Source organism: Xylanibacter brevis ATCC 19188 (assembly GCF_000621725.1).
Classification (GTDB): domain Bacteria; phylum Bacteroidota; class Bacteroidia; order Bacteroidales; family Bacteroidaceae; genus Prevotella; species Prevotella brevis.
On record NZ_JHXM01000014.1, the window covers coordinates 1 to 57,671 of the forward strand.

At 51.9% G+C, this 57,671-nt stretch carries 29 protein-coding genes and 1 tRNA gene (1 of these 30 running past the window's edge); 12 read left to right on the plus strand and 18 right to left on the minus strand.

Annotation, left to right across the window (positions count from 1 at the left end; genetic code table 11):
• Nucleotides 1-368 precede the first annotated feature (368 nt).
• A complete protein-coding gene (locus T433_RS0108955; protein WP_428837374.1) occupies nt 369-1,598 on the minus strand; it encodes a DUF2264 domain-containing protein in 1,230 nt (409 codons plus the stop codon).
• A gap of 219 nt (nt 1,599-1,817) precedes the next feature.
• Between T433_RS0108955 and T433_RS15040 the strand changes: the two genes are divergently transcribed.
• The 5 genes from T433_RS15040 (at nt 1,818) to T433_RS0108980 (ending at nt 9,098) form a co-directional block, all read left to right on the plus strand.
• A complete protein-coding gene (locus T433_RS15040; RefSeq protein WP_248616506.1) occupies nt 1,818-3,104 on the plus strand; it encodes a glycoside hydrolase family 28 protein in 1,287 nt (428 codons plus the stop codon).
• Between the two features lie 33 nt (nt 3,105-3,137).
• The gene (locus T433_RS0108965; protein WP_027455555.1) at nt 3,138-6,182 is read left to right on the plus strand and encodes a SusC/RagA family TonB-linked outer membrane protein; all 3,045 of its coding nucleotides are present in this window, start codon (nt 3,138-3,140) and stop codon (nt 6,180-6,182) included.
• 11 nt (nt 6,183-6,193) lie between these two features.
• Complete coding sequence (locus T433_RS0108970; protein WP_027449331.1) at nt 6,194-7,909, plus strand: RagB/SusD family nutrient uptake outer membrane protein; 1,716 nt, start codon at nt 6,194-6,196, stop codon at nt 7,907-7,909.
• A gap of 210 nt (nt 7,910-8,119) precedes the next feature.
• Entirely contained in the window at nt 8,120-8,638 is a 519-nt protein-coding gene (locus T433_RS0108975; RefSeq protein WP_027449332.1) for an RNA polymerase sigma factor, read from the plus strand.
• A complete protein-coding gene (locus T433_RS0108980) occupies nt 8,628-9,098 on the plus strand; it encodes a hypothetical protein (RefSeq protein ID WP_027455556.1) in 471 nt (156 codons plus the stop codon). The genes T433_RS0108975 and T433_RS0108980 overlap by 11 nt, the downstream gene beginning before the upstream one ends.
• Nucleotides 9,099-9,311: 213 nt before the next feature.
• Here T433_RS0108980 and T433_RS0108985 read toward each other — a convergent pair whose 3' ends face one another.
• Nucleotides 9,312-10,121 (minus strand): CPBP family intramembrane glutamic endopeptidase, encoded by an 810-nt coding sequence (locus T433_RS0108985; RefSeq protein ID WP_027455557.1) that lies wholly within the window; start codon nt 10,119-10,121, stop codon nt 9,312-9,314.
• Nucleotides 10,118-11,038 (minus strand): bifunctional riboflavin kinase/FAD synthetase, encoded by a 921-nt coding sequence (locus tag T433_RS0108990; protein WP_027455558.1) that lies wholly within the window; start codon nt 11,036-11,038, stop codon nt 10,118-10,120. Before T433_RS0108990 ends, T433_RS0108985 begins: the two co-directional genes overlap by 4 nt.
• Nucleotides 11,039-11,213: 175 nt before the next feature.
• Here T433_RS0108990 and T433_RS0108995 point away from each other — a divergent pair.
• Nucleotides 11,214-11,287 (plus strand) — tRNA-Ile (locus T433_RS0108995).
• A 109-nt stretch (nt 11,288-11,396) separates the two neighbouring features.
• Here T433_RS0108995 and T433_RS0109000 read toward each other — a convergent pair.
• The 4 genes from T433_RS0109000 to T433_RS0109015 form a co-directional block, all read right to left on the minus strand.
• Nucleotides 11,397-13,577 carry a GH92 family glycosyl hydrolase gene (locus T433_RS0109000; protein ID WP_027455559.1) on the minus strand — a complete coding sequence of 727 codons (2,181 nt, stop codon included), beginning with the start codon at nt 13,575-13,577 and terminating at the stop codon, nt 11,397-11,399.
• On the minus strand, nt 13,574-15,802 hold the full coding sequence (locus tag T433_RS15045) for an alpha-galactosidase (protein ID WP_155808444.1): 2,229 nt from the start codon (nt 15,800-15,802) through the stop codon (nt 13,574-13,576). The genes T433_RS0109000 and T433_RS15045 overlap by 4 nt, the downstream gene beginning before the upstream one ends.
• Complete coding sequence (locus T433_RS0109010) at nt 15,799-17,775, minus strand: alpha-galactosidase (RefSeq protein WP_027455560.1); 1,977 nt, start codon at nt 17,773-17,775, stop codon at nt 15,799-15,801. Before T433_RS0109010 ends, T433_RS15045 begins: the two co-directional genes overlap by 4 nt.
• 99 nt (nt 17,776-17,874) lie before the next feature.
• A complete protein-coding gene (locus T433_RS0109015) occupies nt 17,875-21,849 on the minus strand; it encodes a two-component regulator propeller domain-containing protein (RefSeq protein WP_027455561.1) in 3,975 nt (1,324 codons plus the stop codon).
• A 211-nt stretch (nt 21,850-22,060) separates the two neighbouring features.
• Here T433_RS0109015 and T433_RS0109020 point away from each other — a divergent pair, with 211 nt between their 5' ends.
• Both T433_RS0109020 and T433_RS0109025 read left to right on the plus strand, forming a co-directional pair.
• Nucleotides 22,061-24,235, plus strand: a complete 2,175-nt coding sequence (locus T433_RS0109020) for an alpha-galactosidase (RefSeq protein WP_027455562.1) — start codon at nt 22,061-22,063, stop codon at nt 24,233-24,235.
• Between the two features lie 231 nt (nt 24,236-24,466).
• On the plus strand, nt 24,467-26,470 hold the full coding sequence (locus T433_RS0109025; protein WP_027455563.1) for a sialate O-acetylesterase: 2,004 nt from the start codon (nt 24,467-24,469) through the stop codon (nt 26,468-26,470).
• 56 nt (nt 26,471-26,526) lie between these two features.
• Here T433_RS0109025 and T433_RS15050 read toward each other — a convergent pair whose 3' ends face one another.
• The 9 genes from T433_RS15050 to T433_RS15055 all read right to left on the minus strand — a co-directional run bounded on the left by T433_RS15050 (nt 26,527) and on the right by T433_RS15055 (nt 46,881).
• The gene (locus T433_RS15050; RefSeq protein ID WP_155808445.1) at nt 26,527-28,866 is read right to left on the minus strand and encodes an alpha-galactosidase; all 2,340 of its coding nucleotides are present in this window, start codon (nt 28,864-28,866) and stop codon (nt 26,527-26,529) included.
• A gap of 126 nt (nt 28,867-28,992) precedes the next feature.
• On the minus strand, nt 28,993-31,047 hold the full coding sequence (locus T433_RS0109035) for an FG-GAP repeat domain-containing protein (protein WP_027455564.1): 2,055 nt from the start codon (nt 31,045-31,047) through the stop codon (nt 28,993-28,995).
• Nucleotides 31,048-31,285: 238 nt separating this feature from the next.
• Nucleotides 31,286-32,986, minus strand: a complete 1,701-nt coding sequence (locus T433_RS0109040; RefSeq protein ID WP_027455565.1) for a RagB/SusD family nutrient uptake outer membrane protein — start codon at nt 32,984-32,986, stop codon at nt 31,286-31,288.
• Between the two features lie 13 nt (nt 32,987-32,999).
• Nucleotides 33,000-36,044 carry a SusC/RagA family TonB-linked outer membrane protein gene (locus T433_RS0109045; protein ID WP_044109582.1) on the minus strand — a complete coding sequence of 1,015 codons (3,045 nt, stop codon included), beginning with the start codon at nt 36,042-36,044 and terminating at the stop codon, nt 33,000-33,002.
• A gap of 17 nt (nt 36,045-36,061) precedes the next feature.
• Nucleotides 36,062-37,558, minus strand: coding sequence for a fasciclin domain-containing protein (locus T433_RS0109050; RefSeq protein ID WP_155808446.1), 1,497 nt, complete (start codon nt 37,556-37,558; stop codon nt 36,062-36,064).
• 13 nt (nt 37,559-37,571) lie between these two features.
• Nucleotides 37,572-39,434 (minus strand): fasciclin domain-containing protein, encoded by a 1,863-nt coding sequence (locus tag T433_RS0109055; RefSeq protein WP_052357059.1) that lies wholly within the window; start codon nt 39,432-39,434, stop codon nt 37,572-37,574.
• Between the two features lie 3 nt (nt 39,435-39,437).
• Nucleotides 39,438-41,003 (minus strand): RagB/SusD family nutrient uptake outer membrane protein, encoded by a 1,566-nt coding sequence (locus T433_RS0109060; protein WP_027455569.1) that lies wholly within the window; start codon nt 41,001-41,003, stop codon nt 39,438-39,440.
• 15 nt (nt 41,004-41,018) lie between these two features.
• Nucleotides 41,019-44,327 carry a SusC/RagA family TonB-linked outer membrane protein gene (locus T433_RS0109065; RefSeq protein ID WP_027455570.1) on the minus strand — a complete coding sequence of 1,103 codons (3,309 nt, stop codon included), beginning with the start codon at nt 44,325-44,327 and terminating at the stop codon, nt 41,019-41,021.
• A 7-nt stretch (nt 44,328-44,334) separates the two neighbouring features.
• Nucleotides 44,335-46,881 (minus strand): fasciclin domain-containing protein, encoded by a 2,547-nt coding sequence (locus T433_RS15055; RefSeq protein ID WP_052357060.1) that lies wholly within the window; start codon nt 46,879-46,881, stop codon nt 44,335-44,337.
• A gap of 209 nt (nt 46,882-47,090) precedes the next feature.
• Between T433_RS15055 and T433_RS15060 the strand changes: the two genes are divergently transcribed.
• A complete protein-coding gene (locus tag T433_RS15060; protein ID WP_052357061.1) occupies nt 47,091-49,448 on the plus strand; it encodes a glycoside hydrolase family 95 protein in 2,358 nt (785 codons plus the stop codon).
• Nucleotides 49,449-49,451: 3 nt separating this feature from the next.
• The gene (locus T433_RS0109080; protein WP_052357062.1) at nt 49,452-52,241 is read left to right on the plus strand and encodes a beta-mannosidase; all 2,790 of its coding nucleotides are present in this window, start codon (nt 49,452-49,454) and stop codon (nt 52,239-52,241) included.
• 777 nt (nt 52,242-53,018) lie between these two features.
• Here T433_RS0109080 and T433_RS0109085 read toward each other — a convergent pair.
• On the minus strand, nt 53,019-53,396 hold the full coding sequence (locus tag T433_RS0109085; RefSeq protein ID WP_155808447.1) for a hypothetical protein: 378 nt from the start codon (nt 53,394-53,396) through the stop codon (nt 53,019-53,021).
• Nucleotides 53,397-53,579: 183 nt separating this feature from the next.
• Nucleotides 53,580-55,349 (minus strand): hypothetical protein, encoded by a 1,770-nt coding sequence (locus tag T433_RS0109090; RefSeq protein ID WP_027455573.1) that lies wholly within the window; start codon nt 55,347-55,349, stop codon nt 53,580-53,582.
• A 454-nt stretch (nt 55,350-55,803) separates the two neighbouring features.
• Between T433_RS0109090 and T433_RS0109095 the strand changes: the two genes are divergently transcribed.
• Nucleotides 55,804-57,153 (plus strand): DUF3575 domain-containing protein, encoded by a 1,350-nt coding sequence (locus tag T433_RS0109095; RefSeq protein WP_027455574.1) that lies wholly within the window; start codon nt 55,804-55,806, stop codon nt 57,151-57,153.
• On the plus strand, nt 57,150-57,671 hold the 5' end (the start) of the coding sequence (locus T433_RS0109100) for a hypothetical protein (protein WP_155808448.1). The gene runs 654 nt beyond the window's last position; only the first 522 of its 1,176 coding nucleotides appear in the window; its start codon is at nt 57,150-57,152; the stop codon falls past the right edge of the window. The genes T433_RS0109095 and T433_RS0109100 overlap by 4 nt, the downstream gene beginning before the upstream one ends.

Genomic DNA, 57,671 nt, shown 5'->3' on the forward strand with positions numbered 1-57,671 from the left:
CACTATTCGCTCGTGATAGTGGCACTGTTGCGTTTATAAACTACGTCATTGGTTATGCTATAGTTAAACTCTTGAAGCGAATCTAGAGTCTAGAATAAGTAATTCTAGAGTCTGGAATGCACGCATCTAGACTCTAGAACCGAGCGATCTAGACTCTAGATGCACTGCAAAAGTGGCACTATTGCAACATAAAAGTGGCACTATTGCAACATAAAAGTGGCACTATTGCAACATAAAAGTGGCACTATTGCAACATAAAAGTGGCACTATTGCAACATAAAAGCGCCGCTATTCGCGTGGAATATCGGTGCTATAAGTGTTCGATAGTCGTTATCGTGACTCCATTTCCCTTGCTGTGTCCGCCAGCATCACCAGCGGTCTTTGGTGGTGATGTCATCTGCCCAGCGGTGGTCCTTGGGAAAAGCTTCACCATTCCAGGCCTTCACCTGTGTCCAGGGCTCGGCAGGAGCAGTCCAGAAGTCGTGGTCGGCAGGCAGACCCAGCGGCATCAGCGAGAGCGATGTCATGTAGAGCGAGCCGTTGTTGGTGTACCAGTCGGCCGTCTCAGGCTGATGACCGCAGAAGCCGATGGTGAGGAAGCCACCCTTGTTGTAGTTGTCTTGCTGGTCGTACATGCGGTGCATCACCTTGGTCAGAGCCGCACGCACCTGTCCGTTGCTGAGCTCCTTGGGCAGCGTCTGATACCATGCCATCAGCGCCAGCGGCTGCATGGCTGCCATGCGATAGGGCGTAGAGCGACCTATCACGGGGAAGGTGCCCTCGGGCGAGATGAAACGCTCCAGGATGATGCTGTACTTCTGGGCGCGCTTCAAGGCACGGTCGTAGTATTTCTGATACTCCAGACGCGTGTTGGCCTTGGCGTCGATCATGTTCTGCAGCGTCTCCAAATACATGGCATGGAACACGTAGCTGGAGTAATAGTCGAAGGCAAACACGGGGCCATCGGCATACCAGCCGTCGCCCACGTACCACTCCTCCACCTTGCGGATGGTTGTCATCACGCGGTAGTCGTCATACTCACTGAGTCCGGCAGCCTTGGCAATGAAGCTCTCGATGATGCTGGAGAAGAGAAACCAGTTGGTGTAGGGCGGTTCTATCTTGCGCAGCTTCTTGAACTCCGTGATGTAGCGTTCCTTGGTCACCTTGTCCAGTGGCACCCACAGGGCATCATAGGCACGGATAAACGACTCGGCGATATAGGCGGCGTCCACCAGGTTCTGGCCCGACACGCCCCAACACAGATAGTCGGGCGATTTAGGATCCACGCTGTTCTTATACGATGCCAGCGCCCACTTGCGCAACTGCTGGCGCTGTTGGCTCTCGCGAGTGCTGTCGTCGGGCAGTGCCAGCCATGGGGCGATGCCCGCCATCAGTCGGCCAAAGGTCTCCATATACACCACCTTGCGGTTGCGATTGTCGAACGATGGCGAGAACTCCGTCTGCATGTTCTTCTGCAACTGGCCTTGCGCCATGTTCTTGAGCACGGGCTCAGCCATTCTCTGGGCCTGAATGCACCAGTACTCACGATCGTTCATGGGCAGCCTTCTCTTGTCGCGTGCCGCCATAGGCATTGTCATGATAAAGGCGGCCAACAATACTAGTATTTTCCTCATTTTATTTGATAGTTTTAGTCCTTTATGCGACAAAGGTACGAATTTTTTTCGAAAAAAAATGCAAATGTTTTGTCAATTTAAATAAAAAGTGTATCTTTGTCCCAAACTAAAAACTACATCAACTATTACTCCATCTTAAAGATGGTATTTATGAGAACACATACCATAATACTTTTGCTCTTCATGGCCTTAGTCATGCATGCGCAAGAAACATACGACCCTCTACTCTTTGGAGCTAAGGGTGATGGCCTGACAGATGACGCTGTCGCACTACAGAAAGCCATAGACCGATGCGCTGCCGACGGTGGCGGACGCGTGCTATTGCGCCGCGGACACACGTTTATGGCCGGTCCTGTGGAACTGAAGTCGAACGTAGAACTGCACCTCGAGGCTACCGCCATGCTGATAGCCAATCCCGATGAATCTATCTATCACCTGAGTGCCTTCGGCGAGAACCGGGGCGAGGGCATGCTGTGGCTCTGGGCCGAACATGCTGAGAATATCAGCATCTGCGGCAAGGGCACCATTCATGGCAACGGCATCAGGTTTATGGGTGCCGAGCTGAGCGACAGCTACGAGCTGAAGCCACTGGCCGCCCCCACCTTTGACCCGCGTCCGCACGTGCTGACGCTGACCGACTGCCGCAACCTGCTGATACGCGATGTGACCATCTGCGAGGGCGCCTACTGGACGGTGCACCTGATAGGCTGCGACGGCGCCGTGATAGACGGCATCAACCTGCTGAACAACCTGAAGATACGCAATGGCGACGGCATTGACCTGGACCACTCGCGCCATGTGCGCATCGCTAACTGCCACATCACAAGTGGCGACGACTGCATCTGTCTGAAAAACCGCAGGGAGTTTGCCGAGTACGGGCCCTGCCACGACATCGTGGTCAGCAACTGCGTGATGGCCTCGCGCTCGTGCGCAATTAAAATAGGTAGCGAGAACATGGACTCTATCTACAACGTCTCATTTGCCAACTGCATCATCACTCGCTCTAACCGCGGACTGGGCATCCAGAACCGCGACGAGGGCACCGTGACCGACGTCACCTTCGCGAACATCCAGATGGACCTGCAGTTGTGGAGCGATGTGTGGTGGGGCAAGGCCGAACCCATCTATGTGACCAGCTATCCGCGCGCCAACGGCAACCATAAGGATCAGAACTGGCGCTTCCCCAAGGGCCAGACCGAAGGTCGCTGTGGCGAGGTGAGCCGCATCAGCTTCAGCAACATCACCGCCACCAGCCCCAACGTATGCTTCGTAGGTGGCGACGTGGCGGGCAAGGTGAAGGACATCTACTTCAACAACGTGCGCATCAAAAAAAGCCAAGGGGCGATGCCCAGCGGCCAACTGTCAATAGACAAGCGCCCCTGCAAGGGCGAAGGCTTCCTCGCTGTAGATGAGCAGCTATGGGCCACCGACTGCCCCGTGATGACAGAAAACGCTTTTATCAACAAATAATTTTTTTATCACTAACCCTAAAAAACTAACTTTATGCAAAACGTACAAAAAACATTCAGCCGAGTGCTGATGCTTGCTTTGCTTATGATGGTCAGCACCATGGCCTGGGCACAGCAGCGCATCACCGGTACTGTACAGGACGGTAAGGGTGAACCTCTTATCGGCGTAAGCGTTGTGGAAACAGGTACTACCAATGGTACGGTGACCGACGCTGATGGTAAGTTTGCGATCTCTGTGAAACAGGGCGCGCGCTTGGACATAACCTATATCGGTTATACCAAGAAGACGGTGGCAGCACGCAACGGCATGACTGTTAAACTGGAAGAAGACAACAAGCTGCTCAACGAAGTGGTAGTAGTAGGTTATGGCACCATGCGCCGCAAAGACGTGACCTCGTCTATCACCACCGTGCAGGCTAAGGACCTGAACCAGGGTGTGTTCACCGATCCCGCACAGATGCTGCAAGGTAAGGTGGCTGGTCTGACCGTCACATCTAGCGGTGACCCCAATGGTTCACCTTCAATCACCCTTCGTGGTGTCAGCTCTCTGCGTGAAGGTGCTGCCATGTCTCCTTATTATGTCATCGACGGTATCCCTGGTGTTGACATCTCGATGGTAGCTCCCGATGATATTGAGAGTATCGACGTGCTGCGCGATGCTTCTGCAACAGCTATCTATGGTTCAAAGGCTGCCAATGGTGTGATCATCATCACCACGAAGAGCGGAAGAGAGGGTAAGACAAATATCACATACAATGCTTATGTAGCTTTGGATAAGGTACTGAAGACTCTTGATATGGCTTCTGCAACCGAACTGCGTAACAGCGGTCTGCTGACACCTGCACAGGATGGCGGTGGTGATACCGACTGGCAGGACGAGGTGCTGCGCACAGGTGTAAGCCACAACCATAACGTAAGTATCAGTGGTGGAAACCAGCAAACCAAGTATATGGCCTCTGTCAACTACATGAATCGTCAGGGTGTGGTTCTCGGCACAGGTATGAACCGTGTGAATGCTCGTACGTTGTTGACCAGTAGCCTGCTGAAGGATCGTTTGGAGATTTCTCTGGGCGTGAATGCTATGCAGGGTAAGTTCAAGGGCGTGCCTATGCGCGTTTCTACTGGTGGCGATGCTGGTATGAGTGTGCTTGATGCCATGAACTATTATTCTCCTACCAACCCCGTTCGCAATGCTGATGGCACATGGTATGAGAGCTATATTGGTTCTGCCAACTATAACCCCCTGTCAATGATCTATGAGGACAGCAATCAGAATGAATGGCGCCGTCTGCAATACATTGCCAAAGGTTCGTTGAAGATTATTGACGGATTGGTATGGCATGCAAACTATTCTTACGACAGTGGCCAGAACACCTATAGCTGGTATGAGTCTCATCAGACTCAGATGAACAAGGGCTTTGATGGTCGTGCCCATCGCGATACTTATCTGCGTCACAACCAGACCTTCGAGACCTATGGTAACTACGATGTAACCTTCAACGATATTCACAAGCTTGGCTTGATGGCTGGTTATTCTTGGGAAGAGCGTGAGGATGGTGATGGCTTTGGTGTTACCGTTAATAACTTCTATAACGATGAGACTAGTTTCTGGAACTTGCGCTATGCTAACAATATCAATGGTATCAGCGATGTAACCGGTTCTTCGAAGTCGCAGATTCGTAACATCTCTTTCTATGGTCGTGTGAACTACTCGTTCAACAGCCGCTATATGTTGCAGGCTACAATCCGTCGTGACGGTTCTTCTGTATTCGGTGCTGACCATAAGTGGGGTACCTTCCCCTCTGTATCTGCAGCATGGAACATCACAGAGGAGGAGTTCATGAAGGATCAGAATATCTTCGACCAGTTGAAGCTTCGTCTGGGTTATGGTGTCAGCGGTAATGCTATGGGCTTTGGTGCTTATGACGCTATCACAACCTTTGGTCTGAATGGCAGATCGTTTGAGTACATCCTGCCTGATGGAACTTCTAAGACCATGTATGGCATCTCTGCACAGAACAACGGTAACCCCAAATTGAAGTGGGAGCGTACTGCCATGTTCAACGTAGGTATCGACTTCGCATTCCTGGGTGGCCGCATCAACGGTAGCATTGAATACTATAACAAGAAGACTTCTGACCTGATTTGGAACTACGCTGTTTCTACCAATATTTATCCTTTGGATTGGATTCGTGCTAACGTAGGTGATATTAGTAACAAGGGTATTGAGTTGAACTTGAATGCTACTCCTGTGAAGACGAAGGACTTCCAGTGGCAGACCACAATCAACCTGTCACACAACAAGAATACCGTTGACAAGCTGTCAAACGCTCTGTATTCTGTAGATTATGTTGACGAGGGTAACCCCAACATCGGTGGTATCTCTTCAAATGCTAATACACAGCGTATCATGGAGGGTGAGCCTCTCGGTACATTCTGGACCTATCAGCATGCAGGCTATGACGCCAACGGTAACTCTGTATTCTTTGTTCATGACATTACAAAGCATCAGGATGCTTCTGGCAATATTCAGGCTGATACCTATCAGGATGCCAATGGTAACTGGGTAACCTCTAGTCCTAAGTATGAGGATAAGACCAAGGTTGGCTGCGCTCAGCCAAAGTTGGTTTATGGTTGGAACAATACACTGAACTATAAGAACTGGAACCTCACAGCCTTCTTCCAGGGTGTGATTGGTAACAAGATCTTGAATGCTACAAAGGCACACTATAGCTTCCAGGGACACCTTGCTGGTGGTAAGAACGTTCTTTCTGAAGTTATTAATGATCCTGTTTGGAAGGCTGATGCTAATGCTCATATTCCCAGCGACAAGTATCTGGAGAATGGTAGCTATCTGCGTTTGTCAAGCCTCTCACTGGGCTACACCTTCAAGAATCTTGATGGTTGGGCACAGAGCGTACAGCTCTATGCTACCTGCAACAACCTGTTGACCATTACTGGTTACGATGGTATCGACCCCGAAGTCAACCTTGGTGGTCTGACTCCTGGTATCGATTATCGTGAGACTTTCTATCCTCACACTCGCTCATTCATGTTTGGTGCTAAGATTAACTTCTAAAAATTACGATTATGACTAAGAATAGCATAAAATATTTCCTCCTTGCTGGTTCCGTTTGCTGTGCAACAAGCACGGTTTTGACCAGCTGTAGTGACTTGGATGTCACTCCTGAGGCTCAGTTTACAGCCTATCCCGACACTGAGGAGGCAGTTGAGGCTCAGATGGCCAGTGTATACTACGAACTGCTTGGCACATTGGGTCGTCGATATATGGAAGCTCAAGCGCTGTCAAGCGATGAGTGGATTGGTATTTCCTTTGATGGTGACTATTCTGATGATGGTATCTATGCTCAGAATTCACTGCACAACTTCACCGCTACCAGCGCATGTTTTGACTGGTATAAAAATGTGACTGGTGCTATAGTAGATGCCAACAAGGTTATCTTGAGCATGGGTGGTGAAGAGAATAACGCCACTGCTTCGGCACGTTTCATGCGCGCTTACTTTACTTGGATTCTGGTAGATTGCTTTGGTGATTCTCCAATCCTGGACCGTGTTTTTGCTGAGGGCGAACAAGTGGATCGTGCTCCTCGCGCAGATGTGACTAAATGGATTGAGAGTGAGTTGAAGACAATCATTCCTTTGTTGCCGACAAATGTTGACTTGTCTACCTATGGCAAGCCCACGAAGTATGTTGCAGAGGCTCTATTGGCTAAGTTGTATATCAACTGGCCTGTCTATACTGCCGAGGATGTGACAAAGTATGACGCTGCTGCTTATAGCAACGAACACTTGGATGATGTAGTTGCTCTGGTTGACGATATCGTTGCAAGTGGTAAATTCAGTATCTCAGAAGGCTCGGATGGCTATCGTTCAAAGTTCTGGCCTAACAATGGCGTTCAGATTAAGGACTTTATCTATGCAATGCCTTACGATGCCATCACAGCTCAGGGTTTCCAGTACGCTCGTCCACGCATTTGGCGTCAGGGACGTAATGACGGTCAGGGCGGACCTGGTTACTTCGGTACCGATATCGGCAAATCTACTGGTGGTAACTTCTCTATTACACCTGAGTTCGCTGATCTGCTGATGGCTCTGCCTACTGACGATCGTCAGGAGAATATCCTTGCAGGCAAGATCTATATGTTTGATCCTACGACTTTCGCTAAGACCACTACACCTTATAAATATAATGGTGAGGAGGTTACGCTCGACAAGACTATCCGCCTGAAGTATACTGATGCTGAGAGCAACGCACACTATATTGAGTGGGCTGATGGTATTGCAGATCCTTCAATCTATCCTGTTGATTGCGCTACGCTGAATACTGGTAAGGATGTTAAGGGTTGGAGCCAGGGCTATAAGTCAGTCAAGTACTTCGTAGTTCGTGAGGACTTTATCAACGATCGTAACCAGTCTAATGACTTGCCAATCTTCCGTCTGGCTGATATGCTGTTGCTGAAGGCTGAGGCTATTACTCGTGGCGCTACTGCTACCAATGGCGAAACAGCACAGAGCCTGCTGAACCAGATTCGTGATTACGTTCATGCTCCTCGATTTAATGGTACTCCTACTTTGGATGATATCTATGATGAGCGTGGTCGTGAGCTGTTCGATGAGAACTGGCGTCGTAACGACATGATTCGTTTCGGTCATTTCGAGGATGAATACGGTTTCCACCGTCATGGCTTCCCAACAGCTCGCTTCGACAAGGAATGTCGTATATTCCCCATTCCACAGGCTACTCTTGATGTGAACACCAACTGGAAACAGAACGCTGGTTATTAATACCTGGTATTAAACGATAAGAAAAGTGCCGCTATTCGATGGGAATAGTGGCACTTTTCCTTGTGTAAAGTGGCACTTTTCTCTAAGAAAACGATAGGGTTACTTTTCTTGGAAGTGCAAAAAATAGGGCAATAGGTCTCTTTTTCGAAAAAAAAATGTAACTTTGCCGTAACTTTTATATCCGTCAGTCGTCTTAATATAATAGAGAGGATGAAAGAAATCAGTTTTCGCACCCATGTGTTGCCGCTGAAGAATGAGCTCTTCCGCCTGGCACTTCGCATCACTCTCAACAGGGCTGATGCCGAAGATGTGGTGCAGGAAACCATGATAAAAGTCTGGAACCGACGTGATCGGTGGAACGAGATAGAGTCGATAGAGGCTTTTTGTCTGACCATCTGCAGAAATGTAGCGCTCGACCATCAGAAACGAATGGAAAACCAGAACGCATCTCTCGAAGACGGGAACCACGACGCACCCGACAACTCATACAGCGCCAACCCAGAAGAACAGATGGTGCAGCGCAACAGAGTGGAACGCGTCAGACAGCTGATGGAACAACTGCCCGAGAAACAACGCACCTGTATGCAGCTGCGAGATGTCGAGGGAAAAAGCTATAAAGAGATTGCCACCGTGATGGACATCAGCGAACAGCAGGTGAAGATCAACATCTTCCGCGCCCGTCAAACTATTAAACAGAAATTTACTCAAGAAGAACAATATGGACTATAAGTACATCGAACAGCTGCTGAACCGTTACTTCGAGGCCGAAACAACCTTGAAGGAGGAGCAGATTCTGAAGGCTTTCTTCGAGCAGGACGAGCAGGAACTGCCCGCCGAACTGCGTCAGTACAGAGAGCTTTTTGTTGCCCTGGAGCCAGAAGAGACGCTGGGTGACGACTTCGACGCACGCATGCTGCAGATGACTGAGGAGCGCGTACAGGTGAAGGCACGTAGCATCAGCCTCACAGAGCGCATGCGTCCCTTCTTCCGTGCTGCTGCCGTGGTGGCTGTGGTCATCACTATCGCAGGCGCCCTCGACCAGTCGTTCAAAGAGGACAACACATGGGTCGATGAGTCTGACTTTGCCCAGTACCGCGTTTCCACCAGCGACCCGGCCATGGCCGACCTGAAGGTAGATTCGCTGGCCAGCGACTCGCTGATGAAGCAGTCCACGGGCTATTTGGAATAGAACATTTCTATGCTTTCTCTATATAAATAATCATTAAAATTAAAACAATGGGTGAAGCTGTGAAGTTTCACATATTTGAAAGAATAAAGCCATCCAGTCGAGAGCGACGGATGGCTTTTTCTTTTTCCACTCAAAAATCTCCCTCTTCCTCGGAGAGGGCTGGGGTGAGGCCATTTCCTCCCCCTTGGGGAGGTTAGGAGGGGGACGTTATTTTTACTTCTTCATCCTATGTTGTAGCTGGAACAATGCGGGCATCAGGATAAACATAGAGAAAACCACGGCCAGCAGCTCCTTGGTGGGCTGACTGCCAAAGATATCTATCAACTTGATATTGGGCGAAGGATAAGCCCTAAACAGCAGGTAAGCAGCTGTATTGTTGACCCAGTGGTAGATGATGCCTGGCATCAGACTGCCCGTACGCTCGTACATCCAACCTATCAGCAATCCGATAAGGAACGGATGGAGGAACTGGGCGGGATTCATGTGGGCTACGGCAAACAACAGGGCCGAGAATGTGATCATTAGCCAACGATGCTCGGGCTTCCAGTTCAGCAGCGTGCGCAGCACGGCACCGCGAAACACGACTTCCTCGGCAACAGGTGCCAACAGGCAGATCACAAAGTAGCCACCCGTTATACTCATCAGTTGGGCGCCCATCTGCTCTACCTGTTCAACGTATCGCTGTATGGCTTCAGGCCATTCTGGCATCAGCTCTTGCAGGAACATAGAGGGGATGATGGCTCCCAATGCCGCTAGTACACACCAGAAGAGCACACCAATAGGGCGCGACTCTAGATACTGGCGCGACACCTTGGTCCACCCTGTCCCCATGAACAAGGCTATGCCTGCCACAGCAAACAGGATCATATTAATCAGCATGACTACGCTGGGCAACTCGCCAGCCTGATGGCCAGCATAGAGGCCGTAGCCAAAGGAGACAACTCCCGACACAATCAACTGTAAGGCTAAGAATATCACAACATAGCCCACAGCGTTCAACCATCCTAGTTTATTTGTCATCATCGTATGTTTAGAATTTCTTTTGTTCGTATAGCGTCTTCGTGCATCTGTTGTTTCAGAGCTTCTGCATTCTCGAAGTGCTGCTCGTCGCGCAAGCGGTCTATCAGGTCAACAGTCAATGGCTGGCCGTAGATATCGTCAGAGAAGTCAAACAAATGAATCTCGGCCGTGCGTTGCTGGCCGTCAAAGGTGGGACGCATGCCAATGTTCATCATGCCTGGATGCTGTCCCCAGCACTTCACGGCGTAAACGCCATTGGCTGGCAGTAGCTGTTGCGGGTCGTCGGTCTGCAGGTTGGCCGTGGGGAATCCCAGGTGGCGCCCAATCTGTTCGCCATGGACCACCGTGCCCTGAAGCGAATAAGGACGCCCCAGAAGCGTGCCTGCCTCCTTCACGCGACCTTCGTGCAGCAACTCGCGAAGCAGCGATGAGCACACCGTCTGGCCGTTGACCGTCAGTGGCTTTCCAGCCAGCACATCCATGCCAAGCGTCTGTCCATAGCGCTGATAGTCTTCGAAGCCCTCGCTGCGGTCATGGCCGAAGCGGTTGTCATAGCCCGTCAGCAGCAGTTTCACCTGTAGCGACTTGCACAGCACCTCACTCATAAAGGCAAAAGCCGAGAATGCCGCCATCTGCTTGTTGAAGCGCAGCACCACCACCGTGTCGATGCCCGTAGCTTTCAGCAGTTTCAGCTTCTCGTGCAGTGGTGTCAACAGTTCGGCTTTCCACTCGCCATGTACCACCTGGCGCGGATGACGCTCAAAGGTGACCACCATGGTGCGCAGCCCCATGCGGGCAGCCTCCTCTTTCAGCTGTCCAATCAAGTATTGGTGTCCCTGGTGTACGCCATCAAAGAAGCCAACGGTGGCTGCATAAGCCCCATCGTTCAGCGACTGATCAGGATAAAATATCGTTTTCATTATGCTGCAAAGGTACGAATAAGCGAGCAAAAATGCAAATGAATTTGCAATTTTCCGAACGAGAGCACCCTGCGAGGCACCAGCCTCAAAGGCACTTCCCCACTATTATTTACGTCTTTTTACATAAAAAATTTGGATAATTCGCAAATTACTTGTACCTTTGCACGCTGTAATTGGACTTGTAGCTCAGTTGGTTAGAGCAACAGACTCATAATCTGGAGGTCCCAGGTTCAAGCCCTGGCTGGTCCACACTAAAAATCAAGGAGTTACGCAAATTGCGTAACTCCTTTTTTCATGTCTGCGCAAACAATGCGTAAACATTCAGGTTCTGTTAGGGGTATTTTGGAGAGTCAATAAGCTACATATAGACATCCAACCGGCCGCCATTGACGATGTCATCATGTTGCAGCACATACCGCTTATATGCTTTTCCGTTTAGTTTCATTGACCGGATATAGAAGTCGGCAGGATTCTTCCGATGTGTCACGATCTCAAATTTCTTATCTTTTGCCAGGTGAATGGTGACACGATCGAACAATGGCGTACCAATGGCGTACTGACCTCCAACGGGACAGACAGGATAAAATCCCATCGACGAGAACACATACCACGACGACATCTCGCCACAGTCATCATTGCCTGCATAGCCATTACTGCCAACATTATAGAGTTTAGAACATATCTCTCTAATCAAACGCTGTGTTTTGAGAGGCTGCCCAGCATAAGCATAAAGATAAGCTACATGGTGGCTAGGTTCATTACCATGAACATACTGACCGATAAACCCTGAGGCATTGTCGTTCTTCTCGCCACTCCTGTCCTCAAGAGAGAAGAAACGGTCTAGGCGTTCGCAAAACTTTTTCGCCCCACCCTGTAAGGCAATTAGTCCGTCAATATCATGCGGCACATACCAAGACCACTGCCAGGCATTCCCCTCGGTATAAGGATAACCTCCATTAGCCCCGTATCGTAGTGGGTCGAAAGGTGTGAGCCAACTCCCATCAGAAGTCTTTGCCTGAAAGAATCCATTAGAAGGATTGAAGAGATGACGATAGTTCTGACTACGCTTCATGAAGCGTTGAGAAATGCTATCCTGTCCCAAATAGTGAGCCAACTGAGCCACGCACCAATCATCGAAAGCTTGTTCGAGCGTTATGCTGACCGACTGAGTCTGCTTGTCTTCTGGCATATAACCATAACGCTCCCATAACTCAAAGGGTGAGCCAGGATGCGAAATAGTAGCCGATGCCACACATGCCTTCAAGACGTGCTCGGCATCTATGCCCGACAGTCCTTTCATGACAGCATCGACGACCACCGGGATGGCATGGTTGCCAATCATGCAGTAGTTATCTTGTCCCCACAAATCCCATATGGGCAGGTAACCATAGCTATCGAAATGTGCCAACATGGAATTCACAAACTGTACGTTATGCTCTGGGGCAATGAGCGTATATAGCGGATGTGCTGCACGAAAGGTGTCCCATAGCGAGAAGGTGGAATAGTAGGACTGTCCCTGTGGCATGCGGCGAGTAGAATAGTCTGTAGCAGTATAGTCACCATTGACATCGCTCATGATGTTTGGCTGAATGAAAGCGTGATAGAGAGAAGTATAGAATTTCTGCATGTCTTGGCTTTCGCCTTCCACCTCGATGCGACTTAAAATCTTCTCCCACTGCTCATCAGCCCTTTCCTTATATTCATCGAAATTCCAAGAAAGGGCCTCACGCTCCATATTCAAGCGCGCATTCTCAATGCTTGTAGTAGAAAGTGCAACCTTCACCACCAAAGGAGCATTACTCGTATTATCTGTACAAACCCATGCCTTCAAAGCTTTACCATTGACCACATTCATAGGGCCATAATGGTGGGTATCGTCAAACATATCAAAAGATACTATCTTTCGGGAAAGCTCCATGTGAAAGTACACCCGGCGTAGCTTTGCCCATCCTGTGATCATGCGATAGCCCTCAACAACCGTAGGACTAACGATGCGCAGTTGTGACTGAATGATACGACGCTCCCATGACCCTTTCGGAGCCGAGTGGTCCAAATCGATGAATAATTGCCGAGGTTTGCCCTTGGGGTAGCTGTATCGGTGCACTCCAGTATGAGTCGTAGCTGTCAGTTCTGCCATAATACTATCTTCCAACATTACAGCATAATAGCCAGGATGAGCAACCTCTTGTTCATGGTTAAGGATTGACCAAGTTGCGCCAGTAGTTGAAGGCATCAGCAACAAATCTATCAGGTCGCAAGCACCGGTACCACTCAGTCGAGTATGACTGAATCCACACAAATGCGAATCATTATAGTCGTAGCCCGAAGCCTTATCCCAATCTGGCGACGCCTGTGTATCAGGGCTAAGCTGCACCATACCAAAAGGCACTGTGGCTCCTGGATAACAATTGCCAGACAGCGAGTTCTCAACTGCCCCTGTACCGATAAACGGATTTACATATTTGGTGTATTGGCCAGCCTGTATGCCGAGAACAGACCAGATTGCAATGGCAAAGCCTGCAATGATCTTCGATTTCATTTGACTATATATTTTTTCCCTTCTCTAATATAAATACCACGTTTCAAAGCAACAGACATCCTGCGCCCCTGTAGGTCGAAGACAACGGCAGGCCCTGTATATTGTTCTTTTCCTGCACTCACAATGCCCAATGCGGTATTCTTCTCAATACGATAGATACGAGCATCACAGGCCGGCACCCGATATTGAAAACCGGTAGAGCCTTGGTCTATCATCTCACCCATCCACAGTTCTTTGATCTCCTTGATGCTGGCTGCATCGATGCCCAAGTCGGCAAAGGGCAGCGAGCCAGACAATGGCATGAGCATTTGATAGTTGAACACAGCCACATAGACATATCTGTCGTTCTCGTAAGTCATCAGCGATTCTGCCCCCACGCTTGAAGACGCATTGCCATAGACAGGCCTGAACGACCCACAGGTGCGCGGTATCTCGTTGACGTCTTCGTTGGTCAGGAACATCAGGGCGCGTTGCTGAGAGATGTCGCTATAGTTCTCCCCCACCTTTCCGCTGCCATTATGCAGCACAACGTTCGGACTGAAATTGTCGCCAGTCAGGAATGCGCCCACCACGGCACCACTGGTGATTCGCGCACGGTTAGCCCCCTCGCTCTGAACACCACCTGCCTCTTGGCGCATGGCCATCACCATGTGGTCGGGATCGTTGGCCACGTAGAGCTGGTTCAGCCACCATCCATAGCTGGCATTGTTCATCACGTACTTCGTGTGGTCCATGGCTCCCCATGCATCGCACGAAATTCGTCGGCCGTGTGTGTAGTGATAGGGAAATATAGGTGCGATGCTCAGGTCCAGATACATATCGCCAGCATAACGCATCAGGCAGGCCATACCCTCGTTGTAGGCCTGAATGCCCGTATGACAGTCCTTGTTATACCAACTATCAGCCTCGATAGCACCATTCGACATAAAGTCACATTTCAAGTATTCTATGCCCCACGACTTAAACTTCTGCATTTCGCTCAGCATGAACTGTTTGGTGCCTACATGCGTTGGGTCGAGACAATAGGCGCCGTCAACCACCTTATAACGCCCATGCACCTTCAGCGCGATGTCACGGAAGCGGTATTTATTGCTGGTTCCAGGCACATAGCTCTGCAAGTCGCCAAATCGACAGAACGAACCATAATAAAGACCTGGAATCATATTGTTTTCCTTACAATAGCTCACGAAGCTTTTCACCTGCTGCACAGAGAGGTTATCGTTCCACCACGCATCCAGACTCAGCACCACACGTCCTTCGCGATCATGAAAGCCATGCTCCACCAGGTTATCGCGGATAAAGTTGCCACAATCCATCACCCCTTGATAGGAGATGTCGGTTGACTGCACGCCCCACGAGCTCCAACCATAGGGAGCACCAGCAGCCCATTCGCGCTTGGGGGCTATAAGCGAACAAGCCTGTCCAAATGTCTCCATACCAGTGCGCCAGTCGTCAAACCATCCCATCATAAAACGTGCGGAGCGCACCGTATCTGCTACCACAGCGCCATGAGGCATCACCATCTGTTCGCTCTGTATGGAGTCGTGTGAATGCTCGTCCGTATAACCCGAGATGAGCGCCAGTTCATCTACCTTGTCATAGTCAGAGGCTGTCACACGAACAGCACTTTTCCACAGGTCATGATCAAGTGCACCGCAAATCAATCCGCCACGGGTGTCCGTATTATAAATGGCTGTCACGGCATAAGAGTTCACAGTGCTTCGCAATGTGTTTGAGGCATAGCGAATGAAGCCATCATTGTCCCAAGGCACAAACAGCATGCGGTTCTTCTTGCCCGCTGGCATCACACTGCTGCTGGTGGTGCTTTTCAGCGGCAGCACATAGTTGCTGCTCGTCGTCGAACCATTGGTCATAGACAGTTGAGCCACCATATAAGGATGCGAATCATAGCATGACAACGTTTGAATCAGCACCATGCCATCATCCATTCGGTAGGTAATACACAACTGCCGACCACTGCCAAAAACATCCGAGACATCGTTCTGTTCTACACTGACAGAGGAGGCATTGAACGAGTAATAGGTGTTGTCGCCCTGCCTGGCCTCAGCATAGGCATCCGCCATCAACTGGCGTCCACGATAGTCTATATTCAATCGCTGGGTTGTTTCGTCAAAACGGATGGTCCAGCCATTACTGATGAAATCGGCCGACAGTCCTTTCGCAGAAATGATTAAAGCGAAAAGCAATAAAAACAATTGTCTCATACGGCCTTAATTCTGAACACTTTCACATCCTTGCTGGGAATAGTCTGCACATCGTCTATTCCTACTTTCTTATGACTCCACAACTCCTCTACCGTGTAGGTTTTAGCACCATCAAGTGGTATCAGTTGCTTGTCGAAACGGAAGACACTCGGTTGGTCGGTGTAGTTAAACACCGCCAGATGTATCGTGCCATCAGGTTCTGTGCGGACGAACACATGCTCTGAGCGCTCGTCATTACCCAGCAGCGGACGGAAAGAGCGCCCCGTGGCCAGTCGGTTGATATCGGGATTCGTCAGGTAAAGACGTGCACGGGCAATAGCCATACTATCGGCCGAGAAGTCATCGCCAGTAATATAGACTCCTGTAATCACGCTGGAAGTGATGCGAGCACGGTTCTCGCCCTCGGTAGCATCGCGCAACACCACATGGTCGGCATCGTTATATTGATAAACGCCATCAATCCACCATCCATACGACAGGGCGTTCATAGTGTATTCCGTGTCCTTGATTTTATTCCAGGCATCGCAAGCTATACGACGGCTTTGAGCATACTGGGCAGGGAAGATGGGCGAAATACTGAGGTTGAGGTACATATCAGAGAAGATGCTATCCAACAGATGCATACCGTAATTATAGGCCTGTGTACCCGTGGTCACATCCGAACGATACCACGCATCGGCCTCCATGCGGCCATGAGTCATGAAGTCCATCTTGACGTACTTATAGCCACAGCGGCGAAACAAGTCGTGCGTTTGTTCCATCATGGTCTTCACAGCCGGATGCGTCGGATCAATGGCATAGGCACCATCCAAGTCCTGCGGTTGGCCATCGGCATACAAATAAAGATCCTTATACTTATATTGTTCTACACCCGGTACTTCGCGTTCAGGGTTCTTACCCCAGTCCGTAAAGGGTGTCCAATAGATGCATGGCACCTGATGGTTCTTGACGCAGCGGTCGGCAAAATCCTTAAGCTCCTCTTCAGAGAAGTTGTTCCAGCCAGAGTCCAGTCCGGTGTAGAGCAGACCATCGCTATTGGCAAACGACCGGTTCTGCAACTCCTGTGCAAAGAAATCAGAGATGCGGGTAGAGTTGTTATGATTAACCTTGAAAGCCAAGGCTCCCCATGAGTTCCAGCCTACAGGCATGGCTTTCTCCCATTGACGTGGCGGAGTGACGATCGCATTGGCCTGAGCGAAGCGTTCCAACCCCATACGCCAATCATCATACAGCCCAATCATCATGCGCGCAGAAGTCACCTGTTGTCCTTTGACACTACCATGAGACAACTTGTCGCGCGTCAATTGGTCGGCCACACCACTATATGCCCGCAACTGCAGGGCAGAACTATTCAGTTCAATCGCATTCTTCCACACGTCATGGTCTATGGCACCGATAACCAGTCCATGTCTGCTTTGCGGATTGTACAAAGCCGTCACCTCATAGGAACGAAGCATGGCGGTGTCTGGCAGCTGATGCGAAGAGAAACGCACCCAGGCATCGTTGTCGAAAGGCACAAACAGCGCCCGCTGATGCTGTCCGAAGAGCGCTGCATTGGCATGCTCCATCACGATAGGCGCAATATAGTTAGAACAAACACCTTTGTCGGCCGACACGCAGACATCCGTCAAAATAAAATCTTCATAGACATAGAAGTGCTGAGTCAGCGTGGGAAGAAGCTGGCTGGTATATGTGATAGTCCAAAGCTTTCCCTCTCCGAATTGATCCATGATGTGCTTGACCGAGAACGACGGTTCCTTATACGCTTGTGTGCTGATGACCGTTTCGTCCTCAAGGCGGTACTCAGCAGTCATGTTCGTGGCAATTTTTTCTTGTCCGCGCTGAATGTTAATACCATTTTGATATGACAACGACCACTTACCCTGGGTCACGCTCCTTGTTTCGCTGCATCCAGTTGTCAAAGAGCACAGCAACATGAGGAGGAAAAGATAATACTGATGTTTCTTGTTCATAATTACTAACAGACTGTTTTGATTCTGCATGCAAAGTTACGCAAAACAAAACAGTCTGTAGATTGATATTTTTGCCATTATATAGAAGATATGTTGCAATCAGTCCTTTTTCATGGCAAATTCCTTTGGTGTCATACCAAATTGCTTCTGGAACAACTTGATGAAGTAGCTGGGAGAACTGATGCCCACCATCTCGCACACCTCATTGGAACGGTAGCCCTTCTCGCGAATAAGTTCGGCAGCCTTCTTCAGACGGATTAGACGGATGAAGTCTATGGGGGTCATATCGCTCACCTCTTTAATCTTGCGGTGCAGACTGCTGCGACTCATACACATCTCGGCTGCCAACTGCTCCACGTTGAACTCAGGCTGACGAATGTTCTTCGTAATCTTCTCGGTAATCTGACTGATGAACTGTTCCTCGACCTTAGAGATGCCACCCGACTGCACTGGCAGGTAAGGGCGCTTCACAAAGCTTTCGCGCTCACGCTGTCTATTCTGCAAGAGCGTGTCTATCTGTGTCAGCAGATGAGCAAAGGAGAATGGCTTTTCAATATAGGCATCAGCACCTGCTCGTAGGCCCTCCAACCTATTGTCAAGCGTCTGTCGGGCTGTGAGCATGACCACCGGTATATGACTGGTTTCCATATCTTCTTTCAACTGTCGGCACATCTCGAGGCCATCCATCTCTGGCATCATGATATCGCTCACCACCAGATCGACATGTTCACGGTGGGCCTTGGCCAGTCCCTGCACGCCATTCTGTGCTTTCACAATCTGATAGTGAGCAGACAAGCCGTCAACGATGAGCTGCATCACCTCTTCATTGTCTTCTACCACCAGCACCGTATGCTCGTGGTGAGTGCTGCCCACCGATGGAAAGGCGTCGTCAACAATATTATCCAGGTCGGCACTGGCGGTTGCGCTGGCCATCTCTGCAGGACCTTGCATCTCGATGACATGCTGCTGCTTCAGCGGCAGCGTGAGCACAAAGTCATTGTATTCCGAACGTGTATTGACGGTCAGCGTGCCACCATGCATCTCGGCCAGCGAGCGCGCCATAGCCAATCCCAAACCAGAGCCCGACTGCACATGTGTGTTATCCAACTGGGTGAAGGGCTTGAAGATGTATTCTGCCTTGTCGTCGGGAATCTTGGCACCGTCATTCATCACGTGCAGCTGCAGCTGGTCTGCCTCGGTACGCACGCTGACCTGGATAAACGACTCGCTGTATTTGCGCGCGTTGTTCAGCAAATTACTGATGATCTTTGTCATGGCTTCACTATCGGCCTGCAGCACAATGTCTTCTGTCTCTATGTCAAGACTGATGGTCTTGTTCATGCGACTGATGGCTGGTTCGAAGCGTTCCACGATGCTCGTCAACATGTCATTGAGGTTGATATTGACAAACGAGAGGTTCACGCTGTTTGACTCAACCTTTCGGAAGTCAAGCAACTGGTTGATGAGGTTCAACAGGCGCTTGGTGTTCTTGCCTATGGCCTTGATGTCTTTCTGCAAGACAGGACTATCGACCTGCTGTTCGTTCATATTCTCAACCGAACCGTTGATCAAAGTCAGCGGTGTACGTATTTCATGCGTGATGTCGGTGAAGAAATTAATCTTTGACTGAAGCAGTTCCTTGTCTTTCTCCTCCATGAAACGTGCCTGCCGTTCTTTCTCCTTCTGACGCTGTCGCTGCTGTATGAAACGGAACACGCCATAGGCAACGGCGCTCAACAGCAACAAATAGAGCATTTTCATCAGAGGCGACAGCCACCAAGGGTGTGCTACCACGATTTGCAATTCAGTGATTTCATCGCCACCTGCCGGTCGCACCCGGAACGTATAGGTGCCGGGCTGAAGCCGCGAAAAGCTGATGTCCTCATCGTTGTTGCGCACCAATATCCAATTGTCGTCAACACCACTGAGCTGATACTCATAACTGTCGCCTTCCACGCCACGGTAGTTGAGCGATGATACGCTGAGCGAAAAGCTGGAGAAATCATGTGGCAGATAGATTTTCTTGGCCTCAATAATATTCGTCTCAAGGATATCGCTCTCGCCAGGCAGGATGTCCATGCGGTCCACACGAAGATTTGTGATGAGCACCTTTCCCTGCTGGTCTTTTCCTGCCAGCATCGGATTAAAGGCCACGATGCCCTGCGTACCGCCAAAATACATGGTTCCATCGGCACCGACCACAGCCGACTTATAGTTGTACTGGTTGCCTGGTAATCCGCTGCTGTTAGGGTAAACCAATGTGATCTGGTCGGCCAGACTGCCACACACCAACCCGTGATTCGTACCAAACCACAGACGGTGGAGCTTATCTTCCAGCACCTTGTAGGTGACATCGTCAGGAAGTCCGTCGGCACGGCTCCACGACTTCCACTTCTGGGTGTCGGGATGATAAGCACAGAGACCGCCTCTGTCGGTAGCAAACCAAAGCCGGCCTTCGTGGTCTATACTGATACTCGACACATCGTTGGAACTGATGCTGCCGGTATTAGACAGGTACTGCTGAGTACGGCCAGAACGAACATCATACCTGAACACGCCACTACCGATGGTGGCCACCCAGATATGCCCTTGATGATCCTGCACGATGTCCTGCACGAAGATGTCTGGGATGGCCGTCACCTTGTTGAATCGCATGTCGTGACTGCGAATATAGACGCCCTTGGCCGTGCCAAGCCACACGTTGTCATCGCGATCTTTGAACAGCGCATACACAGAGCCCTCGCCCTGCAGTCCCAGTTGTTCGGGCGAGTAGTGCGTGATTTTATGGGTGTTCACACTGATGATGTCGAGTCCGTTCTTAAACAGACCAGACCACACCTCGCCACCATCGACCATCAAGGCCAAACGGTTGGTGCCGCCCTTATACTGTGGCGTGGGCAGTTTCTCGAACTCCTGCAGGTCAGGATGAAACACATTGATATGTCCCTCCTCCATGGATATCCAGATATCGCCTTTGCCATCACACTGCATCTCGCGGATATGCTTATTGCTCAGTGCACCGGGAAGACCAGTGGGGATATAGCTATAGAAATGAATACCGCGTGGAGGCATATAGTTTACGCCACTCTGCATGGTGCCGATCCACAGTCCACCATCGCGGTCGCGATAGAGTGTGTATAGCATATTGTCGCTGAGCGTATTGGGAATAATACCACCCTCACGGATATGTTGCTCGCTATGCTGCTGTTCGTTGATGATATAAAGTCCATCCTGCGTGGCCACATAGATATTTCCTTGATAGTAGTCTATGGCACGTATCACCTTATAGTGCACGTTGGAAGCCTCAACAATCCGCAACTCATTGGTCCGCGGATTAAACTTCTTCAGTTGGCCTTCATGCTCGCCAATGAGAATCCAGTCATCATAATTTACCACCTTATAGATGTCCTGTCCCAGCAAGCCTTCGGCAAACTGTTTCATGCGCCCCGTGGGTTGATCCAGGAGAAACAAGCCCTGGCCTGCCGTTGCTATCCACACTTCTCCATCGGGCCTGATGCACAGGCTCTGTGGGTCATAGGTTGCATCGTCCGACTGGCGTCTGGTGGAATAGCGCGTCAGACTGTTCTGCTGCACATCATAACGGAAGACGCCCTCCAAGGGTGAGACAATCCAGATATGTCCATTCTTGTCTTGCTTGATTTCCGAGATCCAGTTGCGTATCTGAATATGATCCTGTGATGCCACATCGAAAGAGGAGAACGTCTCCACGTCGGGGTTGAATACAAACACGCCTTTATCAGTACCCACCCACAGCTGTCCTTTGTCATCCTCCATGAGTGCAGAGATATTGTGGTTGCCTCGTTGTGCGACGTGATCCGTCACGTCATAATGCTTCAGCTGTCTGCCATCGTAGCGGTCCAGTCCGTTCTTCGTTCCCAACCACACAAGTCCCCAGCGGTCTTGCACGATGCTTTTCACATAGTTTTCCGAAAGGCCGTTACGGTTATCCAGATGGGTGAAATAGTAAACCAGGTTGGCATCGATAGCCCAACAGTCCTGACTTCCAAGAATGGTGGCTAACGAAATGGCAAGTATCAATAGAAATTTTTTCATAGGTGCAATAATATTTATTTGGATGCAAAAATAATAATAAATACTGAGATACGCACGCGCTTTACGATATAAAAATTGATACGGATGTAGCAAAATAGAACACGTTTGTTTCAGCGGCTGCGTTTCTCCTCAAAAGTACCATTCTTAGATACATATCGTTGCAGAGATAACAACCAAGTTCACTAATTTTGCAGCACAAAACCGCAAAAACATGAAACGATTGATTATCCTTGCAATGCTGCTTACTGCGATGGGCACTTATGCAGAAAAGATCAACATCAACATCAACATCGCAACACAAAACACGCAGCTGACACTCCAGGTCAAAGACGACGGACGCTTGTACCAGACATACCTGGGAGCACGCCTGTCTGACCACACACCACTTGCCACGCTCGACATGCCTCGCATGGCCGGCGCCAGTAGCATCGTCACCCATGGAAACGAAGTCTATCCCGTCATGGGCACCGAAGACTTCTACGAGCCTGCATTTGAAATAAGACATGCTGACGGCAATCCTACCAGCGTACTGAAATACGTATCGCATACGCAAAAGGGCAACGAAACCATCATCACGCTGCGCGACGAGCTCTATCCCGTCACGGTGGCACTCCACTATGAGGTCTTCCCCGATGAGGACATCATCAAGCAATGGAGCGAGATAAGTCACCAGGAAAAGGGAAAGGTGTATATCTCGCGCTATGCTTCCAGCATGCTATACTTTGAGGCTGACCGCTACTTTCTGACAGAATTCACGAGCGAGTGGATTCGAGAAATGCAAATGAAGACACAGGAATTGTTTTTTGGTAAAAAGATTGTTGATACAAGACTTGGCACACGCGCTGCCCTATTTGCCCAACCATTCTTTGAGGTTGGCCTAGGGCGCCCTGTAGCCGAGGAAGAAGGTACCGTGCTGATGGGAACCATTGGCTGGACTGGCAATTTCCGCTTCACATTCGAGGTGGACCACCAGCGCCAACTGAGAGTCATCAGCGGTATCAACCCTGACGCTTCTACCTATCTGCTGAAAAAGAATGAGGTCTTCCGCACGCCCGATTTCTACTTCACACTGTCGCAAAACGGTGCCGGAGAAGGTAGCCGCCGATTCCAGCGATGGGCCATCAAACACCAGCTCAACAAGGGCGAAGACGACCGCATGACACTGTTGAACAACTGGGAAAACACCTATTTCGATTTTGACGAAAAGAAACTGACGTCCCTGTTTGAAGAGGCTAAAGACCTGGGCGTGGATCTGTTCTTGCTCGACGACGGCTGGTTTGGCAATAAGTACCCACGCAAAGACGACCACGCAGGACTGGGCGACTGGCAGGCCACAACAGCCAAACTGCCCAACGGCATACCATACCTCGTCAAGAAAGCAAATGAAACGGGCATTGCCTTTGGCATATGGATAGAACCAGAGATGGTGAACCCGAAGAGTGAACTGGCCGAGAAGCATCCCGACTGGATACTGAAACTGCCCAACAGAGATACTTATTATTTCCGCAACCAGCTGGTGCTCGACCTTGCTAATCCTCGTGTTCAAGACTTTGTCTATAGTGTGGTGGACAACCTCATGAAAGAAAACCCACAACTGAAGTTCATGAAGTGGGACTGCAACTCGCCTATCACCAATATCTACTCTACCTATGAGAAAGAGCATCAAGGCAATCTCTATATCGACTACGTACGCGGCCTCTACAACGTTCTTCAGCGTGTTCATGCCAACTATCCAGATCTTTACATGATGATGTGCTCTGGCGGTGGCGCGCGCTCAGACTTCGAAGGCTTGAAATATTTCACCGAGTTCTGGTGTTCTGACAACACAGATCCAGTGTCACGTCTCTATATCCAGTGGGGCTATTCGCAGTTTATTCCGTCAAAGGCCATGTGCTCGCACGTCACCAACTGGAACAGACAGGCTAGCGTAAAATTCCGTCTTGACGTGGACTTCACCTGCAAGCTGGGATTCGACATCGGACTGGCAGACATGTCTGAGCAGGACAAGCAATACTGCAGGGAAGCCATCCAGGAGTATAACAGGCTGAAGCCTATTATCTATTCTCCCAACCTCTATCGTCTGATGTCGCCTTATGACGGCGAGCACTGTGTGCTGCAGCGCGTGAACGACGACCGCTCACATGCCTTGCTCTTTGCCTACGACATCCATCCGCGTGTCACCGACTACCAACTGCCCGTGTGCCTGCGAGGTCTCGACGCAGAAGCGCAATATCGCGTTCGCGAGATCTGCCTGATGCCCGGTCAACAGAGCTGGCTGGACTGTCACGACAAGGTCTATACGGGCGATTACCTGATGAAGGTGGGCCTAAGAGTGACATCGGGCAACGCGCTGGTGAGCCATATCATTGAGATCATAAAAGAATAGTAATAACTCATATTTAAGCAAAAAGCGTTTTAGGTTTTTAATGAAAGCTGCTGCATACGCGATGTATGTAGCAGTCTTTTTCTCTGTATGATGACACCTGCGAAAAAGGCTAAAAGAACATCGCCACAAGCTTTCTGACCCAAAAATGCTTTAAACTGACATGATTTTATTAATTCTTCTCAGATAATTTCTATACTTTTGCATACTGTAATTCGTTTAACCAATAAAGAAATGAAACCTATTAGTTTAATCCTAACATCAATGGCTGCTATTGCAACTCTGCAATTGAGTGCACGCCCCGTCATGCCACCTTTGTTCACAGACAACATGGTCATCCAACAACAGACCGATGCCCCCATCTGGGGTACGGCAAAGGCTGGTAAGAAAGTGACTATTACAGCTTCTTGGAACCAGACTACGGTCTCTACCACGGCCGATGCCAACGGCCACTGGCGCACCTCGCTGCGCACACCTCAGGCTGGAGGTCCCTACACCATCACCATCAGCGATGGACAGAAGATCACCTTAAAGAATGTCATGGTGGGCGAAGTATGGCTCTGCTCCGGACAGTCCAACATGGAGATGCCCATCGACGGATGGTCACGAGTCAACAACTACGAGCAGGAGAAAGAGGAGGCCAATCAGTATTCAAACATCCGCCTGTTGCAGGTGCGTAAGAACATATCACCAACGCCTCTCAACGAGATGGAGACCAATCTTGGCGGTGGATGGCAGGTATGCTCGGCCAAAAGCGTAAAGGAATTCTCGGCCACGGGCTACTTCTTCGGACGAGAGATACATAAATATCGCAATGTCCCGGTAGGACTTATCGACGCCTCGTGGGGCGGCACCTTCATTGAGCCGTGGACCAGCGCCGAAGCACTCCGTCAGCATCCCGACATGACAGAGGCACTGAACGACGTCAGCAAGCTCCCCACCGACAAGACCGAGCGAGATAATATCTATCTCAATCAACTGAACCAGTGGAAACAGCAGGAACGCAGCCTCGACCCAGGGTATGAGGGAGAGAAACCACTCTGGGCAATGACCTCGTTCGACGATAGTCAGTGGCCTGAGATGACGATCCCCGTGCAATGGGAAAAGGCCGGACTGACCAACTATGACGGTGCTGCATGGCTACGTCGCACGATAGACATTCCCGCATCATGGGCTGGCAAGGAAGTAAAACTGTCTATGGGCGGACTCGTTGACGACATCGACTTCACCTACTTCAACGGCATACAGGTGGGCCAGACCAACAGCTATGGCGAGAAACGCGACTACACCATTCCTTCACGATGTGTAAAAGCAGGCCGCTCCACACTCGCCGTACACCTCATCGACACCGGTGGCGACGGCGGTATCTACAGTCCTGCCGACCAACTCTACCTGGAGTGCCGCGGTGAGCGCATCTCACTGGCTGGCAACTGGCATTACAAAGCCACCACACCCATGGTCTCACTGCCCCGCATTCCCGTCAACAACACCTCTTCACCTAATCAGGTCACGGTGCTGTACAACGCTATGATCAACCCCATGGTAGATTTTGCCATTCGCGGCACCATCTGGTATCAGGGCTGCAACAACGAGCACAAAGGCTATCAGTACCGCGAACTGCTGCCGCTGATGATTCGCGACTGGCGCCATAAATGGGGCTACGACTTCCCCTTCTACATCGTTCAACTGGCCAACTACAAACAACTGCAGACCGAACCTGGTGACGATGAATGGGCTGAAGTGCGCGAAGCACAGGCCATGGCTGCCCAGCACGTAGAGAACTCTGGACTGGCATGCCTCATTGACATTGGCGAAGCTGGCGACATTCATCCACGCAACAAGCAGGAGGTGGGCCGCCGCTTAGGACTGGTGGCTCGCGCAAAGACCTATGGCGAACAACTGGAATATGCCGGACCCACCTACAACGGCTATCAGATTGAAGACAACGCCATTCGTATCTGCTTCACCCATGCCGACGGTTTACGCACGTCTGACGGAGGCCCCCTGAAGGGATTTGCAATTGCAGGAAGCGACCATCGCTGGCATTGGGCCAACGCACGCATCGAGGGACAGACCGTCGTCGTCTCTTGTCCTGAGGTGGCATCGCCTGTGGCCGTGCGCTACGCATGGCATGTCAACCCCCTCTGCAATCTGCAGAACGCAGCAGGTCTGCCCTGTGTGCCTTTCCGCACCGACGACTGGCCTGGTCTGTCTATCAACAATCACAATGCCAACTGATTGATTTCCACATACAGAAAAGTGCCGCACCATCTCAGTGGTGCGGCACTTCTTTTTTATTCATGCTTTACTTTCTTCCCGTCTATCACGTAGATGCCTGGTTGCAACGTTTCAGGATCAGCCTTCAACGGGCGTCCATCAATCGCATAGATACCTGTATGGCGAGGTCTCTGGCTCATCGTGTTTGGCTGGATACCATCCACGCCACCAGATTCTCTTACCGACAGCACTGGCCCATCATCAACGCCGCTGACCTTCCTGATGCGATAGATGCGTGCATCCCGAGCAGGAACCGTGGCTGTGAACTTTCCTTCGTTGTTCAGATGAACCGTCGCACCGGTCCACAACTCCTTAATCTCAGCCACATTGCTCACATCCATACCGATGTGATAATATACATCGATATCCCAATTAGCCGTGTTTGAATTGAAGAGTGTACTTGAATTATAGTTCAAACATGCCACGTAGGTGTATAATGAAGTCTCGTAAACAAAGATATTCTCTGCACCGCTTTCGCCAGCCCAATGGCCGAAAGCCGGTCGGAAGGCTCGACAAGTCTGTACGGCGTGCATCAAGTCGGTATTGTTGGCCAGGAGTGACCGCGCATAGGTTTTGCTTTGTGCTGTGTTCGAATAACCATAGTTCACACCACTGAAGTTGTCACCCATCAGGAAGATGCCCGTCACCAGTCCCGAGGTAAGACGTGCGCGGCATTCTGCGGCACTGTGAGAGCCATTCTTATCCACCATGACAAGCTGATCGGGGTCTTGTGCAAAATAGCATTCGTCCAGCCACCAGCCAAACGAAGTACTGTTCAGACAATACTTGGTATCGCTGATACTGCGGAAGACATCACACGAGATGCGACGACTGTGGCCAAACTGATGTGGAAAGGCCGGTGCGATGCTCAGATCCACATAAAGACCACCATTCCCCCACAGGTCGAGAATCTTCTGTTTGAAGCGGTTCATGCCCTGATTATATGCCTCCATACCGGTATGCACGTTGGGGTCGTACCAGGCATCGGCCTCAATGGCACCCTGCGACAGGAAGTCCACTTTCACGTAGCCTATGCCATAATTGTAGAACTGCTGCAGGCGCTCCTCCATCTTTGCAATGACAGCAGGATGCGTAGGATCCAGACAGTAGGCACCATCCAGGGTCTTATAGCTGCCGTTCTGCTTCAGGCACACGTCACGATGCTTATAGCTTCCATAGAATGTCTGGTCCAGGTCATTCTCGCTGATCCAGTCAACCCACGGACCAAAATAAAGCCCGGGAATCATGTTGTGCTGACGACAATAGTCGAACACGGCATTACGATCGTTGTCCGAGAGGAAGTCCCACCACGAGTCAAGATCGAAGACCACCTGCCCCTGACTGTCACCATAGCCATACGGCATGAGTTCCTCGGCAATAAACTTTGCCGTATTTAGCACACAGTGGTCGCGATATTCATATTGCACATTGGTCTGCAGCACGCCCCATGAGTTCCAGCCTACGGGTTTGGCTCCATGCCACTCCCAGCGAGGCACCACGCGGGTGCATGCCCGGCCATAGGTCTCCATGCCCACGCGCCAGTCGTCAAACCATCCCACCATGAAGCGCGACGAACTCACCGAGGTGCCATGCACCATGCCGTGAGCCATGTTCTGGTCGTGCGTAAACGAACTGGTATAGCCTGAGCGCAGTTCGAAGTAATTTACCTTATAATTGTTTGATGCCGTCACCTTTGCACAATTCTTCCAGTGATCGTGATCGAGGGCTCCCATGACGAGTCCATGGCGGGTACTGCCATTAAACAAGGCGATGACAGAGTTGCTTTCGTGTGTGGTGTTCATGGGGCGCGATTGATACTTCACATATTCATCATTATCCCATGGAATCCACAGCATGCGGTTGGAACTGTTATAGGCTCCATTCATAAACGTTGCCTCGTTGGCCGAGCGTAGAGGCAGCACATAGTTCGTTTTAATCTCTCGCCCGCTGGTGTTGCTCACGGTGAGCTGACAAACGAAATAGTCAACATCGTTGTAGAACACGAAATCCTGCACCAGCTGCGACCCTTCACCACTATAGTTGGGCCAGTTAAACGTGTAGAGGATGCTGTACTTAGTACCCGTACCGAAGCCGTCGGCATACCCTTCAGTCTTAGTCACCGTCCACGCGGCAGCATCCTTGGTTTCCGGCCAGTATGTACCGGAGTTGTCGTCGGCAAAATAATAGCCTGCCGAACCATAAACGCCCGTAAACAGCGTCGTGTTGTTGTACGCAATAGACATATACTTCGATGTTTCGTCGAAGTTGATATGCCATCGTCCCTCACTGATATTGAACGCACCCGCATGCAGAGCATTCAGGGCCATCGCCAACATAAAAACAATTGATTTTTTCATAGGAAAAAGTTAGTTAAACATTATTAGATCAATGGTAAATGGTCAATAGTCAATGGTCAATGAAAAGACAAAGGGGCGCATTTCGATATCGGAATACGCCCCTGCCGTTGTGAGATAAGAATGGTATTATTTGATTACTTTAGTCACTTGATTACCCTTCTTCACGATGAAGAGTCCGCGGCCCAGGCCATCGATGTCGGCGCCCAGCTGACGACCATTGGCATCATAGATGCTGGTGGCATCGTACTGGATAGCCTTTGTCGTCTGGATGCCATCGGCAACGCCGACCTCGGCCTTCGTAAAGGTACTGGTGGTCCAGTCGTTCTTGATGGTCTGCACACCCACCTCATAGTTTCCGTCAGGCACACTGATGGTATAGGTCATGGCAGAGGGATCCTCGCTGCGCAGAGCTACGCCCAGCGCATTGGTGGTGCGGAGTGCACCGGTCTCGAGGTCTGCGGGAATCAGCTGACTGATCCAACCTGTCTCCTTGTTCTTGACATAGAGGTTATAGGCATTGCCAGGGTTCATATCGTCGCCGGTCCAACTGATGGTCAGTTTGCCTCTTTCCTCCTGAACAGCCTTCACATTGGTGGGAGCGTCGGGAGCCTCGATGCCGTCTGTCAGCTGGTTTTCCCAGATACCGAAGTCGAACCAATAGTCGCCTGACACATCTAGCGCACCGTCTCCATTGACGTCACCTAGAGTCAAATAAGCTGTATTAGGATCTCCAAAATCTGTGTCGAGCGAGAATGTGCCATCGGTATTTTGGGTATGAATACGAGCACCCCAACCTTTTTCTTCAACATCGGTCCAACCATAAGAGAATACATCTACAAGACCATCGTGGTTGATGTCAACCAGGTTAGCATATGCAGCGCTGGCACCATAAAGACCATTGCCCTGACCTACAGAACTGCGTGTGAAGTTGAACTCGCCATCACCATCGTTCAGATAGACATCGCCAGCCTTGGGCATACCCTCACCGCTCTGCGTACCAAAGACCACGATGTCGAGCCAACCGTCGTTGTTCATGTCGGCCACCTGCAGCTCACTTTCATACACCGCAGCAAAACTCTTACCCTCAAGGTTTACCTCCTCGAAAGTGCCGTCCTGCTTATTCTCATAGATGTATAAAGAGATGGCATCGTCATCGTTGCTCCAACCGGTGGTGATGATATCCAGCCAGCCATCGCCATTCAGATCGGCAAAAGCAAGCGCACCATGGCTCATTGGCTTTGCTTTCATGTTAGGCTCCATCTGTCCTGATTCTACGTTGGCTTCAAACAGATCGGCAGGCTTCTGGTTCTGTTCGAAAGGAATGGGCTTGAACACGTTGGCCTGTGTGAATGTGCCATCACCATTATTATGATAGAGGGCTACCAGGCGCTCGCCGGCCACATCCTCACCATCCATCCACTTGTGATAGCACTGTATGAGCACATCGGTATAACCGTCGTGGTCGTAGTCGCCGAAGGCAATGCTCGAGTTGGCGCGGTTGCCCAGAGAATAGGTGTTCTCGTTACCACCCTTGGGGAAGGGACATGGCTGCAGTTCGAAGATACCTTCAGCATTCTGCAACTGGAAAGCTACATACTGGGTGTCGTCGCCCACCTTCTGTCCGCTGTACTCCGAGAACTTCCAGCCCCATTCATCCTGACCATAGATATAGGCATCAAGACGACCGTCATTGTTGGCATCGAAGAAGTGATAGCCGCCCCACGTGGTTGGCAGCAGGCCATGAGCCTCGGTGCTGGTGCGTGCGCCCTCGCCCCAGTGATACCACGAACTGGCCACTTCGTGGGTGTAGTTGCCGCCACCCTGATTAAAGAATATATTGGCCGTACAAGCCCAGCTCAGCGAGAACCATGAGTTGGGATCTTCCGCATCGCCCTGCACAGCCCATTTGGTGTGTTTCTCCAGAATTTTGTTGTCTGTTCCATCGAGTACGTAGTTACCCTCGGGATCAGTCTTGAAGGTCACATCTCCAGAACCATCTTTGTCATTGTCGGGTCGATACTGTCCGCCATAGACCACATCGAGTTTGCCATCGCCATTGACATCGGCAAAGGTCACAATACCACGGTGCAAGGGCATGAACTTCTCCTGGTTCTGTTCCTGTTCCACCTGTTTAAACGACTGTGCCTGCGCCGACAGAGCCGAACCCAGTAGCAAGGTCATAAGTAATGTAGAATGTTTCATAAAAGATAAAGTTGTTTTTAGTTAATGATTATATGATCTCATAAAGTTTTCACGGCTACAAAAGTAGCTATAATTAGGCACACTCCACTATAACGTCTGTGGTGAAAGATATAAGGAATGTGCCTAAATGGTTTTTCTTCAATATTGGTGCAACAAATGTGTCATTTTGCGACTGTTTCTTTTCCTACAGGTACTTGTTTTCCTGCTGACTATCAGTCTATTTTTCGTGCGCAAACCACTCTGCAAGGTTCAGAAGGCGCTGCTCGGTGGCTGCGTCGTCTTCATACTTTCGGCTCACCTTCCTTGCCATGAATGCAGGATGGTTGTCGCGATGGTGGGAAATGCGCAGGAGGTCGAAGAAGCGGTTGCCCTCGAAACAACTTTCGGCTGCCATCTCATCGAGGATGGCGCGCTCCACGTAGTCGGTGGTATCTACATCTGCCGGAATCACATACTGGGTCTTATCCCAGCGGATGCCCAGTCCCAATCCGCGGGCTGCGGTGCCGATATTCTGGTCATACTGCGAAGCGCGGAAGTCGATATAACTGGGATAGCGCTGCATCTCGAGCGTATCCACACGATGCTGGATGGTGTCGTACATCACGGCGTTCAGTCCGTACTTCAGCACGGCAAAAGCGGTGGTGGGGAAGCCTGCACGATTGATAGCCTCAGCATAGCGAAGATACACCGTGGAAGGACGCAAGACGGCAAGTGATGTGAGTGGACGACGGCTCAACAGGTCGGTCTCGCTGCCAGAGAGGTTATTGTAGAACTTCGTGATATAGAGGGGCGAAGAGGCTGCGCCACGTGCCGCGATGGTAGGTCCGAAGGCATCGCCGATGCGTTTGCCGTTCGACAGTTCTGCCATGCCGCGCAGGTCGCCATAGAAGAAGCGCGAGATGGCCTGTCCGTTGTCAGTATGGAAGTGTGTGCGCTGCTGCATCCAGTCGGTAAAAGACTTCACGGGAAGTAACGCCGGCGCATGGAACTCAGACGAAAGTCCATCATCATAGGTCAGTTTGCGCAACTGACTGTGTGCTGAGCGCAGGTTGCTATCAAAGACCTGTCGGGTGATCATCTCTGAGACATACGCACGAAGATGACCGTTGTTCAACTCCTGTCGGGTGGCAGTGCGCCAGGTGTTGGCATAACCGCTACCCACCGTTAGACGTCGCTGGCGTATCAGCTCGTAATAGGCGCTGGCCGCCTCTTCATACCTATTATTATATAGATACAGATCACCAAGGAGCATCGTCGTGGGCAGGAAGAACTCCGAACTGTTCCAACCATCTATACTGCCATAGTCCAAGGCACGGATGTTGGCGAAAGGCTTCAGGTCTGCTATCAGCAGCAAGGAAAGTGCATCCAGGTCGATTTCCGTGTCATGAAGCGCTGCAGCACTGCTGACATCGGTCAGAGGCTCGGTGAAGTAATTCACCTTACCAAATATCAGTGCCATCTGCCAATAGGTATAGGCCCGCAGTGTCTTCACCTGTGCATATTCTGGCAGCAGCACTTTGGTCTGTCCCTCAACAAGGGTAGTGTCCATGTGCGACAAGATATAGTTGCAGTTATTGATGATGGCATAGAAATCGCGAGCCTGAGCATAGGCGTTATCCGACGAGAACTGCAGGTGGTCGATAGCCTGCAGATCCGTAGATGCCATCTGTGGATCTACCGTCATCAGGTCGCCACGCAACTCACCCATCAGCACGATGCGGTCGGCCACCTGTTGCAGTTGGGCCAGAACGCCAATTACCGAGTAGATAGAGTCGTTGGCCTGGTTCAGCTGATGCTGGTTGTCATAGGCCACCCGATGGTTGTCGGTCTCCATCATATCCGAACAAGAGAAGAGCGCTGCGCCAAGGCAACAGCAAACAAGGCCCTTACAAAGCTTATGATATATTCTTTTATTCATCGTTACAGTGTTATTAGAGGTTAAGTTTCAGTCCTACGTAGTAGGCACGCGATGTGGGTTGCAGACCGGCATCGATGCCCTGGTATAGCACCTTGTTGCCATAGCTGAACTCAGGATCCGCGCCGAGATAATGAGTCAGCGTGAAGATATTATTCACCGAGGCCCATAGGCTCATGCCCTGAATATACTTTGGTTTGATAGGCAACTGATAGGTGATGCTCAGCTGTTTCAACTTCAGGTAGGAAGCATCTTCTATCCAGCGATCGCTGAAGCGACTGTTACCCATGGGGTCGCCATAGGTAGCACGCGGTATGTCGGTATGCTGACCATCGGCCGTCCAGCGGAGTCGCATGGCCTCACTCTGGTTGTGGATGCTGCTGCCACTCTCCAACTGCTGGCGCAAGGCATTATACGCATCATTGCCCCATGAATAGGTGAAGAGAGCATCCAGCGTGAGGCGTTTCCACGACAGGTTGAAACCGAAGGTGCCATAGACATCGGGGTTGGGGTCGCCAATGATTGTTCGGTCGTTTTCGTCGATAACGCCATCGGGCGTCAGATCGACGAAGTGCATGTCGCCTGCTGCGAAATTCACGCGTCGGCCTGTCTCGTCGATGATGCCAAGACCAGCCTCTTCAGCCGCTTTCTGGTCGGCAAAGACGCCCTCACTGCGGTAACCGTAGAACACGCCCAGCGGATGATTCTCACTCGTCAGTACCGTTACTCCGAGGATATCGGCCGTAAAACTACCGTTCGTCAGGTGTGTCACCTTGTTTTTATAGTGGCCCACCGACAGGTGCGCATTCAATTGCCAGTCTTTCTTATCCATCAGACGGCCAGTCAAAGCCAGTTCGAAACCTTCATTCTGCAGTCTGCCGTCGTTGGTCCAATAGTTCTGCAACCCATACTCCTCACGCAATTGTTTGCTGACCAGAAGATCACGTGTCACAGAGCGGAAGTAATCGGCACGCAGTGTGAACCTGTTATCCAGCAAATGAGCATCAACCCCGAAGGTAGCCGTACCGGTGCTCTCCCACTTCAAGCGGTCATTACCGATATTCGTCAGTACAAGTCCTTTGGCCTGTCCTACAAAACCGATCGACTCAAAATAAGGACACGACACCGTGGCAGGCAGGTTGTCATTACCCGTCAGTTCGTAGCCTACGTGCAACTTCAAATGATTGATGCCACGCACCTGCTTCATAAACGACTCTCCTGTAACGAGCCAACTGGCCTCTACAGAAGGGAACAGTCCCCATCTGACGCCACCCAGTGCAATGCCGCCATCAGCACGACTTCCGAAACGACTATTGTTCTCCATCGTGGCTGAAACCAACAACTGGTAGCGGTTCTTCAGCAGATAGTCTGCCTGAGCATACCAGGCCAGGTCGCGCCAGTCTTCGTTCGTGCCCAGGGTTGTACGCAGTGCAGAGTTGGTGACTGAGAGCGAGCGCAGATTGTCACTACCCGTGTTGTATCCCTGTCCATAGTCACCCTCAAAGGTATCATTGATAAAGCGGAAACCTGCCTTGGAGTTGAGCGTAGCCTGCCGCGTCTTCACGATCTTCCAGTTGGCCTCCATAGCTACAGTCAGGGTGCTGTGGCGGGTCATCAGACTTGCCACGCTGTTGTCACCCTCTCCATACCAGTCGCCTTGTTCGTTCACCAGCTGCACCTCGGGCAGTCCGTAGTCGGGCAGGAAGGTGCTCTCCTTTATCTTGTCCCATGAATAGTTGACCATGGCCGACAGGTTCAGGTTGCTGTTGAATGTATAGGTCGGTGCCAGTGTGGCCGTGAAACGATAATTCTTCGTTTTACCCTCAGCCTGTTGGATAATGGCCAATGGATTGCCAATGCCCAGTTCATCCACATCCGACAGACGATGAAACAGGTTACCCTGCGTATCATACTGATAGGCATGATACAGAGGAGACTTCACATAGCCCATGTTACGTGGAGAATACTGACTGAAGATGCCATCGTCAAAGATATTTCGGGTGACCTGCGAGAAAGAGATATCTGCGCGGGTCTTCAATCGCTTAGTAAGGTCAATATCCGAGTTGAAACGCACGTTCAGTCTGTCAAAGTCTGTCTCGCGAATAGCGCCCTCGTTATGGGCATAGCCCAGCGAGAAGGCATACAAGGCAATATCGTCGCCGCCACGCACGGCGATGCCATAGTTCTGTGTCACAGCATTTCGCCCGATGACGTTCTGCCAGTCAGTATCGTTATGGTTGGCATTATAGTAAGAGGTGTTGGGCTGATCATCCATGAACCGAAGAGCATGTCCGTCTATCATGCCCGTTGGTATCAGGTCTGAAGCCAGGATGCGATAGTCCGAAGCGCCAAGCAGAGGCAGTGTCTTGCCCCGCTGCTTAATACCTGCAGAGAGGTTCACTTCTATCTCGGTGGCCATATTATGACTACGCTTCGTTGTGATCACGACAACGCCACCAGCGGCCTTGGCACCCCATATAGCAGTTCCGTTCTTCAGCACTTCAATGCGCTCAATATCCTCGGGAGCTATCAAGGCCAGCGGATTACTGAAATAGCCTTCATGCAGAGATGTGACATCTTGCTGCGACTGCCATATCTGTCCGTCAACGACAAAGAGCGGCTGCGACTGCATATTGATGCTGTGAAGTCCTCTGACGAAGAGGGCTGCACCGGCAGCGTCGAGTCCGCTATGTCCTGCCATGCGCACATGGCCCAAGAGGCTTCGCTGCACGGCATCGTCGGTACTTAGATTGACAGGCACCGATTGCGCTACGGGCATCATCTTGATCAACAGCTCCTTGCGGCCTTGCAGGGGGATGATCTGCGTGTCAAAACCTGGGGCTTCTACGCGCAGCAGACCATTGCTATCGTCCACCTTCAAAGAGAAATCTCCTCCCTCTTCGGTCATGGTCATATTCGTCGTACCGATCAGCGTGATACGCGTACCTGCAAAACGCTCGCCGGTAGCACTGTTCACAACCGTACCCTTAACAACAGTCTGCGCATGTCCTGCCACTATGAAGAGATGAAATAATGAGATTATCAATAATATTCTTTTCATATTTCTTCTGTGCTTTATTATTTTTCTACGGGTTCAAAGATGATACGGTCTAACCTGAATGAGCGCGACAACTCACCGGAGGAGAACTCCTTGGGAGTGACGTTGGTGGTGATGGTCAACTGGGTGGTGACGGGCACCCCACTGGCATCATTTGCGTCATCCATCAACCACAGACGGTCGGTGGTATTGCTCACGGGAATCTCCAGATTCTCAAACGCCAGCATACGCGTCACGTCCGTACCACTCGTCAGCAATGTCTTCACATTATTGCGTTTGGAGGCCGAACGTCCGTTTGTGTTCTGATAGGCCACCGTGAACGACACACGCGTGGAGTCCAACTCTTCTGATGCTCCCTCTACCGTGACGGGGAGGAACACGGCATACACATTGTATGTTCCTGCCAGCACACCGGGAATGTCGAAGATCACCGTGGGGTTGGTCGATGCCGAGATAGGAACCACTTCAATATAGCTGTCGCCACTGACGTGATCCACCATACTGTGTGCCGTCACCTCACGTGCATAGACCGAGGTCAGCGTGTTGTTATAGGTGCGACCGTTCTGCTGTTCGGCCTCTATGCTGATGGGCTTGTCCCACGTCTCGCGGTTGTTGAAGTTCAGGTGCGTAGCAGCCAGTGCGCGACCGTTCGAGGTCTCCAGTTCTGTGGTGCCAGTCACCATCGCGCTGGGCACCGTGTCACGATAGATCAGGTTCTCGACGATAGCCAGTTGGGTGCGCACATGCTGCAGAGAGTCGGCCACCGCTGCATCCTCATCAAAGACTTTGAACGAAGGGGAGATGCGCTGATAGGCCTCATCCCACGCCGCATTGGTAGGCAGCACCATGGTATAGGCAGAGTCTTCGCGAGCAATAGCACCGATACCATAGACAGCGTGCTCCAGCAGTCGGTTATAGTTCACCATCACCGAGTCGTAAACAGGTCGTCCCTGCTCGTCGATGTCTATTTCCGTTGAGGCATCGACGTCAAACTTCACTTCATCAAATTGGCTGATGAAGGCATACGCCTTCGAGAAGTCGGGATTCGTCTGCAGGTGTTCATAGAGATTGTTGCGGTAAGGAATGGGGTGCTGCAACTGGTGAACCAGTCCGTTTCTCGCCTGTTGGTTGCCGGCCGTGATAGGCGTTCCGGCAAAGCTGTCAGCAGCATCAAACTCATAAATCTTTCCGTTCAGCATCTCTACGCTGACGCCCTGTGGTGTCGATGTAGGATAGATATGGCGGGCTATGTGGTTGGCCACCACCCTACTGATGTCTGCGGCGTCGCTTCCCTGCACGGGGGCAAACACGGTGAACGACTGACTCGAAGCGAGCAGATCAGCATAGCCTGCCTGACGCACTTGTTCTGCAAAGGTCTGCGTGCTTCCGTCCAGCACCTGCATCACCGTCTGTCCGTAGCCCGCTGGCAACTGCTCATCGTAGTGGTCGCTCCAATCAGAGCAAGCCGTGAGAGCCAGCGACACCAACAAGACTGCTATTTCATTATTATGTTTCATCGTCTTACTGTTTTTAGTCTTTATCTTCTGTATCTATCAGACTGGTCGGCACATATTCCAGATAGTCAAAATGGAACTCGCCGAGTTCACTCTCTATATTTTTCACGCGGAAGTAGTGAGGACCATAATCCTGGAAAGTGAAGGTGCCCACGATGAAGCGCAGAGAGCCTACATTCTGTCTCAACGTCTTCTGTCCGTTGATCGCATAGACAGAGTTGGGGCCTTTCATATAACCGCGATTACGCATCATCTTGTCGTTCTCCGCACCGTTGTCGGTGGTCTGGTCATCGCTGATCCAGCCTATCTGAGGCTGTTCGCCCGTGTAGTTGAAAGACACTGGAATACCGATGATGTCGCCATCCACGAAAAGCTGCGCAATACCGCCCCACGAGCGGGCAGAATAGCCCAGACGTATTTCGTAGGTGCCGGGAGGCACGGGCAACATACGCACCGTGACATCATACCAGCCTCTGACCGAGATCTCATCAGCTTGGTAGTTGGTCCAATAGTCAGATGCCCACATAATAAACTTCGAGGCATCATTGAATTTGAGGTAATCGCCACAATAGTCTGGGCTCATCGTATAGCCCCCAAAGCCGTCCAGATTCGTCAGCTTCCATCGTATGTTGTTGTTGGTCAGCTGTGGCGGTATACTATAGGCATCAAAGCGGATACGCTTATTGAGCACATCATGCTGCATCACCGTTTCATCATATACCAGCATGTCGGTGAGCGAATGGATAAAACCATTCATGCCGTCGATATTAGACCTCGACTCGTCGATGCCCACATAGCGTCCGTCTCGCTGTTCGTTAAGATGGTTGCCGGCCTTGAATTCTATCAGGCGGTTTTCCAGCATGGTCTCATAGTATTCATAGCGTTTTCCCATGTAGTAGCTGCTGGTGCACACACCATTATATATAAAGGAGTTGGTGGACATCTGGCGGTTCAGCATGTGGTAACTGACAAACTTGTTCAGGGCATTATGGCGACTGGTCGGGTCGGCCTCGTCTTCACGGCCATAATACGTTTGGGCATACCGTTCCAGATCGGCTATGTTGTGAATACCGGCAGCCTCCATCACACTGTTTGGTTCTGCAAACAGCGTATAGCCTAGGCGGCGCTGCTGCAATGGCTTCATCGTGTAACCCAGCACATTGACAAACTCCGTTGTATAGGGACTCTTATAGGTCATGTCGTAGGTCTCGGTTATCGAGTCGTTCAGATGCGTCAGTCGCAAAGCCTCAGCAAAGATGCTGTATGCAGGCATCTGGTCCAGAATAGAGCCCAGCGTCTCGTCACTTGGCTCCAGCACGTGGTCTATCACGTGCACCACACCATTGTGCAGTTCCACGTCAGGCACGGTGATCTGCGACTGCTTGTTCACCCAGATCTGGTGTCTTCCTTCACCGGTCGTCGCATATGAGATAATCACATAGCGGTTGTTCATGTTCGATGTGCCCAGGGCACCCTCTGTGAAGTCCTTTGTCAGATAGTCAATGGCCGTAGAACGGATGATGTGGTTATACACGATCTGCTGCTTTTCTTCCTTTGTCAAGGCATCCAACGAGGTGTGATGTGCCTTGAAATAAGTATCGAAAGCCACGTCGGTGGGGACAAAAGCCGTGTAATGTCCGTAAGTCGATAAGAGCGAGTACTCGCCAGCATCCTCCACGATCTTCGTAAAGATAGCAAAGGAGTCCGGTCGGTTTTCTATATAGGTGGCCACGGTCTCACCCTTGAAGGTGTAGTAGCTGTCTCCGTTCAGGTCATCGCTATTGCAAGATGCCTGCAGGGCAACGACCACAGCGAGTGTGCCAAAGAGCACGCCTTTGGCCAGTTTACGTTTCACGTATGCAGATATCATCGTTTTCATACCTTAGTTCTTTTCTATATCACTGGAAGTTGCATAAAATGGGTTCTGTTTCAGCAGCTTATTCACCTTGAGTTCATCGCGGTGAATAGGCAGATAGAGGGCGTTCAGCGTGTTCAAGCGCGTCAACACGGTTGCCTGATCCTGACTCTCATACTTTCGCAACAGATAGGTAGAGACCACATTGTTTAGGTCGCCCGTTCTGCGGATGCGTCGCAAGATGTCAAAATAGCGCTTTCCCTCAAACAGGAATTCTCGTTGGCGTTCGTCGAACACCAGGTCGCGCATCAGCTCTTGCGAGTTGTACCTCGACAACTGCAACGTCCCGCTACCCTTTGATGGGTTGGCCCTGTCGTAAGAATAGCTCACCAGCGCCAAGGCTGCCTCTAGGTCACCAGCAGCATTACGCTCCACCAGTGCCTCTGCTTTCATCAGATAGACGTCGCTCAGTCTGTACACAATCCAGTTCTGTGTGTTCTGATTCGTCACATAATCGCTCTGCAACACCTGTGCACTGGTGCTTTCCTTGCGATAGGCCACATACTTCTTGATGGGTATGAAGGCCGCTGACGTGTTGCTCCACAGTGCGTCATACTGCCTGACGTCGCTATTCTCAAAGAGGTTATATTTCTTGAAGTCGAGAGACGACAGGTAGTTGGCACTGGTGCGTCCGCCCTCCGTGCCATACATCTCGCACACCACGTAGTTGGGCACATAGTTGTCAAACTGCAGTTCAAAGATGCTCTCCGACGAATTGCCGATGCCAAACACCTGCTGGTTGTAGCGCGCCGATGGTTCCAAGAAAAGCGGGTTAAGACCTGGTTGCAACACTCTGTCGCACATCGCGATGCACTGGTCGTAGTCTCCCAGCCATAGGTACATATCTGCCATCAGTGTCCAGAGGGCTTTCTGCGTCACGCGCCCTTTGGTGTCGCTCGTTGTTGAATAGACGGCTTTCGCATAGTTGTCTTTGATTGTCTCCAGCTCTGCCAGCAACTTTCTCAGGATGGTGTCGCCATCAGTCTGTGCCAACTGGAACGGACGTGTGTCGTCGCTATAGGCCTGCGTGGTGAAAGGCACATCACCAAACGTACGTACCAGATAGAAGTAGCACAATGCGCGTAAGGTCATCGCCTCGGCCTCGTAGGCACGCAGTTCGCCAGTCTTGAAATTGGGATCCTGCTGCTGCACCTTCGGAGCATTCTCCAGCACGGTGTTACAATAGTTAATCACGCGATACAGGGGCGACCACTGCGTATAGCCATTGCTGGCATCGATATTGGCCGAGAGCATGTAGCTCAGGTCGCCACCGGGGTTCATGCCTGCCAGCACATTGTCCGAGCGCACCTCGCCCCAGACGATGAGACGTTCCATGGCCTCGGGCTCGAGCAGCGCGCGGTAACAGGCAGCCAGCGCACTCTCCACATCCTGCTTCGATTGCCAGAAGTCCTCGCCCACCAGTTCCGTCTGTGGTTTCAGGTTAAACCAGTCCTCGCAACTGGTCAGGGTGCAGATGCTGCCACCACCAATCATGAGGGCTATGAGAATATGATAAATCTTCTTCGTAATCATAATACACGTAATAAATTAGAGTCCTACTGTAATGCCAAAGGTGAAATACTTGGAGCGCGGTGTCTTCGACCAGTCGGCACAGATGCCCTGCGAGTCGTAGCCCACCTCGGGGTCAACGCCAGAGTACTTCGTCCATGTCAGGATGTTGTTGAGTGTGAACGACAGTGACGTCTGGCTCAGGCCCACGCGCTTCACCAGTTTCGGGTCTAACGTATAGTTCACCGTGAGCTGTTTCCAGCGCAGGAACGATCCATCCTCCACGAAGCGGTCACTACCCATCCAGTTGCGACCGTCTTGATACAGGGCGCGTGGCATGTTGGTCACGTCGCCATCCTTGCGCCATCGCCAGTTCACCGACACACACTGGTTGTCGTTCGAGTACATATTCTCGGCATACATGCGGGCATAGTTGACCACCTTGTTGCCATAGCGGAAGTTAAAGAAGCAGTTCAGCGACAAGCGCTTGTTATAGCGCAGCGAGAAACCGAAACCGCCATTCAACTTCGGGTTACAGTTGCCCAGATAGACCACGTCGAGCTCATCGATGGTACCGTCCTTATACACATCCTCATAGATGGCATCGCCACCACGGAACTTCCGTGCGCTGGTGGTGCCATAAGCATAGTACAAAGGCACGGGCTCATGATAACTGTCAAAGACCACGTTTCCGTTCTTATCGCGTGCCACCGGTGCGTTTGGTCCACTGACGCCTGGCACTTCCACTTCGCTCCATTTGTCATACTGATAGACGCCGTGCGAGCGCAGTCCGTAGATAGAACCAAACGAGTTGTTGATCTGCACTCGGCTCAGATAGTTGCCGTTGGCATAGCTGAAGTCGCCGTTGTACGAGTCCAGCACATTGGCGTCCAGCGCCTTGATGGTGTTCTTATAGTTCGACAGGTTGGCGTTAAGGTCCAACGTGAACTTACCCATGTTGATGAGGTTGGTGGTGTTGATGTTTAGCTCCCAGCCGTCGTTATCCATGGTTCCTGCGTTGATATAACTCAGATAGTCGAAGCCCGAGCTTCCCGGTATGCGCTGGTCCTTGAACAGCATGTCTTCCGTGCGACGGTGATACACGTTGAGGTCGGCCGTGAAGCGGTCTTCAAACAGACCGAGATTCAGTCCCACGTTATAGCTCGTAGAGCGCTCCCACTTCAGATTGGTGAGCTTCACCGAACTGGGTTTGATCGTTGGCGTGCCATTATAGTTGTTGCCGCCCGTGCCCCACGAACCGTTGTATCGTGCAAAGTACAGATACTCACGGTCGGGCATATTACCCGTCACGCCCCATCCGGCGCGCAACGAGAATTCCGACAGCCAGTTCTCCCAGGGTTTCAGGAACTTCTCATCACTGATGATCCACTTACCCGACAACGAGGGGAAGGTGCCCCAGCGGTTGCCAGAACCAAAGCGGGTAGAACCGTCCCAGCGGATGGTTGCATCCAGGATGTAACGGCCCTGATAGGCATAGTGAAGACGGCCAAGCACAGCCATCGACCTCCACTGGCCTTGTTCCGAGTTGAGGTCGCGCAGGTTAGCTCCTGCCGTTGCATCGGTGATGGCCTGCGAGGGCGAACCAAACGTCACGAAGCGCTGGCTCTGCGAGTTGCCGGTAGTCATCTGCCATGAGCCATACAGCATCAGCGAATGGTTGTCACCCGTGTTGGGCATCCACGTCAGGTTCTGGTCGGTCATCACCGACAAGCCCTCGTTTTCCTGCTCCTCACTGCGGTTGACCTGTTCGTTCAACCATGTTGTAGGCACAATCTCCTTAGGCAGGAACTTATTGATCTTATAGTTTTCTATGTCAAACGTCACGTAGCCATTGTAACGCAGGCGCTGATGGTCGGTGGGCTCGATGAAGTCATACTGCACACGCAGCGTGGGTATGATACGCATGTTCTTCTGCACGTTCTGCGCCAGATGTGCCACAGCGATGGGGTTGTAGAGGTCTTTCTGCGAGGCATCCAGTCCCGACGAGGGCAGGATGTTATAGTAAGTCCCCGTGTTGTTGCCGGCATTATCCTGTCGGTAGATGCCCACGTTAGGCAGTTTGCGATAGGCCACGTCCAGCAAACCGATGTTTGAGCCCGTGGCTGGGTAGTACTGCTCGTAGTTACGGTCGTTGTTGGTGTAGGTCATCGAGAAGTCGCTGGAGAACTTCAGGCGTTCAGACACCTGATACTCCAGGTTCATGCGGGTCGAGAAGCGATCCATCTGCTGTTCTATCACCGTACCTGTCTGGTTGTAATAACCCAGCGAGGCGCGGAAGCGGGCTTTCTGTCCACCGCCACTGATAGAGAGTGAGTGATCGTGTGTCCATCCCATCTGACTGACCTCTTTCACCCAGTTGGTGTTGTTGTTAAACTGCTCGTATTCCGAGAAGTTGGGGTCGTAGTTAAACTCGGGCACGTTAGCCTCGCGCTCGTCCTGGTTACGGTTGAAATAGGCCTGCTTCATCAGCATGGTATAGTCGTCGCCGTTCAGCATCTTCATGCCCTCCGGCTGCCAGTTGCCGCTCAGGCGGTAGCTATAGGTCACGCGGGTAGGTCCTGTGACGCCCTTCTTTGTTCTGATGCTGATAATACCGTTGGCACCGCGTGCGCCCCATATCGCGCAGGCAGCACCGTCTTTCAGCACGGTGATGTCCTCTATATCCTCTGGCGATATGTTCAGCAGCGTGGCAAACTGGTCGTTGGAAGCTGTGTTATAGTCGAACGAGGCGTCTATCTGCGAGTCGAAAGGGATGTCGTTGAGCAAGATCAGCGGTTCGCTGTTGGAGTTGATACTCGTGGTACCACGCACACGCAGCGACGAACCACTGCCCAGGTCGCCCGAGTTGGCCACGATGTCGAGTCCGGCAATACGGCCCTGCAGGGCGTCATCGACCGAAGCCACCGACATGCCCTCGAAGGTTTTCATCGAGATGGTCTGCTGTGCACCGCTCAACTCGCGCACCGGCACGTTGAAACCGTCGGCTCCGGTGCGTCGCTTTCCTTTGATCTGCACTTCGGCAATGGTCTGACTGTCGTCTTTCAGGGTCACCACAAAGCGTCTGCGGTCTTTGATGGGCAGCAGCTGTGTCTTACAGCCCACATAGGATATTTTCAGCATGTTGTCCACGTTCTTCACCTGCAGCGAGAAGTTGCCGTTGAAGTCGGTCACGGTCGATGTGATGATGCGTCCGCCCTTGTCCTGTTCCACGATGGTGGCACCAATACACTCGCCATCAGGAGCCATGACCTGTCCGGTAATCATCGTCTGTGCGGTGATACCGCCGACGCACATCATAAGTAGGGTTAATAATAAATATCGTTTCATGTTTCTTTTATTCTGGGATTAAGGCACGATCAATGAGGTGGATCACAGACTGCGACGAGCTGACCATCTGCGTGGCGTTGCGATAGTCGCTGTTGTTCACGATGAAGTCACGACTCTGCAGGTTATACAGTCCGGGCGTTTTTACCACATGGGCACGATGGCCCTGTGCATCGGTGAAGGTGAGGTTCTGACCGTCGCCGCTAACACTGATTTTCTGGAAGCGGCCACTGTTCGAGCGGGCTGCCGTCTCGAAGGTCAGCGCAGCAAAGGGTCGGCTGTCCACATAGGTTGAGTTGTCGATGAAATGGTACTGAAGGAAACGTATCAGTCTGACAGCCCACTGGCGCTGCACGTCCACATCGGTTTGCTGGGCTATCTCGCTCCAGGTATGCAGCGTCGGGTCGGCGGCAAAGGCAGCATCGACGGCATCGTTGGTGGGCACCAGCACCGTGTACTGGAAGTTGGCAAACGAAGAAACCACGTTGCCCAGTCCCGACGAGGCCGAGGTGCGGTTGAGCGTAAAAATGCTTTTGATCTCGGGGTCGTTCTGGAACGTGCGGAACACCATATCGTCTCCGTTCAGCAGTTCGAAGAACTTGGCGTACTCGGCATGCGCCTGCAGGTTGGTATAGACCGAATTGACTGGATCCTGCAACACGCGATCCACGATATAGCAGCGACCGTTGTCCGTGTCATAACGGCTTATCTGATGGGCATCGGCCACCTGTTGCTCGGTGTCGCCGCCACCCGTGGCGGTCATCTGCTCGCCGGCACCGCTGAAACGGAGGGTCGATCCGCCCTTCGACTGGTAGTAATGATGCGTGCCGTCGTCCACATAGCCGCTCATGTTTCCCTGTTCGTCTTTCATGCCCACGATGATATGGCGGTCGCAGATGTCATACAGGCGGTTGCGCAGCAGGCCCACATCGCTGATGGTGTATTGGAACTCGCCCTTTGTGCCGTCGTCATTCACGGCATAGACATCGGCCGTCACGGGCTGATCTTTGGTCTCATCGTAACGGAAGGCCCATATCTGGCGCTGACTTTTTCCCTTGGCCCATGCAATGGGGTCGCGGTAGTTCTGCAAAGCCTCATCGGTGGGCACCAAGAGGTTGTACATGTTCTCCATAGAGCGCAAGTACAGGAAGAACTTCATCTCGTGGTCCTGCAGGGCCCAGTTCATGATGCGGGTGTTGCGGTTGGTCATCACCGGCGCATAGACGCTCTGGTAGTCGATGGGGGGATACACCTTGTTGGTGACATACACCACGCCATTACCCGTCACGTAGGTTGCCACCACATCCTTCTGATCCACGTGCATCGCAAACGATGCCTCATCGTTCATCGTGGACCACGACGATGGCAGACTGCTCATGAACGACTTCTTCTGGTGGTTCTTCACAAACAGTGCCACCAGCGATGTGGGCACCTCGTCCCACGTGCCGTAGGCATCTTTCAGGTAGGCACCCTTTCCACCGTTCAGGTAGTTCTGCATCGCCTCGTCTGTAGGCACAAACATCACGCCCATGTCCTGCATAGACTGATAGGTGTTCTGCGAGGGGTCTATGTATAGCAATCCGTAGTGGGTCATGTCGTTGCCCTCGGGATCGCTGGGTTGCGACTCGGTGAAGTAGCGCTTCACGAAGATGCTGTCGCTGATCACGGGATGCGCCTTGTCACGACCATCGTACAACTGGTGCACGGCATCGGTGGCTGCACTGTTATAATAAGGTGCCGAGAAGCGCTCCATCAGTCGGGAGAACAGCTGGGTCTGAGGATGGTGGTTGATGACCTCACTCATCGGACTATTGGGCGTCAGCACTTCCTGCACCACATGTACATAGCCGTTCTTGCAGGTGATGTCTTTCTCCACCACCTGCGTGCCGTTGACATACACGTCTTTTGCATCATAGGCCTTGCCCAGAATGAACGACAGGTCGGCTGCCGCCAACTGGTTGGCTGCGGTGTGTTGCGGCGTGAAGTGCACCATATAGGTATCGCCCTGATCGGCCAGTCGCACGCCCGTCTGCTGGTATTTCTGCCAGAAGGGGGCAGCCAGTTGGCGGGCATCCTGGCACCACTGTATGCTGTCCAGATAGCTATACTGTGTGGCACGGCGCAGGGCGGTGCCTTCTCCGCTCTGACTCTCCGAGTCGCCTGTATTGGCCAACATATAGGTCAGATAGGCCATGTTGATGGTGCTGGCACCCAGCAGACAGCGTTTCTGGGCATCCGTGAGCTGTTCGTAGGCGGTCACGCCCCATGGGTTGCCACCATTAAAGAAGCGCGTCCAGGCGTCATCGCGCGCAGGAAAGACGGTCTTCGAGCCCGTCAGCCTGAGCACCTGCCGGTAGTCCAGGTCGTCAACCAGTCGCAGATAGGTCGTGAAATCACCCTGTTGCTGCAAGTAGTCATAGATGCTCGCACCAAGAAAGTCTGGTTCATGGCTTTCGTACTCATACTCATCCGAGCATGCCGTCAGTCCACCAGCCAAGGTCAACAACCCAATGATGGATGCCGACCAGCGAAGCGGGACTAAGTGTTTTTGTTTCATAAGATTTTTACTAGATTGCTTTAATTTCGATGCAAAGGTAACGTATTTAAATAAAGGTGGGCACGCTAATCGCACCAGAAAATGAAACGTATGTCGCAATTGGTGGCAACCTGCAACGATTCTTCCATTTTTATACATCTGCAAACCATTTGTATTATACAATATTATTGTACTTTTGCACCGTATTAATAACTAAAAGAGAACGTATTATGAATTCCAAACATTTATGCATGCTTCTATTGGCCATGCTTGTTCGTGTCGGTGCCACAGCTGCCGAAACACCTCTGGTGCTGTCGTACGACAAGCCCTCGGAGAAATGGATGGGGGCGCTGCCTCTGGGCAATGGCCGTCTGGGCGCCATGGTCTATGGTGGCGTGGACAAGGAAACGGTGGCCCTGAACGAGGCTACGCTCTGGTCTGGACAGCCCGACCCCGAGGCCAACAACCTGTGTGGACCTGAGAAACTGCGCGAGATGCGCCAGGCTTTCCTCAGCGGTGACTACCGACGGGGCAACGACCTGGGATGGCAGTCGCTGTGTGGCCACGGCAAGTCGTTTGGCACCCACCTGCCTTTCGGCAATCTGGTGATCACAGACGAGGCGGCCGCGACCGACATCACTGACTACAAGCGCTGTCTGTCGCTCAGCGAGGCGGTGGCTACCGTCAGCTACAAGCAGAACGGCATCAGCTACCGACGCGAGTATTTCACCTCTAATCCGGCACAGACCCTGGTGGTGCGCTACACGGCCAGTCAGGCGCACGCCATCAACGTGAGCATCGGCATGGATATGCTGCGCCACAGCACGGTCTGCGCTTCAAGCGCTTCGCAACAGCAGGGCTGTCTCGACATCAATGGCGATGCCCGCTTCGACAAGAACGGCGAGGGCGGCGTGCGCTTCCGCGGCCTGGTCAGCGCTCAGGTGGAAGGGGGCGAGATCAGGGTGGTTGACAACAGACTGGTGGTCACCAATGCCACCACGCTCACCCTGACGGCCGACATCCGCACCGACTTCCAGAACATGGACTACCGCCAGCAGTGCCGACAGACCGTGACGGCAGCGACCGCCATGCCCTACCAACAGTTGAAAAAGGCGCACGTCAAGGACTACCAGCATCTGTTCAACCGCATGTCGCTCTGTCTGAATGCCGACGGCAAACAGGCCACCGGCAGCACCGAGGCACTCTTCCAGGCGGCCCGAAAGGGACAGCCGGACCCGGTCTTCGACGCGCTGTTCTTCCAGTATGGACGCTACATGCAGATCAGCTCTTCGCGCGAAAATTCTCCCCTGCCCTCCAACCTGCAGGGCATCTGGAACGACAACCTGGCTTGCAACATGCCGTGGACGTGCGACTACCACCTGGACATCAACATCCAGCAAAACTACTGGAGCACCAATATTGCGAACCTCAGTGAATGCAACACGCCGCTGTTTTCCTATCTGTCGCTGCTGGCCAAGCACGGCAGCGTGACGGCACGCAAGGTGTATGGCTGCCGTGGCTGGGTCACTCACACCATTAATAATGTGTGGGGCGACACTGCGCCTGGAGGCTCTTGCTCATGGGCACTGAACGTGACGGCGGGTGCCTGGATGGCTACCCACCTGTGGACGCACTATGAGTTCACGCAAGACCGCGACTACCTGCGCGAGGTGGCCTACCCGCTGCTGAAAGAGACGGCCGAGTTCTTCATGGACTACATGATTGAAGACCCCCAGACGGGCTATCTGCTCAGCGGTCCCAGCATCTCGCCCGAGAACAGCTTCCGCGGCCCCGACGGCAGGGATTACTCGCTGTCGATGATGCCCACCACCGACCGTGCCACCATCTATGAGATCTACCACGCCTGCATAGAGGCAAGCCGCCTGCTGAACGTCGATGCCGACTTCCGCGCACAACTGGAGCGCGACATCCGCAAACTGCCGCCCTACCGGGTGCGCCAGAATGGCGAACTGGCCGAATGGCTGCTCGACGTGGGACGCAGCGACCCGTCTCACCGCCATGCCTCTCACTTGCTCGCGCTCTATCCCTACGGACATATCTCGCCCGACGACACACCTGATCTGGCACGTGGCTGCGAGACGTTCCTGGCCAACCAGACATCGCACGCCAACTGGGAAGACACCGAGTGGACACGTGGCAACAACATCAACTTCTATGCGCGCCTGCGCCGTGGCGAGAAGGCCTACGAGAGCCTGATAGGACTCTACACGGGCTTCATGCGCGAGAACCTGATGACGGTTTCGCCCGCTGGCGTGGCCGGTGCTCAGGAGGACATCTTCTCGTTTGATGCCACCGAGGCTGCCGTGGCCGGTGTGTGTGAAATGCTGTTGCAGAGTAGCCCCACCCACGACCTGACCTTCCTGCCCGCCCTGCCCCAGGCCTGGAAAGATGGCAGCGTGCGTGGCATCTGTGCCCGCGGTGGCATAGAGGCCGACTTCTCCTGGAAGGACGGCCAGGTCACCACACTGGTGCTGCGCTCCAAACTGTCGCAGACCGTCAACCTGCGACTCAACGGCACCACCCACACCGTTCAACTGAAGGCTAACCGTCAGACCAAAATACTTTAACACATGATGATACGAAAAACCATTACTTCTCTACTGCTGCTGGCAGCCACGGTGGTCAGCGCCTCCGTCAGCCAGCGCACCCTGCATGAGGGCTGGCGCTTCCGCCAGGGCAACTCGGAGATATGGCACCCCGCACAGGTGCCTGGCAACACACACCTCGACCTGATGCGCGAACGCATCATCGAGGATCCTTTCTATCGGCTCAACGAGCGCTCGGTGCAGTGGATCGATAAGGAGGACTGGATGTACGAGACGCACTTCCAGCCCACGGCCGAAGAACTGGCCGCCAGCCATCAGACGCTGGTATTCAAAGGTCTGGACACCTATGCCGACGTCTATCTGAACCACCAGCGCATCCTGGTGGCCGACAATATGCACCGCGAGTGGCGATGCAACGTGGAGGGTATCCTGAAGGAGGGCGACAACCTGCTGGAGGTTTTCTTCAAGAGCCCAGTGAAGATGAATGTGCCGAAGTTCGACGCCCTGCCCTATCGCCATAACACCGGCCCCGACCACTCTCAGATGGGAGGCTTGTTCGACAAGACCATCTCGCCCTTTGCCCGTACCGCCGGCTTTGAATATGGTTGGGACTGGGGCCCACGTCTGGTGACCTTCGGCATCTGGCGCCCAGTGCTGCTCGAGACGTGGAGCGGCACACGCATCGCCGACGTATGGTATATTCAGAAGGACGTGACCAAGGCCCGCGCCCAACTGCGCACCATCGTCGAGGTTGAGGCCGACAGCGCACAGAGTGCCACCATAGCCATCACCGCCGACGGCAAGCCTGCCACCACAAAGGCCGTTGCCCTCAAGCCGGGCCTCAACACCATCACCCTCGACTATACCTTGAAGAATCCCCGACTGTGGTGGACAAACGGCTTAGGTGAGCCTTATCTGACGACGATGAAACTTAGACTTACAAGACTCACCCCCGACCCCTCTCTGAGCAGAGAGGGGAGTGGTCACTCTCAAAGCAACAATCGCGATAAAAAGCTATCTACTCCCCTCTCTGAGCAGAGAGGGGCTGGGGGTGAGTCTTCCACCCGTCTCGGCATCCGCAGCCTGCGTCTCCACAACGATAAGGATCAGTACGGCCATAACCTCTATTTTGAACTGAACGGCGAACCGCTCTACGCGAAGGGCTCTAACATGGTACCCAACGACAATTTCCTCAGCCGCGTCAACGACAGCATCTACCGACAGGTGGTGGCCGACGCAGCAGCCGTCAACATGAACATGATTCGTGTGTGGGGCGGTGGCATCTACGAGGACGATGCCTTCTACCGTTATTGCGATGAAATGGGTATTTTAGTGTGGCAAGACTTCATGTTTGCCTGTCAGACCTACGAGGTTGACTCTGCTTTCCTTGCCAACATCAAGGAGGAGGCCATCTGCAACGTACGCCGCCTGCGCAACCATGCCTGCATGGCTGTTTATGCCGGCAACAACGAGGAGCAGGATGTGTGGTTTGGATGGGGTGGCAAGAAGCGCTACTTCGAAGAACTGGGACAGGCCGACCGCGTGTGGAAAATGCAGCACAGCATCTTCTACGAGGTGCTGCCCGAGGTGGTGCGCCTATATGGTGGCGGCATTGCCTACCGCCCCTCGTCGCCCTGGGCCTTTGAAGACACACCCAGCGACGGCATCAATGGCGACGACCACTACTGGGGCGTATGGCATGGCGGTGAACCCATCGAGGCTTACTTCGACCACCACGTGCGCTTCCAGTCGGAATACGGGTTCCAGTCGTTCCCCGAGTACGAGAGCGTGCTGCGGTATAACCCCGATCCACGAGACCACGACATCTACTCGGAGGTGATGATGGCCCACCAGAACGCGGGCACCTATGCCAACCACCGCATCGAGGAATATATGGGTCGCGACTACCGGGTGCCAAAAGACTTCAAGCGCTTCCTATACGTAGGCCAGGTGCTGCAGGCCGACGCCGTGAAGATGGGCATGGAGGCCTTCCGCCGCGACCGCCCGTTCTGCATGGGCGGCATCGTGTGGCAGCTCAACGACTGCTGGCCGGTGGCCTCATGGAGCAGCCGCGACTACTACGGCCGCTGGAAGGCGCTGCACTACGTCACCCGCAAAGCCTACGACGACATCCTAGTCTCCCCCCGCATCAAAAGCAGTTCAGCAAGTGGCGATGTCATCGCCACCCCCACCAAACAAGTAGCAGCCCTCCCCACAGAGGAAAACGCCAAAGCCATGCAGCAGCAAAAGCTCCACCTCCCCTCAGAAGGAGCCGACGGAAAGCTCCTGGAGCTGAAGCTCGTCAACGACCGACGGACCCCGGCCACCGGCAACCTAAAGCTACAGGCCATGACCATCGATGGCCGCATCGTCTTTGAACAGACACAGAAAGTCAAGCTACCCAAGAACGATGCCATCGATGTCCAGACATGGCGCGTCAAGGACCTGATTGGCGATGAAATGGCGGAAAACGTGATCTTCTACATCACCTACGAGACGGGCAGCAAGACCTACTACAACATTGCCTATCCCGTGCGTCAGAAGGACATGCACTATCGCAAACCGCAGCTCACCACTGCCGTCACCCCCGTTGCCGACGGCTACAACGTCAGCGTGAGCACCGACATCTTTGCACGTGCCGTGTTCCTCAAGACAAAAGGCATCAATGATTTCTTCGCCGACAACTACTTCGACCTGCTCCCCGGACAGACGCGCACCATTCATGTGCGCACATCCAAGCCGCGCGCCCAGTTCCTCAAAGAGCTTGAAACAACAACCCTAGGCGACGACTACGAGACCAACAGCATACAGTAGTCATAAATAAAGGATAATAAGAAAACGGCCCATTTCACCGATGAAATGGGCCGTTTTTGCATACAATAGTATAGACATGGCGATGCAGCACCTTAGGTTTTTATAAGGCAACACCATAGGTTTTAAGGAACAAAAGTATACGTTTTGAAATACAATAGTATAAGTTTGACAATGCAAAAGTATAGGTTTTAAGATGCAAAACCATAAGTTTTGGTGTCGATCTAGAGTCTAGAATACCTCAATCTAGAGTCTAGATGACTCGATTCTAAAGTCTAGATTGCGAGAGTCTAGAGTCTAGAATAGATGATTCTAGGGTCTAGAACCGACCCATCTAGGGGCTAGATCAAGGCCATCTAGGGTCTAGAATCGAGTCATCCAGGGGCTAGATCAGACCCAAAAGTGCCACTATTAGAAGTCAAAACTAAAGGAATAGGAACGTTATTCGGCCAGAATAACAAAACAAAACAGCCCAAACGACATTCCACTCCCCTCCCTACAGGGAGGGGCCGGGGGTGGGTCTCCCTCCCATTTCCTCCCCCTTGGGGAGGTCAGGAGGGGGTCAAATAATTGGCGGCACCTGCTTCATGGTATTGAAGCCGGCGCCGCCGAAGAATTGGTTAAGGTGAATCAATATGATGGGTTTACAAACATGCCAAAACTATCGTTAATAAGGCTAAGAGGTAAGCTCCGTAGAGGATAATCCAAATACTTTCCTGCTCGAGTATTAGCCTAATGCGCTGATAGCGCAAACTTGTCTTTTCCATGGCGCTCTGTTATTTAAAGATCGATATCACCGCTAAAGCAAATATCGCCTTGTACAATATTAATATAATAGTAACCCGAGATGTATGAAGGAATCACCACTTTGGTGGCACCCTTAGCTACATAGATGGTGTACTCCACCTCTTCGTCTTCGTTGAGCAGGTCAATCTGTCCTTCTACCAATGGTGCACTGAAGTTCAGTGTGTGTCCATCTACGGTAACCACGGGAATGACAGGCTTTGCAGGAGTTCTGCGAATAGGCTTCTTTACCTGCATGGGGTTTACAATTTGGTGTGCATACAAGCTCAAAACATAGGCTGAAGTCACCTGGGCGCTGGCAACTAGCAGCCCAGCGAACAACAGCGAACTTAAAACTGATACAAACTTTTTCATTTCTTTTTAACTATAGGTTTAAGTGATGCATTGATTTTAGTCGATGCAAAGATACGAAAACATTCTAGAAAGAAACGACACAAAAGGGAACTTTCTTTAAGACAAAATAAGTCAAAACGGGGAAATAAGCCAAAGCAGAATGCTGTGTGTCAGTGACTTACAAAGATAATAAGTCAAAATAAGTCAAAGTGGATAAACAGACTTCAAAAGCTCTTTTTTGAGACCGTGAGCGCTTTTTATGCCGAATAATTTCGTGTTGGCGCGGGTCTTTGCTTTGGTGATTGTTTGGGGTATTGAGCCGGTGAGCACACAGACAGAAGCGTCGTCGAAGTCGAGCATCAGCAGCATGCAGACGTGGAGCTCTAGGGGCGACAGCTTCTTTTCTTCGGTGAGCAGACGATACATGGCAGGCATATCTCTGGCAAACTGCTTCTCCATGCCGCGCCATCCGGCTGCGCTGGGTGCCGAGTTTTCCATATTGCAAGCCAGCCTCTTGCGGAACGCGCCGACTATCTGACTCTGACTGAACGCATAGATACCATCCTTGGCAGCCGATAGCTCGCTGAACGACTCCAGTCGCTCGATGGTTTGGCGCAGTTCCTTCTCCTTCTTCTCTTTCTCGGCAATCAGCTTTTCGAAGTCACGATTGTTGAGCGTCAGCAACTCTTCCTGCACGGTTTTATACTCAATCCTAGCATCGGAAAGCGACCTGGACAGCGCCTCGATCTCCTCTTGCTTCTTTTTCTTGTAGCTCAGATACAACTTCAGGGTGAGCGCAAGGCCCAGTACGACGGTAAACAGGATGCCAATGGTCCACATACGTGCAATGCGTGCATTGCGAGAAGCCTGCTCTGCCTGCTTTTGACTGCGGCTATAGTTATACATAGACGACATCTGATGGATGGCATCTATCTGCATCTTGTTATGAATGGAATCCAAGGCCATCTCGTACAAGAACCCATAATGCATGACCGAATCCATATTACTCTTCTTGCGGTATATGCCCATCAGACCCTTAAAGACATCGGGTGAAAAGCACGAATTAATGGCGCGGCGGTAGTCCTTTTCGGCTGCATCCACCCTACCCACGGCCAACTCGTAGGAACCGCGGATATAATAATAGCTCTCACGCCCTTTCACAATATTGCCCTGCGCATCGAAAAGCCCCGATTCTCGTTCAAAAATGTCTATGACACGTCGGGCCTCGTCCAGCTGACCACGCTCGATGTAAATAAACACCGAGGCCACTAAGGCATCGGCCGCTTCGCGGTCTTCACCAATTCGCTTCAACGAGGCATAGGTGTCGTTGATGATGGCCAGCACACTATCCTTCTCACCAAGCTGATAATATGGATTGATGAGTTGTCCTTTGGCAATGATGTATTCCTTTTCAGTATCGGTTTTGTGGATATAGTCGATGTAGTGTCGCAGCGCCCATATCTCGTCGTGTGGCAAGTTCTGATTGCCGTAGATCTGAGACATCTGCCCATAGACGGGGATCAACACCTCGTAGTCGCAGTCTTCGCTCAGCGTATCTACACTCTCGATGGCATCATAGAAGGCCTGAAGGGCCTGAGGCGCTTCGCCCATGTCGCTATAGGCGAGACCTAATAGATAGTAGGCCAGAAGGCGCTCGTTGTCGGTGCCATAGCTGGCGTAGTAGTCGGCCACCTCTTTAGCGATGGAATCGGACGAAAAAAGTATATTTGCCTTGTTCTGAGCCTTCATCTTCACCAGTTCGTAGCGCATCCTGTCGCCCTTGCGCCAGCGCTCCACGCGGCCTTCATAGGCCTTCAGCATGCGCAACGCCGAATCGGGATTTTCGTCGGCCACCAGACTGATGGCCTCGAGCTCGTTGGTGGTCTTGGGGTTGTGGCAAGCGGCAACGGCCAGCAGTGCCAGAACTATATAGGGTAGAAGAGAGAGAGTCTTCTTCTGAAAAACAATCATCATAACTAATACTAATCTATTTCAATGGACTAAGATTTGGAATGCAAAGATACAATTAAAAGTCGGAAAAACAAAATAAAAATTCAGCCCGGCCGAATAAAAACGCCATTTAATCGCTATAAACTGAAAACTTTTTCAAAATGTGCAAGTTTTTCCAGCGGAGCAAAGCGGACTTGAGGTCTTAAAAAATCACTATAAAAAATCGCAACAAAACGTACAATTACAGTTGGCATAAAATGCATAAAAACAGAAAAAGGAAAGCAAAATGGCGCAAAACAGAACAGTTTGTGCATAAATAATGTAAAGGAGTCGTTAAACATTGTAAAAATCACACCCTTTGTTTTTTATCTAAATAATTTTGACTAACTTTGCATCCGAAAATAGAATTGCTACAAAACTCTACGTTTAAGTGCAAGCATTAGTCAACCATTTAAGAATAAGTATTTTTGCTACTATTATGATTCTCGGCTTATCAAACGGATGGGCCGAGAAGATAGATACATTGCGCTACAGACAGCTGCCGGGCTACCCCTTTGTCTATGTGTCTGACGCCTATGTCAGCACGCCCCCTGCCATTAGCGATTCGCTGTTCGACATGGTGGCACGAGGCATCCGCTTCAGGGTGAACCGCACGGAATTGCTGGAAGACGATCCCTTTATCACGCTCTATAACGACAGTCTGGTGCCGCTGCTCAAGCAGCAGAACCTAGTGCTGCGACAGGTGTTTGTGAAGGGTGCCGCCTCGCCCGAGGGCCCCTACTGGAACAACATCCGCCTGAGTCGCGAGCGCACGAAGCGCCTGATCGAGTTTCTGAAGAGCAATCTGGATCAGCCCATTGGCAACTGCAAGACCGACGCGAAGTGCGTGACCGAGGACTATGCCTACCTGGTGAAGCTGATGGAACTGGCCGGCGACGAAGAGTATGAGCAGGTGCGCACCATCTGGGAGCGCAGCAAGGGCGACGAGCACCAGTGCAAGCGCGAACTGATGGCACTGAACGGCGGCAAGACCTGGAACCGCCTACTGCAGGTGTACTACCCCACGCTGCGTCAGAGCCGCGTGGTGCTGTGGTTCACGGTGAACCCCGACCGCATCCAGTTCAAGGGCTGTCCGGTGAGCACAGAGGCATCCAACCCACTGCTGACGCCCCTGCCCGAGCAGTTGAACCTGTTGCCCGCCACCTACAAGGCCTACACACGCCGCCACCTGATAGCGGCACGCACCAACCTGCTGCACGACGCCGCCTACATCCCGCAGTTTGGCTTCGCACCCAGCGCCAACATCCAACTGGAATACTACCCCCTGACGGGGCACTACACGTATAATGCAGGCTTCACATTCTCTAACCATCGCCACTGGCAGAACCACAAGTTCATGCAGGTGCGCGACGTGCAGCTGGAACTGCGCCGCTACTTCAAGGGCGGCGGGGAGTTTCTGGGCACCTATCTGGGCGCCTACGCCCAGGGCACGGTCTATGGCATCGGCTTCAGCGAGACCAAGGGATGGGAAGGCGAAGGCGGCGGCGCGGGCCTGACGCTGGGTCACACCTGCCGACTGAACAAGAAAGGCAGCCTGCGACTGGAACTGAGCCTCAGCATGGGTGCCTTCATCACCCGCTACGACCCCTACGTGTGGGGCAACCCCATCAACGGAACGATAGACGGACTCTACTACTACAACTACCGTGGCAGCACGAGTCAGTTTAAGAAGCGCAACCACCGCTTCATGTGGTTTGGCCCCACCAACGCCGGACTGCACCTGACCTACGACATTATCTACAGAAAGAAAAAGGAGGTGACAAGATGACACGTACACCTATTTATTATATAGTAGTCGTCATGACGGTTGTGCTGGGCGTGAGCTCGTGCATCGAACCACCCCTGCACCTGCCCGGACAGAACCTGGACTTCGTGATGCCGCAGGTGGAGACCGAGATGGACGTGGTGTGGGACGTGGACGTGGATATGGAGACCGACTGGTACTACGGATGGGACCTGAAGGACGACTCTATCTGGGGCTACATTGGCTATGAGCGCCCCTCGAGCTACGAGGTGCACCGCTACTACAAGGGCGACGACCCCAAGGCGAAGCACACCACCGACGAGGCGTTCTCTATTCGCGGCAACAGATTCCGCCGCTACTTCCAGTTTGGCTACTACGACATGTTGTTCTACAGCGACATCGACTCGAAAGACGGTACGCAGGTGCTGGTGATGCATGAGGAACTGGACTCGGTGACGGCCACCACCACGGGCACGCGAGGCATCTCGCGAAGCATCGTGGATCGCAGCCGCGCCAACGACAAAGATGGCTCGAGCGCCATC

Excerpts from the sequence above, each read along its gene's own strand:
- T433_RS0108955 (WP_428837374.1), bottom strand. The coding sequence starts at position 1,598 with ATGACAATGCCTATGGCGGCACGCGACAAGAGAAGGCTGCCCATGAAC.
- T433_RS15040 (WP_248616506.1), top strand. The coding sequence starts at position 1,818 with ATGGCCTTAGTCATGCATGCGCAAGAAACATACGACCCTCTACTCTTT.
- T433_RS0108965 (WP_027455555.1), top strand. The coding sequence starts at position 3,138 with ATGCAAAACGTACAAAAAACATTCAGCCGAGTGCTGATGCTTGCTTTG.
- T433_RS0108970 (WP_027449331.1), top strand. The coding sequence starts at position 6,194 with ATGACTAAGAATAGCATAAAATATTTCCTCCTTGCTGGTTCCGTTTGC.
- T433_RS0108975 (WP_027449332.1), top strand. The coding sequence starts at position 8,120 with ATGAAAGAAATCAGTTTTCGCACCCATGTGTTGCCGCTGAAGAATGAG.
- T433_RS0108980 (WP_027455556.1), top strand. The coding sequence starts at position 8,628 with ATGGACTATAAGTACATCGAACAGCTGCTGAACCGTTACTTCGAGGCC.
- T433_RS0108985 (WP_027455557.1), bottom strand. The coding sequence starts at position 10,121 with ATGATGACAAATAAACTAGGATGGTTGAACGCTGTGGGCTATGTTGTG.
- T433_RS0108990 (WP_027455558.1), bottom strand. The coding sequence starts at position 11,038 with ATGAAAACGATATTTTATCCTGATCAGTCGCTGAACGATGGGGCTTAT.
- T433_RS0109000 (WP_027455559.1), bottom strand. The coding sequence starts at position 13,577 with ATGAAATCGAAGATCATTGCAGGCTTTGCCATTGCAATCTGGTCTGTT.
- T433_RS15045 (WP_155808444.1), bottom strand. The coding sequence starts at position 15,802 with ATGAGACAATTGTTTTTATTGCTTTTCGCTTTAATCATTTCTGCGAAA.
- T433_RS0109010 (WP_027455560.1), bottom strand. The coding sequence starts at position 17,775 with ATGAACAAGAAACATCAGTATTATCTTTTCCTCCTCATGTTGCTGTGC.
- T433_RS0109015 (WP_027455561.1), bottom strand. The coding sequence starts at position 21,849 with ATGAAAAAATTTCTATTGATACTTGCCATTTCGTTAGCCACCATTCTT.
- T433_RS0109020 (WP_027455562.1), top strand. The coding sequence starts at position 22,061 with ATGAAACGATTGATTATCCTTGCAATGCTGCTTACTGCGATGGGCACT.
- T433_RS0109025 (WP_027455563.1), top strand. The coding sequence starts at position 24,467 with ATGAAACCTATTAGTTTAATCCTAACATCAATGGCTGCTATTGCAACT.
- T433_RS15050 (WP_155808445.1), bottom strand. The coding sequence starts at position 28,866 with ATGAAAAAATCAATTGTTTTTATGTTGGCGATGGCCCTGAATGCTCTG.
- T433_RS0109035 (WP_027455564.1), bottom strand. The coding sequence starts at position 31,047 with ATGACCTTGCTACTGGGTTCGGCTCTGTCGGCGCAGGCACAGTCGTTT.
- T433_RS0109040 (WP_027455565.1), bottom strand. The coding sequence starts at position 32,986 with ATGAATAAAAGAATATATCATAAGCTTTGTAAGGGCCTTGTTTGCTGT.
- T433_RS0109045 (WP_044109582.1), bottom strand. The coding sequence starts at position 36,044 with ATGAAAAGAATATTATTGATAATCTCATTATTTCATCTCTTCATAGTG.
- T433_RS0109050 (WP_155808446.1), bottom strand. The coding sequence starts at position 37,558 with ATGAAACATAATAATGAAATAGCAGTCTTGTTGGTGTCGCTGGCTCTC.
- T433_RS0109055 (WP_052357059.1), bottom strand. The coding sequence starts at position 39,434 with ATGAAAACGATGATATCTGCATACGTGAAACGTAAACTGGCCAAAGGC.
- T433_RS0109060 (WP_027455569.1), bottom strand. The coding sequence starts at position 41,003 with ATGATTACGAAGAAGATTTATCATATTCTCATAGCCCTCATGATTGGT.
- T433_RS0109065 (WP_027455570.1), bottom strand. The coding sequence starts at position 44,327 with ATGAAACGATATTTATTATTAACCCTACTTATGATGTGCGTCGGCGGT.
- T433_RS15055 (WP_052357060.1), bottom strand. The coding sequence starts at position 46,881 with ATGAAACAAAAACACTTAGTCCCGCTTCGCTGGTCGGCATCCATCATT.
- T433_RS15060 (WP_052357061.1), top strand. The coding sequence starts at position 47,091 with ATGAATTCCAAACATTTATGCATGCTTCTATTGGCCATGCTTGTTCGT.
- T433_RS0109080 (WP_052357062.1), top strand. The coding sequence starts at position 49,452 with ATGATGATACGAAAAACCATTACTTCTCTACTGCTGCTGGCAGCCACG.
- T433_RS0109085 (WP_155808447.1), bottom strand. The coding sequence starts at position 53,396 with ATGAAAAAGTTTGTATCAGTTTTAAGTTCGCTGTTGTTCGCTGGGCTG.
- T433_RS0109090 (WP_027455573.1), bottom strand. The coding sequence starts at position 55,349 with ATGATGATTGTTTTTCAGAAGAAGACTCTCTCTCTTCTACCCTATATA.
- T433_RS0109095 (WP_027455574.1), top strand. The coding sequence starts at position 55,804 with ATGATTCTCGGCTTATCAAACGGATGGGCCGAGAAGATAGATACATTG.